The sequence below is a fragment of the Lachnospira hominis (ex Hitch et al. 2025) genome, assembly GCF_040096395.1.
Taxonomy (GTDB): Bacteria; Bacillota; Clostridia; order Lachnospirales; family Lachnospiraceae; genus Lachnospira; species Lachnospira hominis.
On record NZ_JBBMES010000006.1, the window covers coordinates 57,672 to 115,342 of the forward strand.

Annotated in this window: 47 protein-coding genes and 1 other annotated feature (2 of these 48 cut by a window edge); of the genes, 3 read left to right on the plus strand and 44 right to left on the minus strand. The window is 34.0% G+C overall.

Features of this window, described 5'->3' with window-relative positions:
* The 12 genes from fusA to rpmG form a co-directional block, all read right to left on the minus strand.
* Positions 1-1,343 carry the 5' portion of an elongation factor G gene (fusA, locus tag WMO38_RS07365; protein WP_186837301.1) on the minus strand. The gene continues 820 nt to the left of window position 1, outside the view, so the window shows 1,343 of its 2,163 coding nt (coding positions 1-1,343); it begins with the start codon at positions 1,341-1,343; its stop codon lies off the left edge, out of view.
* A 21-nt stretch (positions 1,344-1,364) separates the two neighbouring features.
* Positions 1,365-1,835 (minus strand): 30S ribosomal protein S7, encoded by a 471-nt coding sequence (gene rpsG / locus WMO38_RS07370; RefSeq protein WP_186837300.1) that lies wholly within the window; start codon positions 1,833-1,835, stop codon positions 1,365-1,367.
* Between the two features lie 237 nt (positions 1,836-2,072).
* Complete coding sequence (gene rpsL / locus WMO38_RS07375) at positions 2,073-2,492, minus strand: 30S ribosomal protein S12 (RefSeq protein ID WP_021865637.1); 420 nt, start codon at positions 2,490-2,492, stop codon at positions 2,073-2,075.
* A 224-nt stretch (positions 2,493-2,716) separates the two neighbouring features.
* Positions 2,717-6,403, minus strand: a complete 3,687-nt coding sequence (rpoC, locus tag WMO38_RS07380; protein ID WP_186837299.1) for a DNA-directed RNA polymerase subunit beta' — start codon at positions 6,401-6,403, stop codon at positions 2,717-2,719.
* 20 nt (positions 6,404-6,423) lie between these two features.
* Positions 6,424-10,320: a DNA-directed RNA polymerase subunit beta gene (rpoB, locus tag WMO38_RS07385; protein WP_186837298.1), complete on the minus strand. Its 3,897-nt coding sequence runs from the start codon at positions 10,318-10,320 to the stop codon at positions 6,424-6,426.
* Between the two features lie 291 nt (positions 10,321-10,611).
* Complete coding sequence (rplL, locus tag WMO38_RS07390; protein ID WP_186837297.1) at positions 10,612-10,977, minus strand: 50S ribosomal protein L7/L12; 366 nt, start codon at positions 10,975-10,977, stop codon at positions 10,612-10,614.
* Positions 10,978-11,048: 71 nt separating this feature from the next.
* Complete coding sequence (gene rplJ / locus WMO38_RS07395; protein ID WP_349162015.1) at positions 11,049-11,543, minus strand: 50S ribosomal protein L10; 495 nt, start codon at positions 11,541-11,543, stop codon at positions 11,049-11,051.
* Positions 11,544-11,609: 66 nt separating this feature from the next.
* Positions 11,610-11,760 (minus strand) — a sequence feature (ribosomal protein L10 leader region).
* 64 nt (positions 11,761-11,824) lie between these two features.
* A complete protein-coding gene (gene rplA / locus WMO38_RS07400) occupies positions 11,825-12,520 on the minus strand; it encodes a 50S ribosomal protein L1 (protein WP_186837296.1) in 696 nt (231 codons plus the stop codon).
* 138 nt (positions 12,521-12,658) lie between these two features.
* Entirely contained in the window at positions 12,659-13,084 is a 426-nt protein-coding gene (gene rplK, locus WMO38_RS07405; RefSeq protein ID WP_021865796.1) for a 50S ribosomal protein L11, read from the minus strand.
* 90 nt (positions 13,085-13,174) lie between these two features.
* A complete protein-coding gene (nusG, locus tag WMO38_RS07410; RefSeq protein ID WP_021865797.1) occupies positions 13,175-13,714 on the minus strand; it encodes a transcription termination/antitermination protein NusG in 540 nt (179 codons plus the stop codon).
* A 15-nt stretch (positions 13,715-13,729) separates the two neighbouring features.
* Entirely contained in the window at positions 13,730-13,933 is a 204-nt protein-coding gene (gene secE / locus WMO38_RS07415; protein WP_021865798.1) for a preprotein translocase subunit SecE, read from the minus strand.
* Positions 13,934-13,956: 23 nt separating this feature from the next.
* Entirely contained in the window at positions 13,957-14,106 is a 150-nt protein-coding gene (gene rpmG / locus WMO38_RS07420; protein WP_022262710.1) for a 50S ribosomal protein L33, read from the minus strand.
* Positions 14,107-14,442: 336 nt separating this feature from the next.
* Here rpmG and fliD point away from each other — a divergent pair, with 336 nt between their 5' ends.
* On the plus strand, positions 14,443-15,708 hold the full coding sequence (gene fliD / locus WMO38_RS07425) for a flagellar filament capping protein FliD (protein WP_349162017.1): 1,266 nt from the start codon (positions 14,443-14,445) through the stop codon (positions 15,706-15,708).
* Positions 15,709-15,758: 50 nt separating this feature from the next.
* Here fliD and WMO38_RS07430 read toward each other — a convergent pair whose 3' ends face one another.
* The 3 genes from WMO38_RS07430 to WMO38_RS07440 form a co-directional block, all read right to left on the minus strand.
* Entirely contained in the window at positions 15,759-16,121 is a 363-nt protein-coding gene (locus WMO38_RS07430; RefSeq protein WP_349162018.1) for a DUF8042 domain-containing protein, read from the minus strand.
* Between the two features lie 92 nt (positions 16,122-16,213).
* Positions 16,214-17,605, minus strand: coding sequence for an AMP-binding protein (locus WMO38_RS07435; protein WP_349162020.1), 1,392 nt, complete (start codon positions 17,603-17,605; stop codon positions 16,214-16,216).
* A gap of 169 nt (positions 17,606-17,774) precedes the next feature.
* Positions 17,775-18,461 (minus strand): MgtC/SapB family protein, encoded by a 687-nt coding sequence (locus WMO38_RS07440; protein ID WP_349162021.1) that lies wholly within the window; start codon positions 18,459-18,461, stop codon positions 17,775-17,777.
* Positions 18,462-18,576: 115 nt separating this feature from the next.
* Between WMO38_RS07440 and WMO38_RS07445 the strand changes: the two genes are divergently transcribed.
* Both WMO38_RS07445 and WMO38_RS07450 read left to right on the plus strand, forming a co-directional pair.
* Positions 18,577-19,752: a CgeB family protein gene (locus WMO38_RS07445; protein ID WP_349162022.1), complete on the plus strand. Its 1,176-nt coding sequence runs from the start codon at positions 18,577-18,579 to the stop codon at positions 19,750-19,752.
* 75 nt (positions 19,753-19,827) lie between these two features.
* Positions 19,828-21,006, plus strand: coding sequence for a CgeB family protein (locus WMO38_RS07450; RefSeq protein ID WP_349162023.1), 1,179 nt, complete (start codon positions 19,828-19,830; stop codon positions 21,004-21,006).
* On the opposite strand, the gene WMO38_RS07455 is transcribed toward WMO38_RS07450, so the two are convergent.
* The 29 genes from WMO38_RS07455 to WMO38_RS07595 all read right to left on the minus strand — a co-directional run.
* Positions 21,003-22,160 (minus strand): CgeB family protein, encoded by a 1,158-nt coding sequence (locus tag WMO38_RS07455; RefSeq protein ID WP_349162024.1) that lies wholly within the window; start codon positions 22,158-22,160, stop codon positions 21,003-21,005. The two genes, WMO38_RS07450 and WMO38_RS07455, sit on opposite strands and share 4 nt — an antisense overlap.
* Positions 22,160-24,103 carry a glycosyltransferase family protein gene (locus tag WMO38_RS07460; RefSeq protein WP_349162025.1) on the minus strand — a complete coding sequence of 648 codons (1,944 nt, stop codon included), beginning with the start codon at positions 24,101-24,103 and terminating at the stop codon, positions 22,160-22,162. The genes WMO38_RS07455 and WMO38_RS07460 overlap by 1 nt, the downstream gene beginning before the upstream one ends.
* 36 nt (positions 24,104-24,139) lie before the next feature.
* Positions 24,140-25,654, minus strand: a complete 1,515-nt coding sequence (locus tag WMO38_RS07465) for a DUF4422 domain-containing protein (protein WP_349162027.1) — start codon at positions 25,652-25,654, stop codon at positions 24,140-24,142.
* A gap of 7 nt (positions 25,655-25,661) precedes the next feature.
* Entirely contained in the window at positions 25,662-26,102 is a 441-nt protein-coding gene (locus WMO38_RS07470) for a hypothetical protein (RefSeq protein ID WP_349162029.1), read from the minus strand.
* Between the two features lies 1 nt (position 26,103).
* Positions 26,104-27,225 (minus strand): glycosyltransferase, encoded by a 1,122-nt coding sequence (locus WMO38_RS07475; protein ID WP_349162031.1) that lies wholly within the window; start codon positions 27,223-27,225, stop codon positions 26,104-26,106.
* An 18-nt stretch (positions 27,226-27,243) separates the two neighbouring features.
* Positions 27,244-29,805: a CDP-glycerol glycerophosphotransferase family protein gene (locus WMO38_RS07480; RefSeq protein WP_349162032.1), complete on the minus strand. Its 2,562-nt coding sequence runs from the start codon at positions 29,803-29,805 to the stop codon at positions 27,244-27,246.
* A gap of 61 nt (positions 29,806-29,866) precedes the next feature.
* Positions 29,867-31,042: a glycosyltransferase family protein gene (locus WMO38_RS07485; RefSeq protein WP_349162033.1), complete on the minus strand. Its 1,176-nt coding sequence runs from the start codon at positions 31,040-31,042 to the stop codon at positions 29,867-29,869.
* A gap of 11 nt (positions 31,043-31,053) precedes the next feature.
* Positions 31,054-33,417 (minus strand): adenylyltransferase/cytidyltransferase family protein, encoded by a 2,364-nt coding sequence (locus WMO38_RS07490; protein WP_349162034.1) that lies wholly within the window; start codon positions 33,415-33,417, stop codon positions 31,054-31,056.
* An 89-nt stretch (positions 33,418-33,506) separates the two neighbouring features.
* Positions 33,507-34,496 (minus strand): hypothetical protein, encoded by a 990-nt coding sequence (locus tag WMO38_RS07495; RefSeq protein ID WP_349162035.1) that lies wholly within the window; start codon positions 34,494-34,496, stop codon positions 33,507-33,509.
* Between the two features lie 447 nt (positions 34,497-34,943).
* Complete coding sequence (locus WMO38_RS07500) at positions 34,944-35,993, minus strand: FkbM family methyltransferase (RefSeq protein ID WP_349162036.1); 1,050 nt, start codon at positions 35,991-35,993, stop codon at positions 34,944-34,946.
* Positions 35,977-37,383, minus strand: a complete 1,407-nt coding sequence (locus WMO38_RS07505) for a glycosyltransferase (RefSeq protein ID WP_349162037.1) — start codon at positions 37,381-37,383, stop codon at positions 35,977-35,979. The genes WMO38_RS07500 and WMO38_RS07505 overlap by 17 nt, the downstream gene beginning before the upstream one ends.
* 31 nt (positions 37,384-37,414) lie before the next feature.
* Positions 37,415-38,593, minus strand: a complete 1,179-nt coding sequence (locus WMO38_RS07510) for a glycosyltransferase family 2 protein (protein ID WP_349162038.1) — start codon at positions 38,591-38,593, stop codon at positions 37,415-37,417.
* A 27-nt stretch (positions 38,594-38,620) separates the two neighbouring features.
* Entirely contained in the window at positions 38,621-39,829 is a 1,209-nt protein-coding gene (locus WMO38_RS07515) for a glycosyltransferase family 2 protein (RefSeq protein ID WP_349162039.1), read from the minus strand.
* Between the two features lie 45 nt (positions 39,830-39,874).
* Positions 39,875-41,041: a radical SAM protein gene (locus WMO38_RS07520; RefSeq protein WP_349162041.1), complete on the minus strand. Its 1,167-nt coding sequence runs from the start codon at positions 41,039-41,041 to the stop codon at positions 39,875-39,877.
* A gap of 11 nt (positions 41,042-41,052) precedes the next feature.
* Positions 41,053-42,162, minus strand: coding sequence for an FkbM family methyltransferase (locus WMO38_RS07525; RefSeq protein ID WP_349162042.1), 1,110 nt, complete (start codon positions 42,160-42,162; stop codon positions 41,053-41,055).
* Between the two features lie 24 nt (positions 42,163-42,186).
* The gene (locus WMO38_RS07530) at positions 42,187-43,404 is read right to left on the minus strand and encodes a GT-D fold domain-containing glycosyltransferase (RefSeq protein WP_349162043.1); all 1,218 of its coding nucleotides are present in this window, start codon (positions 43,402-43,404) and stop codon (positions 42,187-42,189) included.
* Between the two features lie 53 nt (positions 43,405-43,457).
* Positions 43,458-44,090, minus strand: a complete 633-nt coding sequence (locus WMO38_RS07535; protein ID WP_349162045.1) for a class I SAM-dependent methyltransferase — start codon at positions 44,088-44,090, stop codon at positions 43,458-43,460.
* A gap of 50 nt (positions 44,091-44,140) precedes the next feature.
* The gene (locus WMO38_RS07540; RefSeq protein ID WP_349162046.1) at positions 44,141-45,334 is read right to left on the minus strand and encodes a rhamnan synthesis F family protein; all 1,194 of its coding nucleotides are present in this window, start codon (positions 45,332-45,334) and stop codon (positions 44,141-44,143) included.
* Positions 45,335-45,340: 6 nt separating this feature from the next.
* Positions 45,341-46,525, minus strand: coding sequence for a radical SAM/SPASM domain-containing protein (locus WMO38_RS07545; RefSeq protein ID WP_349162048.1), 1,185 nt, complete (start codon positions 46,523-46,525; stop codon positions 45,341-45,343).
* A 25-nt stretch (positions 46,526-46,550) separates the two neighbouring features.
* A complete protein-coding gene (locus tag WMO38_RS07550) occupies positions 46,551-47,792 on the minus strand; it encodes a glycosyltransferase family 2 protein (RefSeq protein WP_349162049.1) in 1,242 nt (413 codons plus the stop codon).
* A gap of 4 nt (positions 47,793-47,796) precedes the next feature.
* Positions 47,797-49,074 (minus strand): CDP-glycerol glycerophosphotransferase family protein, encoded by a 1,278-nt coding sequence (locus tag WMO38_RS07555; protein ID WP_349162050.1) that lies wholly within the window; start codon positions 49,072-49,074, stop codon positions 47,797-47,799.
* Between the two features lie 25 nt (positions 49,075-49,099).
* Positions 49,100-51,304: a hypothetical protein gene (locus WMO38_RS07560; RefSeq protein WP_349162052.1), complete on the minus strand. Its 2,205-nt coding sequence runs from the start codon at positions 51,302-51,304 to the stop codon at positions 49,100-49,102.
* 83 nt (positions 51,305-51,387) lie between these two features.
* A complete protein-coding gene (locus tag WMO38_RS07565) occupies positions 51,388-52,515 on the minus strand; it encodes a radical SAM protein (RefSeq protein ID WP_349162053.1) in 1,128 nt (375 codons plus the stop codon).
* 208 nt (positions 52,516-52,723) lie between these two features.
* Positions 52,724-52,870: a hypothetical protein gene (locus tag WMO38_RS07570; protein ID WP_349162054.1), complete on the minus strand. Its 147-nt coding sequence runs from the start codon at positions 52,868-52,870 to the stop codon at positions 52,724-52,726.
* 37 nt (positions 52,871-52,907) lie between these two features.
* Positions 52,908-53,144 carry a hypothetical protein gene (locus WMO38_RS07575; protein ID WP_349162055.1) on the minus strand — a complete coding sequence of 79 codons (237 nt, stop codon included), beginning with the start codon at positions 53,142-53,144 and terminating at the stop codon, positions 52,908-52,910.
* Positions 53,128-54,285: an AAA family ATPase gene (locus WMO38_RS07580; RefSeq protein WP_349162057.1), complete on the minus strand. Its 1,158-nt coding sequence runs from the start codon at positions 54,283-54,285 to the stop codon at positions 53,128-53,130. The genes WMO38_RS07575 and WMO38_RS07580 overlap by 17 nt, the downstream gene beginning before the upstream one ends.
* A gap of 105 nt (positions 54,286-54,390) precedes the next feature.
* Positions 54,391-55,287: a LicD family protein gene (locus tag WMO38_RS07585; RefSeq protein ID WP_349162058.1), complete on the minus strand. Its 897-nt coding sequence runs from the start codon at positions 55,285-55,287 to the stop codon at positions 54,391-54,393.
* Positions 55,277-57,070 (minus strand): glycerophosphodiester phosphodiesterase family protein, encoded by a 1,794-nt coding sequence (locus WMO38_RS07590; protein ID WP_349162059.1) that lies wholly within the window; start codon positions 57,068-57,070, stop codon positions 55,277-55,279. The genes WMO38_RS07585 and WMO38_RS07590 overlap by 11 nt, the downstream gene beginning before the upstream one ends.
* A gap of 31 nt (positions 57,071-57,101) precedes the next feature.
* Positions 57,102-57,671: the 3' portion of a sugar phosphate isomerase/epimerase family protein gene (locus WMO38_RS07595; protein ID WP_349162061.1), read on the minus strand. Its footprint extends 363 nt past the window's final position; only the last 570 of its 933 coding nucleotides appear in the window; its start codon lies off the right edge, out of view — the gene reads right to left on this strand; the stop codon is at positions 57,102-57,104.

Consider the following 57,671-nt stretch of genomic DNA (forward strand, 5'->3'; position numbering starts at 1 on the left):
AATGTAGGATCTTCTTCAGCAAGCTTTGCTAAAGCTTCACCCATCTTACCCTGGTCATTCTTTGTCTTAGGTTCGATAGCAAGCTCGATAACTGGCTCTGGGAACTCCATAGACTCTAAGATAACTGGATGTGCTTCATCACAGATAGTATCACCTGTTACTGTAACTTTAAGACCTACTGCAGCAGCAATATCTCCTGAGTAAACCTTTTCAATTTCTTTTCTCTGGTTGGCATGCATCTGAAGGATACGGCCAACTCTTTCTTTCTTATTCTTATTAGAGTTAAGTACATATGAACCTGCGTTTAATGTACCTGAATAAACTCTGAAGAATGCTAACTTACCAACGAATGGGTCTGTCATAATCTTGAATGCAAGAGCTGAGAATGGCTCTTCATCTGAAGACTTTCTTGTAACTTCGTTACCGTCCTCGTCAACACCTGTGATATCTGGGATATCTGTAGGAGCTGGCATATATTCGATAACTGCATCAAGAAGTTTCTGAACACCCTTATTCTTGTAAGCTGTACCGCAAAGACAAGGAATAGCTGTACCTTCAATTGTACCTTTTCTTAAAGCAGCCTTTAACTCTGGAATTGTAAGTTCCTCATCATTAAAGAACTTCTCCATAAGGTCTTCATCAAGTTCAGCACACTGCTCTACGAGCTTGTCATGATATTCCTGAGCCTGATCCTGTAAATCTGCAGGAATCTCGCCTACCTGAATATCATCACCCTTATCTCCGTTGAAAATGTATGCTTTCATCTCGAATAAGTCGATGATTCCCTGGAAATCATCTTCTTTTCCGATAGGAATCTGTACAAGAACTGGATTCTTTCCAAGTTTTGTAATAAGCTGATTGCATGATCCAAAGAAATCTGCACCCATCTTATCCATCTTGTTCATGAAAGCCATACGTGGAACATTATACTTATCAGCCTGACGCCATACGTTCTCTGACTGTGGTTCAACGCCGTTCTGGGCATCGAATACACCTACAGCACCATCAAGTACTCTAAGAGAACGCTCAACTTCTACAGTGAAGTCAACGTGACCCGGAGTATCGATAATGTTAATACGATATTCTGGCTGTGTCTTATCTGGCTTACCTTCTTTTTCAGGTGTCCAGTGACATGTTGTAGCAGCTGAAGTGATTGTAATACCTCTTTCCTGCTCCTGGGCCATCCAGTCCATAGTAGCAGTACCTTCATGAGTATCACCAATCTTGTGGTTTACACCAGTATAATAAAGGATACGCTCTGTTAATGTTGTCTTACCAGCATCAATATGAGCCATAATACCAATATTTCTGGTTCTCTCCAATGGATATTCTCTTCCAGCCATCGGTAATTCCTCCTATTATTATTAGAATCTGTAATGAGCAAAAGCCTTGTTTGCTTCTGCCATCTTGTGCATATCTTCTTTCTTCTTTACAGAAGCTCCTGTATTATTAGCAGCATCAAGAATCTCGTTAGCGAGTCTTTCTTCCATAGTCTTCTCGCCTCTTGCACGAGAGTATGAAGTCATCCAACGAAGAGCTAAAGCCTGTCTTCTATCTGGCTTTACTTCGATAGGTACCTGATATGTGGCACCACCGATACGTCTAGCCTTTACTTCGAGAACTGGCATGATGTTGTTCATAGCCTCTTCAAATACTTCAATAGCAGGTCTTTCAGTCTTAGCTGCGACTCTGTCAAATGCTCCGTATACAATCTTCTGTGCTACTCCTCTCTTACCATCAAGCATAATGTTGTTGATAAGCTTAGTAACCACTTTATTATTGTAAATAGGATCTGCTAATACATCTCTTTTCTGAGTATGTCCTTTACGTGGCACGGTTCTTCCCTCCTTAACATAGTGTTGCCAAAAACAGTCATTATAATAACAAATATTGCCATTATAAAGCTATTTTGCAGCTTTTCATTAATTCATCGGTACTCACAAATATTTTATGTGTTCGTGCTTAAGTATATATTAAACCTGCAACCTTCGGATTAATCTAACTCCGGCACTAAATTTAAATATTAATGTGAATAAATCTGTGCTTTTACAAAGCAAATTATAGGATTCTAATTACTTAGCGTCCTTAGGTCTCTTAGCACCGTACTTAGAACGGGCCTGTCTTCTCTTAGCTACACCTGCAGTATCAAGTGTACCTCTGATGATGTGATATCTTGTACCTGGTAAATCCTTTACTCTACCACCTCTGATAAGAACAACGCTATGTTCCTGAAGATTGTGGCCTTCACCTGGAATATAAGATGTAACTTCGATACCATTTGAAAGACGAACTCTGGCAATCTTTCTAAGAGCTGAGTTAGGCTTCTTTGGTGTTGCAGTCTTAACAGCTGTACATACACCTCTCTTCTGTGGTGCAGATACATCTGTAGCCTTCTTCTGAAGAGAGTTGTAACCCTTCTGAAGAGCTGGTGCTGTAGACTTCTTAACAGCAGATTTTCTTCCCTGTCTTACTAACTGGTTAAATGTAGGCATTCCTTTTTCACCTCCCGGAATTAGAATAATTGTTGGTTGCATATTCAGTATAGTCTGAATAAAAAATGCTAATCTGACACACAAAAAAACAGCATGTCACATTCGCACGCTTTATTATTATATAATCTGATATGATAAGTGTCAAGCATTTTTTAATATTTTATATAGGCAGACTAACAAACAGCCGGACACATATCATGCCCGGCTGCCAATGTCATTATTTATTATTCTTCTGTCTCTGTAACAGTTTCTTCTGTGATATTGATTTCTTCGTTGTCATCTGTATCAACTGCGGCTGCATTTTCAAGCTCTTCTTCCTGCTCGTCTAATGCTTCCTGCTCCTCATCATATACAAGACCTGTATCAAGTTTGATATCCTGATATCTCTTCATTCCTGTACCGGCAGGGATAAGTTTACCGATGATAACATTTTCCTTGAGACCGATAAGTGGGTCAACCTTGCCATTAATAGCGGCATCAGTAAGAACCTTTGTTGTCTCCTGGAATGAGGCTGCTGACATGAATGAATTAGTTGCAAGCGATGCCTTAGTAATACCAAGAATAATTGGTGTTCCTGTTGCTGGCTGCTTACCTTCTTCTTCAAGTCTTTCATTAACCTCTGTAAATTCGATTGTATCAACCTGTGAACCAGGAAGGAAATCTGAATCTCCTGCTGATTCAATAACAATCTTCTTCAACATCTGGCGTACAATAAGTTCGATATGTTTATCGTTGATTTCAACACCCTGAATACGGTAAACTTTCTGAACTTCACGAATCATGTAATCCTGAACTGCACGTACACCAAGAATTCTTACTATATCATGAGGATTTTCAGAACCTTCTGTAATTTCCTCACCCTTTGCAACAATCTGGCCTTCTGTAACTTTTACTCTTGTATCTCTTGATACTGGATAAGCTTTTGAATTGCCTTCGTCATCTGTGATAACAATATCTGTCTTCTTATCAGTCTTTGCAAAACTTACAACACCACCGAACTCTGCAAGTACAGCAAGTGTCTTTGGCTTTCTTGCCTCGAAAAGTTCTTCTACTCTAGGAAGACCCTGTGTAATATTATCACCGGCAACACCACCAGTATGGAAAGTTCTCATAGTAAGCTGTGTACCAGGTTCACCGATTGACTGTGCTGCAATAATACCAACAGCTTCACCAACCTGTACTGTCTGACCTGTTGCCATGTTAGAACCATAACACTTAGCACATACACCGATATGTGAACGGCATGTAAGAATTGTTCTTATCTTAACATGTTCAACACCTGTCTTAATGATTTCTTCTGCACGCTTAGATGTTACAAGGTGGTTAGCACCAAGTATAAGCTCACCTGTCTTTGGATCAACAATATCTTCTGCAAGGAAACGTCCTGTAATTCTTTCCTGAAGTGATTCAAGGACATCAGCCTTTGCATCGCTGTCTGCTGTTGCTTTCTCATTTACAAACTCATAAACGTACATACCAGGTATTGCTCTGCCTACGCTGCAATCATTTTCACGAATAACGAGATCCTGTGAAACGTCAACAAGACGTCGTGTAAGGTAACCTGAATCGGCTGTACGAAGGGCTGTATCTGAAAGACCTTTACGGGCACCATGAGCTGAAATAAAGTATTCCAGAACATCAAGACCTTCACGGAAGTTTGACTTGATTGGAAGTTCGATAGTGTTACCTGATGTATCTGCCATCAAACCACGCATACCTGCAAGCTGTTTAATCTGCTGGTTAGAACCACGGGCACCAGAATCGGCCATCATGAAGATGTTGTTATACTTATCAAGACCGGCAAGAAGAGCATCCTTAAGACGTTCATCAGTTTCCTGCCATACCTTGATTACATTCTTATGACGTTCTTCATCAGTAGAACGGCCTCTGTAATAGTTCTGTGTAATCTGTTCAACTTTCTTTTCTGCATTGGCAATAAGTTCTTTCTTAATAGGTGGCACTGTCATCTCTGAAATAGAAACTGTCATTGCTGCTCTTGTAGAATACTTATAACCTGTTGCTTTAATATCATCAAGAACTTCTGCTGTTGTAGTAGTTCCGTGTGTGTTAATTACATGCTGTAAAATATCCTTTAACTGCTTCTTACCTACATGGAAATCAACTTCAAGAACAAGTGCGTTTTCAGGCTTTGTTCTGTCAACATAACCTAAATCCTGTGGAAGAATTTCATTGAAGATAAATCTTCCGAGTGTTGATTCAACGTTACCTGAAACCTTCTCGCCGTTGATTTCTCTTGTTACATGAACCATAATCTTTGAATGAAGTGTAATTACTCCATTTTCATATGCAAGAATAGCCTCACTTATATCCTTAAAATACTTGCCTTCACCTTTAGCACCCGGTCTTTCCTGTGTAAGGTAATAAATACCAAGTACCATATCCTGTGAAGGAACGGCAACCGGACCACCATCAGATGGCTTTAAAAGGTTATTTGGTGATAAAAGCATAAAACGACACTCTGCCTGTGCTTCAACTGACAATGGAAGATGCACGGCCATCTGGTCACCATCGAAATCGGCGTTGAACGCTGTACAAACCAATGGATGAAGCTTAATAGCCTTACCTTCTACAAGGATTGGCTCAAATGCCTGAATACCAAGTCTGTGAAGTGTAGGAGCACGGTTAAGCATAACCGGATGTTCTTTAATTACATCCTCAAGTACATCCCAAACATCATTTTCAAGATGTTCTACGCTCTTCTTAGCCTTCTTGATATTTTCTGCAAGACCGCGTCTTACAAGCTCTCTCATAACAAACGGCTTGAAAAGCTCGATTGCCATTTCCTTTGGAAGACCACACTGGTAAATCTTGAGTTCAGGTCCTACTACGATAACTGAACGTCCTGAATAGTCAACTCGCTTACCGAGAAGGTTCTGACGGAAACGTCCCTGCTTACCTTTAAGCAGGTCAGAAAGTGACTTTAATGCTCTGTTACCAGGTCCTGTTACAGGACGACCATTTCTTCTGCCGTTATCAATAAGGGCATCTACAGCCTCCTGAAGCATTCTCTTTTCGTTTCTTACAATAATCTCCGGTGCACCAAGTTCCATAAGACGTGCAAGACGATTATTTCTGTTGATAATTCTTCTATATAAATCATTAAGGTCGGATGTAGCAAATCTACCACCATCAAGCTGTACCATAGGTCTTAAATCCGGTGGAATTACAGGTACTTCTGTAAGAATCATCCACTCAGGCTTTGTTCCGGCATTGATAAATGCCTCCATAACCTCAATACGCTTAATAAGTCTTGCTGCCTTCTGAGATGTTGTATTACTTAATTCTTCTTTAAGTTTTGCTGCCTCTTCTTCAAGATTAACATTCTTTAAAAGTTCAAGAATTGCTTCAGCACCCATACCGACACGGAATGTATTTCCGTACTGGTCGTAAAGTTCTCTGTATTCCTGCTCTGTAAGAATCTTCTTGAACGGAATATCTGTTGTTCCTGGATCAAGCACAATATAAGCTGCAAAATACAGTACCTTTTCAAGGTTCTTAGGACCGATATCAAGAATTAAATCCATACGGCTTGGAATTCCCTTGAAATACCAGATATGTGAAACAGGAGCTGCAAGGTGAATATGTCCCATACGGTCTCTACGCACACTTGCCTTTGTTACTTCAACGCCACACTTATCGCAGACAATACCTTTATCTTTGATTTTCTTATATTTACCGCAGTGACATTCCCAGTCCTTACTAGGTCCAAAAATTCTTTCACAGAATAAACCGTCACGTTCCGGTTTTAAAGTTCTGTAGTTGATAGTCTCCGGCTTGGTAACCTCGCCGTGAGACCATTCTAAGATATTTTCTGGAGAAGCAAGTTTTATCTGAATCTTATCAAACTTCATAGAATTGTTTGATGGCTGCTTGTTTGATTCTTCTGTCATTTTCGTGCTCCCTTCTAAAATTAATACTGCTCTGAATTACCGTCGCCATAATCCTCATCAGCATCGAAAAGTTCATCGATATCATCATCGCTCTCTTCGTACTGAGCTTCACCATTATCATCGACAGTCTGAGTCATATATCCTGAACTCTTGAGTTCGTTCTCATCATCTTTGCTGTTTCTGTGGTATCCACCGTCATCAAGAACTTTCTTAAAATCTGTAACTTCATAATCTGCACTCTCGAGAAGTTTAACTTCGTTATTGTCATGGTCAAGTACACGAACATCAAGTGCAAGAGACTGAAGTTCTTTCAGAAGCACCTTGAATGATTCAGGAATACCTGGCTCAGGGATATTTTCACCCTTAATGATTGCTTCATATGTCTTAACACGTCCTACGACGTCATCAGACTTAACTGTAAGAATTTCCTGAAGTGTATATGAAGCACCATAAGCCTCGAGGGCCCAAACCTCCATCTCACCGAAACGCTGTCCACCGAACTGTGCTTTACCACCGAGTGGCTGCTGTGTAACAAGTGAGTAAGGACCAGTTGAACGTGCATGAATCTTATCATCAACAAGGTGATGGAGTTTGAGATAATGCATGAATCCGATTGTTACCGGATTATCAAAATATTCACCTGTACGTCCGTCACGAAGTCTTACTTTACCATCACGTCCAATCTGAACACCTTTCCATTCAGCTCTGTGAGCCTTATTCTTATCAAGGTAATCAAATACTTCAGGAACGAGCTGGCTCTTATATTTAGCTGCAAACTCATCCCATTCAAGGTTAGCATAATCATTAGCAAGATCAAGTGTATCCATGATATCATTCTCGTCTGCACCGTCGAATACAGGTGTCGAAATATTAAATCCGAGAACCTTTGCCGCAAGGCTTAAATGAATCTCAAGGACCTGACCAATGTTCATACGAGAAGGCACACCAAGTGGATTAAGGACGATATCCAAAGGACGTCCATTTGGAAGGAATGGCATATCTTCAACAGGAAGTACTCTTGAAACGACACCCTTGTTACCATGACGGCCGGCCATCTTATCACCAACTGAAATCTTTCTCTTCTGAGCTATATAAATACGAACTGACTTATTAACACCAGGTGCTAACTCATCACCATTTTCTCTTGTAAATGTCTTAACAGCAACTACGATACCATATTCACCATGAGGTACTTTGAGTGATGTATCTCTTACTTCTCTTGCCTTTTCACCGAAAATAGCACGAAGAAGTCTCTCTTCTGCTGTAAGTTCTGTCTCTCCCTTAGGAGTAACCTTACCTACAAGTACATCGCCGGCACGAACTTCTGCACCGATACGGATAATACCATCTTCATCAAGATCCTTAATTGCATCATTAGCAACTGAAGGAATATCTCTTGTGATTTCTTCTGGTCCGAGCTTAGTATCTCTTGCTTCTGTCTCATATTCTTCAATATGGATAGATGTATATACGTCATCTCTTACAAGTCTTTCACTGAGAAGTACAGCATCCTCGTAGTTGTAACCTTCCCATGTCATGAAACCGATTAACGGATTCTTACCAAGTGCAATTTCACCATTAGAAGTTGAAGGACCATCTGCAATAACATCGCCCTTTACAACTCTGTCTCCCTTAAATACGATAGGACGCTGGTTGTAACAGTTGCTCTGGTTGCTTCGTGCAAACTTAGTAAGCTTGTATTCACGAACTTTGCCATCATCTTCTTTTACTGTAATCTTATTAGATTCTGCTGAAATAACTTCACCATCAGCTTCCGCAACAACACATACACCAGAGTCAATTGCTGCCTTATTTTCAATACCAGTTCCGATTACAGGAGCTTCTGTAGTAAGAAGTGGTACGGCCTGACGCTGCATGTTTGAACCCATGAGGGCACGGTTGGCATCATCATTCTGAAGGAACGGAATCATTGATGTAGCAACTGAGAATACCATCTTAGGCGAAACATCCATCAAATCAATAAGACTCTTATCAAATGCTGAAGTTTCTTCTCTGTAACGTCCTGAAACTGTGTTATTAACGAAATAACCATTTTCATCAATCTCAGCATTAGCCTGTGCTACATGGTAATCATCTTCCTCATCAGCTGTAAAGTAACGCACTTCATCTGTAACTCTAGGATTCTTAGGGTCAGACTTGTCTACAATACGGTAAGGTGCTTCTACAAAGCCATACTCATTGATTCTTGCATAAGAAGCAAGTGAGTTGATAAGACCGATGTTAGGTCCTTCAGGTGTCTCAATCGGACACATTCTTCCGTAATGTGTGTAATGTACATCTCGAACCTCGAAACCTGCACGGTCTCTTGAAAGACCACCAGGACCGAGTGCTGAAAGTCTTCTCTTGTGAGTAAGCTCACCGAGAGGGTTATTCTGATCCATGAACTGTGACAGCTGTGAACTTCCGAAGAATTCCTTGATAGCTGCTGTTACAGGCTTGATATTAATAAGTGACTGAGGTGAAACACCACTTAAATCCTGTGTTGACATTCTCTCACGAACTACACGTTCCATTCTTGAGATACCAATTCTGAACTGATTCTGTAAAAGTTCACCTACAGCACGAATACGTCTGTTTCCAAGGTGATCAATATCATCCTTTGAACCAACGCCATACTCAAGATGCATATTGTAGTTAATTGAAGCTAAAATATCTTCAACTGTGATATGTTTAGGAATTAAATCGCCGATATTCTTTGAAATTGCTTCCTTAATATCTTCAATATCACTGTTTTCAGCTAAAATCTGGCTTAATACAGGATAAAATACATATTCATTAACGCCGAGTTCTTTTGCTTCTTCATCGCTGATATCAACCCATTTTGTAATATCAACTGCCATATTAGAAAGGATCTTAACACGCTTATTTGTAATAGTGCCATCATTACCCTTAACTTCTACTGACAAAAATACTGCCGGAACAGCTGCATCCTGAATCATCTGTGCAGATTCTCTGTCAAGCTTGTCACCGGCTTTAGCAATAACCTTGCCATCTACAACAACATCATCTGCAAGAATCTGTCCTGCTATTCTATATTTAAATGAAAGCTTTTTATTAAACTTATATCTTCCGACCTTTGCAAGATCATATCTTCTTGGGTCAAAGAACATTCCTGAAATAAGTGACTCTGCACTATCAACTGATAATGGTTCACCAGGTCTTAATTTCTTATAGAGTTCAAGAATACCCTCCTGATAATTAGTAGTAGTATCTTTCTCCATAGTGGCAAGGAGCTTAGGCTCTTCGCCAAATATATCAATAATCTCAGCATTTGTGCCAAAGCCAAGTGCTCTGATTAATACTGTGATAGGGACTTTCTTATTTCTGTCAACCTTTACATAGAACACATCATTAGCATCTGTCTCATATTCAAGCCATGCACCACGGTTTGGAATAACCTGACTGCTGTAAAGGAAAATCTTACCATACTTATCTTTCTGTATATCATAATAAATACCAGGTGAACGAACTAACTGGCTTACAATTACTCTCTCTGCACCATTAATTACGAATGTACCAGTCTTTGTCATAATAGGAAGATCGCCCATGAAAATCTCATGTTCGCTAATGTCTTCACTTTCCTTGTTGTGGAGTCTGACTCTGACTTTAAGAGGTGCCGCATATGTAGCATCTCTTTCCTTACACTCTTCAATAGAATACTTGACTTCATCTTCACATAATGTGAAATCTACAAATTCCAGACTAAGTCTACCATTATAGTCTGCAATTGGAGAGATGTCATCAAAAACTTCTTTTAAACCTTCATCCAAAAACCACTGGTAAGAATCTTTCTGCACCTCAATGAGGTTAGGCATTTCAAGGACTTCTTTTTGTCTTGAATAGCTCATTCTAAAACTTTTACCCGACTTCACTGGACGTATTCTGTTTTTCTCCATTGACATTTTCACCCCTTGTGCTTATTTTTCCTAATTTTTTCACATTATAAGTATGTAGGCTAAGACTAAGCACAACATACCACAATAGTGCATTGTCCATAATACCATAACATGGTATTACTGTCAACAATATTTCAATAATTTTTTATAAGTTTTTAAGCAGCAGATATGCTGTATATATGCTTCATTTTAGTAAAAAGGAAAAAGCCCCGGAAAATGCAAGCATTTCCCGGAGCTTCCGCCTCTATACATGCACTGCAATATGCAGTTATTAATCCAATATGGTTATAATTACTTAAGAGTAACCTTAGCACCTTCAGCTTCAAGCTTCTTCTGGATTTCTTCAGCTTCTTCCTTAGAAGCACCTTCTTTAACAACCTTAGGAGCACCATCAACTACTTCCTTAGCTTCCTTTAAGCCAAGTCCTGTAATCTCACGAACAACCTTGATAACCTTAACTTTGTTTGCACCAGCTTCTGTAAGCTCTACGTCAAACTCTGTCTTCTCCTCAGCTGCTGCTGCACCAGCACCTGCTGCTGCAACTACAACGCCTGCTGCTGCAGAAACGCCGAATTCTTCTTCACATGCCTTAACTAAATCGTTAAGCTCTAATACTGATAAACCCTTAATAACTTCAATGATTTCCTGTGTAGTCATTGTAATAATCTCCTTTTTTTAATTCTGTTTTTTGGTTTCAATGAACCTTAATTTAATATGTCCGCAATCAATTAAGCAACTTCTTCGTTCTTTTCAGCGATCTGCTTAATAACACGAGCAAAGTTTGTAATAGGTGACTGGATGCTTCCAAGTAACTTTGAAAGAAGTTCGTCTCTTGAAGGAATGCTTGCGATTGCATTGATTCCTGCTGCATCATAGTATGTGCCTTCAACAACACCACACTTTAATTCAAGTGCATCTGCAGTCTTAGCGAAGTTGCTAAGAATTCTTGCAGGAGCTGTTGCATCTGTTGCACAGATAGCGATAGCATTAGGTCCGTCAAGCTGTTCTGTCATTCCTTCGAACTGTGTACCAGCAATTGCTCTCTTAACTAAAGTATTCTTATAAACCTTGTATACGACACCTGCTTCTCTTAACTGCTTACGAAGCTGTGTATCCTGCTCTACAGTTAAGCCGCGATAGTTTACTAATACAACGCCTGCTGCGTCATTTAAGTATCCTGAAATCTCGTCTACGATTGGCTGTTTAAGTTCTACCTTTGCCATGAATAATTACCTCCTGTTAGATTTTTAAAGTATGCACAAAGCACACTTTTCTGCCCAAAAGGAATTAGTAAAATCTAAAAGTCCTTCCATCTTTTGCAAGACAGAAGGACTGATTAAACATAATCAACACATCTAAAATGTGTATACATCCTCGGCAGGCGTATTACCTTTAACCCTTACGGGACCATGCTGTCTTAGGCAAAATATTTATTATATAACAGCTTATGCTGTCACATACGTATGATAGTATACTATCAAATATATCGGTTGTCAATCATTTTTTAGCCAACATACTTAGAAGGGTTAACCTTAGCACTAGGACCCATTGTAGATGAAAGAGCGATGCTCTTTAAATACTGACCTTTAAGTGATGATGGTTTAGCCTTAACGATTGCACCCATAATAGCCTGGAAGTTGTCCGCTAACTGGTCTTCAGTGAATGAAGCCTTACCAATTGGCACGTGAATGATGTTAGTCTTATCAAGTCTGTACTCAATCTTACCAGCCTTGATATCATTAACAGCTTTTGTTACATCCATAGTAACTGTACCAGCCTTAGGGTTTGGCATTAAGCCCTTAGGTCCGAGTACACGTCCAAGACGACCTACAACGCCCATCATATCAGGTGTAGCAACTACAACATCGAACTCAAACCAGTTTTCGTTCTGAATCTTTGGAATAAGTTCTTCTCCGCCTACGAAATCTGCACCAGCTGCTTCAGCTTCATCAGCCTTAGCACCCTTAGCAAATACAAGAACTCTTACTTTCTTACCAGTTCCGTGTGGAAGAACAACTGCTCCTCTGATCTGCTGTTCAGCATGACGTCCGTCACAACCTGTTCTGATATGTGCTTCAATAGTTTCGTCAAACTTAGCAACTGCACTCTGCTTAACTAACGCAATAGCATCTGTTGCTTCGTATAATGTCTGGCGGTCAATTTTCTTGGCTGCCTCAACGTATTTCTTTCCTCTTTTCATTATAAAAAAACCTCCTAGTGGTATTATCGGAAGGGTTTGACTTTCCTCCCACGTTTTACGATTACAAAGAGTTATATCCAACTCTTAACTATACATATGAAATATTACCGGATTCCCGGCAAATGTAGCATTGCAGAATTAGTCTTCTACAACGATACCCATACTCTTAGCAGTTCCTTCAATCATAGAAGTTGCAGCTTCGATTGATGCAGCATTTAAATCAGGCATCTTGAGTTCAGCAATCTTCTGAACTTCTGCTCTCTTAATTGTAGCAACCTTTGTCTTGTTAGGAACACCTGAACCTGACTTAATGTTGCAAGCTTTCTTAAGAAGAACTGCAGCAGGAGGAGTCTTTGTAATGAAACTAAAACTTCTATCTGCATATACTGTAATAACAACAGGGATGATTAAATCACCCTGATCAGCTGTCTTAGCGTTAAACTGCTTTGTAAATTCTACGATATTTACACCGTGCTGTCCGAGTGCAGGACCAACCGGTGGAGCTGGTGTTGCCTTACCAGCAGGAATCTGTAATTTGATATAACCTGTTACTTTCTTTGCCATTTTAGGCACCTCCTAAATAAAAATGTGGTAATTGGCGACACTTGCCAATATAAACAAAGTGTCTCCCACGTCCGCGTTATGCGAACCTTCTTACATCAGTTTTACATCTGTAAAACCAATCTCGACCGGAGTTTCACGGCCGAACATCTCAACATTAATTGTAAGACACTGCTTACCTTCATTAATGCCTGTGATTTCCCCAACAGTATCTTCCCAGGCACCTGTAAGAATCATAACCTGGTCGCCGACTTTACCGTCAAACTTAACTACAGGTTTGTTCTCGTTTTCACTGCCTGGCAGTGCAATACCAAGTGCTTTAATCTCTGTAGGGGTCAGTGGTACTGGTTTAGATCCGGGACCAACAAATCCCGTAACTCCTCTTGTGTTACGAACTACATACCAGCTGTCATCATTCATAACCATGTTGATTAAAACATAGCCAGGAAACATTTTTTTCTGAGCAGACTTTTTTGAGCCGTTCTTAACTTCAACAACAGTCTCAAGCGGTACAACCACTTCAAGAATCTGGTCTTCAAGATTTCTGTTTACCACAGTCTTCTCAATGTCTACCTTGACTTTATTCTCGTAACCGGAATAAGTATGCACTACATACCATTTTGCTTCGTCCATTTAATCACCTTTTCCTTACTTTACTAAGAATTCAATACCAATACGTGCGATAAAATCCACAATTGCTATTATTACACCTAATAATACGGATGCAGCTACAACAGCAACTGTCTCTTTTGTAAGGGACTTACGGTCAGGCCAGATGATTTTTTTAAACTCTGCTTTAAGACCTTTGAACCAGTTTTTCTTCTGTTTTGTCTCTTTAACAGTTTCACCCATTGTCTCTACCTCACTGTGCTGGTTTACTTTGTTTCCTTGTGTAATGTGTGTGACTTACAGAACTTGCAATACTTCTTTGTTTCCATTCTGTCAGGATGTGTTTTCTTATCCTTTGTCATGTTGTAATTACGCTGTTTACATTCTGTACATGCCAATGTTATCTTAACGCGCACAACTTCCACCTCCAATTTTTTCTAGTTTTTTTGCAGGTGTATTAAATACACCAATTGGCTTTTTTTAGGCATAAAAAAAAGACCGCTTCCATAGCCAGTCTAATATAGCACAGTATTCAAGAGTGCGTCAACACTTTTTTTATGTTTTCTCATCCTGCTTCATATAAAATACATCATATTATCCCAAAAATCAAGTAAATAATAAAAATTTACTATTAAGTTTTTGTTGCCCTGTCCCGATTAATACTATATAATATATTAAAGAATTTTTTGGAAAACGGATTTTCCATAATCTCATATATATATTATTATTAGCAGACAAGGAGGTGACTGTTGATGATTAGCAGTGCATACAGCTATTATATTTCCCAATATGGCTGGAAATCTAATTCTAAATATGATACCCATACAAAAAACCAGTTAAAGAATTCATATGGCAGAGTTTTAAAAACCAACAGTCAGACACCTACATATAAGGTTGATTTCTCCGTTGCCGCACAAAAATATGCCATAGATTTAAAAGAGCATGCAAGACAGCTTTGTTATATTGCAAAAGATTTATCAGATGATAAAAGTGGCGAGATGACATTCAAAAAATCAGCATCTTCAAGCAACCCGGAAGCTGTTTCGGCTGAATTTATAGGAGATTCATCATCTGATTGTGAACCGGTTGAAATAAGTGTCAGCCAGCTTGCAACCCATCAGGTAAACACCGGAAATTTTTTGCAGCCTAACCAGAAGCTTTTAAAGCCGGGAACATATTCTTTTGATTTAAATATCAATAACCTTACATATGAATTTGAATTTAACGTATCAGAAGATGAAAATAATGGTGATGTTGAAAATAAAATTGCACGTCTCATTAATCGTTCCAACATCGGCCTTAATTGCGAAGTAAAGACTGACAGCCTTGAGAATAAAGGACTTGTAATAACATCTGATGCAACAGGAATATCAGGTATTCATTCAACTATTTTCAGCATAAAATCCGATAACAGTGAGCTTATAAATACTCTCGGCATGGACAGGGTAAGCAGCTATCCTTATAATGCAATTTTTTCTGTCAATGGCAGCGAGCAGTATTCACCTTCCAATGAATTTATGCTCAACAAAACATTTTCCGTCAAATTAAAACAGACAACCGACGAACCTGTAACACTCAGTCTCAGCACTGACGACAATTCCATTGCAGACAGCATTGACGAGTTAATATCAGGTTACAATGGTCTTGTCAAAATCACAGAAAGCGACAATAATAAAATTTTTGAAGGAAATGACCGATTAAAGCTGGAATTTTCAAGAATAGCATCGAAATACAGAACCACTTTAAATAATAATGGCTTAAAAGTCGAAGATGACGGCTCTGTCAGTGTTGACAGACAGACTGTGATAGAATCTGCACACAATGGCACAATTGATAATATTTTTAATGAGCTTAATAACTTCAAAGCAGCCCTTATGAAAAAAGCAGAGGATATCTCAACCAATCCTATGAATTATGTAAACAACAAAATCGTTGCATACAAAAATCCAAAATATGCTTTTAACGACCCATATAATCTTTCTGCTTACAGCGGAATGATGTTTAATGATTATTGTTAAATAAAAGAAAGCCCTGGCGGACTTAATTCGCCAGGGCTTATATTTTATTTTTATGATATAACTTTCCCAGCCTGTGCAGAAAATGTATCAACAAAAGCTTTAAGTCCTTTAAGAGCCTCAACTCTCGCAGCATCATCATTAGCATTATTGGCTGCATTAAGTGCTAAAACGCTCTTATTTACCTCTTCTTTGTTAATTACTACACTGTCTTTATTGATAAGATCTTTTGTTCCATTATAAACTTCAACAATCCAGTTAAGCCCGTTCAATGTGCTCTTCATATATTCATCCGTATCCGGCTGTCTGTGACCGTTAAGCTCTTCCATAAGATTATTTAATGCATTGCTTATCTTTGCACAATATGGAACTGCCACCTCAAGTGCTTCTATCTGCTGTGTACGTAAATCTTCCATGATTATAACTCTCCTTTATTCTTCTTAAAATACAACAAATAACTGTCATATTGTATCTACATGAATGTTATATCGGCAAAAAGAGAAAAATCTTAAGCTTCATCTATCACTTTCTCAAGAGCCTCTTCATCAACACTGCCATCATCCTTTCTTGGCAGTTTCTTATCAAGAAGAACAACCTTTTGTATTTCCCATCTGTAGCCTTTCTTATCATTATACTTGTCTATCTTACGCTTAAATCTGTCAACTTTTTCACTTTTGTCGATAGCAGATATTACCGCAATCAGCTTCTCATCATAAAACATTATATAGCTTTCTGCAATTCCATTAATTGATTCTATTTCTCTGTTTATGACATTTCTACATATTTTTTCACCTGTAGGAAGACTGATAATTGCCGGATTTCTCTTTGTAATAATAAGTCTTCCACTGCTGTTAATTCTTCCATAATCTCCAGTATGAAGATAACCGCCTTTTAACTTTCTTTCTGTCTGTACCTCATCATTATAATATCCCTTCATGACACATCCGCCGCTTAGAAGAATTTCACCATCATCAGAAAGTTTAAGCGTATTATCCGCAAACGGCTCATATGAACCATCCTCATCATAATTAATTGCAATACAACCTGTACTTTCAGATGTTCCATAAACAGAACTTACATTAATATCTCTGTCTCTGAGGCATTCATACAAATGATACGGACATGGTGCACCACCTATTATTATATTTTTCAAATTGTCATTGAATCCTTTTATCTTCTTCAGATACTCAGCCATTGATGGATTGGCTGGAAGAATAGTTGCATCATAATAGTATGTGTCCGCATCTATATGCCTCAGTCCTCTTCCGACACATATACATGCACCACAGCTTAGCGGCCATATAAGGCAGTATAACAATCCAAATATTTTACTTAATTCAATCTGTGCCAGAACCCTGTCATCTTCAGTGCAGTTGCAATGGGCATTTATATAACCAATGGCACTCATTATATTATCTGAAGTAAGAACAACCGCTTTGTCACACTCGTTTTCACCTGCCGTAAATAATAAAAGATTTCCTTCTTTTACATCATCCGCATTATATGTCAGTCCATCAACATTATCATTTTCGGCACCATTAATAATTATTCCATTGGCGTCTGATAAAATATACTGGTTTGTAGAACAAAGCACATAATCCGCATCTATTTTCTCAATCATTTTAAATCTGATATCATGCGGAATAAAAAAATCGACAAGTGCCGCATCTTTTCCGGCAAGAACCGTTCCGAACAGATTAACAATCCATCTGTATGAAGCCGGTCCGTAAATGGCAATTCTATTACCGTCAAAATGCTGCAAATGAAGTGCTTTTTTTACCGAATCATCAAATAATTTTCTATAGCTGACCTCAAATGTATCATATAAAACAGCTGTTTTATCATTATATTTATCTGCAAGGCTTTCAAGAAGCTTATAAAAAGATTTATATTGTGCCATCTTTGTACCCCTTTCTCTTTATATGCACATTTTTTGCACGTTAAAAATTCGCTGTGTATATTAATTACATTAACAATTAATCACATTAATAAGTGATTTTATTATACCCCACATCAATGTAATTTTGCAAACATATAAGAGATACTATTTTCTGATGCATGTGTTTATGCTACATTTCTTCCGCCAGAATACAGTCTGAAAGCTCCTGCACCGATGCAAGCACAAGTGTCCTTAATGAAGGATTCGTAATCTTTAGCTGAAATGTTGCAAAATACGTTCCACTCGAACTGTCTTTTGTAATCTCCAAGTCCAATATCTGATACCCGCTCTTTTTAGCGTAAAATATAAGCTCCCTTATAAAAACTTTTGAATTATATTCAACATAAAAATTCATATATTTATTGTATTTAAGAAAATTCTTATCAACAATAGAAAAAACTCTGAGACTTACAACAATAAGAATCCCGGCAAGTATTGCACCATAATAAAAACCCGAACCAATCGCAATTCCAACTGCTGCACAGCACCACAGACCTGCCGCCGTAGTGAGTCCCTTTACCTGATGCTCTTTTGTCACAAGTATAGTTCCGGCACCCAAGAATCCAATTCCGCTTACAATCTGTGCTGGAATTCTTGCCGGGTCGGCAGACGGATAAATCGTACATATATATTCGTTAGTTACTGCTGCAAGAGCCGAACCCAGACAGACAAGCGTATACGTACGAAGTCCTGCCGGTCTTTGCTTCCGTTCCCTCTCAATACCAAGAAGTGCACCAAGAATCAATGCCAGAATAAGACGCACAAATACCGACACGCCATTAAATTCATTTAAAAAATCTATATTCTCCAAAATCACAATATCACCACCTTCACATCAACTCGTGGGTTGCCCCGCCACTTATGTTCTGCTAAAATATATATACAGAATAACTTATATTTTGCAATAATACAATGAATGGATGATACAATTTATGAAAATATTTTTCTATAAATACGGAAGCATATGCGAGCCTGACATATCTGATTCTTTCAGACGGCTTGGATTTGAAGTCATAGACGAAGACATGGAAATATACAATAAAAATCTGCTGCCATCACAATGTGTCGAAACAGTATCAAAAAAGCTTATAGACGGTCAGTTTACATTTGTCTTCACAATTAACTTTTTCCCATGGCTGTCGGACTTATGCGAAATAATGCATTTAAAATACATTTCACTTATCGTTGACAGTCCTGTTCTTGAACTCTACTCTTATTCGCTAAAAAATGACTGCAACCGCATATTTTTATTTGACAGGTGTCTTTACAACGAATTTGAGCCTTTCAACCAAGGACATATATTCCACGTTCCGCTTGCTGCAGATGTCAACAGAATACAAAATGTTATTAAAAATGCATCTACATCCGAAAAAGCAAAGTTTGCAAGCGATATTTCATTTATCGGCTCCACTTATCAGGAAAAATGTCCTTTCAACCGGTCAGAATTAAATGATGCCGACCGTGGCTTTACTGATGGTATTATTGAAGCACAGCTTAAAGTATATGGTTACAATTTTATCGAAGAACTGATTACTGAAGATTTTGCCACAAGATTTCTTGAAGCAACACCCGGTTCATATCGTTTTCCTGAAAGCTACAGGCAGAAAAACCGTGCACTTGTTGCACAGCAGTATATAAGTGTAAAAGTCGCCGAACAGGAACGCCTTCGTGCTTTACGCATGTTATCCGACAACTTTAATGTAGACATCTACACTGGAAGTGACACTTCATCCATGCCGCATATACATAACCGCGGTTTTGCAAAATCTCTCACAGAAATGCCAATAATATTTAACCAGAGTAAAATCAATCTTAATATAACAGCAAAATCAATCCGTTCCGGGCTTTCTTTAAGAATATTTGACGTTCTTGCCGCCGGAGGCTTTCTGATTACAAATTATCAGACAGAACTTCCAGAATTTTTTGAAGTCGGAAAAGACCTCGTTGCATATGACAGCTTCGACAGCCTGAAAGAGCTTTGCAGCTATTACCTTGCACACGATAATGAACGTGAGGAAATCGCCCGCCACGGATTTGAGACCGTAGCACGTCTTCACACATATGACACAAGAATATTGCAAATGCTTGATATGGCATTTCCGGGATAAAGATGAAATGGTAAAACCATGCAGAAACAGTAACAACCATAAACACAAAACACTTAAACTATAGAGGAACACGCTATGAATGTACTTATTTTTGAATGGAAAAACTTCGGAATTGAAGATATCTGCGATGCTTTTAAAGATATGGGTATTAAATATAAATGTATTTCTACAGAATTAATGCGTGAAAGAAAGAATGAAGAATTTGATAATATTTTTGAAAATGAAATGAGTATTAAATACGACTGTGTATTTACATTTAATTACAGCCCGGTAATCTCAAACTGCTGCCGTCGTTTTAATATTCCATATATTGCTTTTATATATGACAGCCCGCTTGTATCTTTATATTCATACACTGTTATAAATCCATGCAATTATATATTTATTTTTGATAAAACTCTCTATCTTGAGCTCAAAAATGCAGGAATTAACACAGTCTACTATGCACCGCTCGCAGTAAATACCGACAGGATAACAAGACAGCTTAGAGAAGCAGACACCAATCCTGCAATTTCAAATTTATGTAATAAATATAAATGTGATGTTGCATTTGTCGGTTCAATGTATAATGAAAAACACAATTTATTTGACAGGCTGAAAAACCTGACTCCTTATGTTTCCGGATATCTTGATGGAATAATACAGGCACAACTGAAAGTATATGGATATTATTTTATTGAAGAATTATTAAAACCCGATATTATTGATGCTTTGCAAAAAAGTGTTCCTGCCGAACCAAATAAAGACGGCGTAGAAACAGCTTCTTACCTCTACGCATACTATTTTATTGCAAGAAAGCTTGCAGAACTTGAAAGAAAAGATTTGCTCAGTGCAGTATCAAAACAGTTCAACACACACCTTTACACTCCTAATGCAACACCTGAACTGCCTGAAATAATCAATTGCGGTCCTATAGACTATTATAACCACATGCCATATGTATTTAATAACAGCCGCATAAACTTAAATATTTCACTCCGTTCAATCCGCTCCGGAATTCCTCTGCGAGCCATGGATATCATGGGCTGTAATGGTTTTCTTCTGTCTAATTATCAGGCAGATTTTTACGACTTTTTTGTTCCCGGAGAAGATATGGCAGTATTTGAATCAAAAGAAGATTTAATAAATAAATGTGACTATTATTTAGAACACGATAATGAACGCCGGCAGATTGCTGCCAATGGTTTTGGTAAAGTAAATGAATTCCATACATATAAAGTCAGATTAAAAGAAATATTCGATGTAGTGTTCTAAAACACCACACCGAATATTTTTTTCCATGCACATGAATAATCAAATTGCTCAATTATCTTTTTTTGTCCATTTTCCGCAATTTTCATTCTCTCATCTTCATTTTGCAGATAATATTCTATCTTAGACATCAAATCATTTCTGTCATAGTACATTACAACCTCTTTTCCCTCTTCAAAACATTCCGCAAGTTCAGGCTGCCAGTTTGAAATAAGGAATCCACCTGCTCCCATTATATCAAGAGCTCTCAGGCTTATTCCCGATTGTATGCTTCTAAGTGTTATATTAAGATTAATCTTTGAAGAATTAAACATAACCGGCATCTGTGTATTGTAATCAAGATATCCTCTGTTCTCTACATGATACAGCATATTATCAGCAGAACCTGTATAAAGAACAACCTGATATTTTTTTGCAATAAAATTTAACAATTCAATTCTTTCAATTGATGTAGCTTTTTTTCTTATTAAATCAAGCAGAATTTTTTCATCGGACAGCTTGATTTCACTGTCCATATTAAAATCAACCAGCTTCAATACGCTCTCTATAAATGATTTTGGTAATGCTTCTTCAATTAAATCACACCCCTGAAATAATAACTGTGCTTTTATTACAGCATCAACAAAACCTTTCTGATAATCATTAATTCCAGTTATCTTATCAAAAAAATCCCTGTCACTATATAAGCTTCCCAGAAAAGATACATCTGCTTTATATTTGTTTTTCTGTGTTTTTGATGTTTCTATCTGTTTGGTCACTCTCTTAGTATTTACTGCAAGCGGCATATGAAATATATTTTTAGCCCCTGTACTTCTAAGATTCTCCACTTCTTTTTTATCAAAATGAAAAATATAATTATACGGACTGTGAATCATTTCTGAATATGTCGTGTAATTAGGACTATCTGAAATCCATGCAATATATTTTATTTTTCGCAGGAATGATATTTTCGCAAGAGCAGGTATATAATTCATTGTAAATATACAATCAAAATTATCTTTATCAAGAATTCTCACAATATAATCATTAAATCCTTTATCCGCAACATAACTGCTTATAGGATATGACACCTTGACAACATCATGTCCTTCAATATCAAGAGTCTCTTCAATATCATATGCCATTGTCTCATTCCACGTATAATACAATATCTTCATTATTTTTCAATTTCTCCCAGTATGTTCATAAAATAATCAGAACGATTATCCCATGTATGTTCGCTTAAAGCTTTCTTATACGCATTTTTCTCAATATATTTCTGAAGATTTTCATCCTGCAAAACTGTTCTTATCTTATCCGGCAGCTTATCAATATTATCAAGATTAAATGTAACTATATTCTCTCCCGCCACAAAATGCCTGTTTATATAAGAGGTTTCATCCGTAACACAGACAGAATAATTAAGCATCGCATTGGCAATTCTTTCAGTCATGCCGCCTTTATGCCATGACATAACATTAAGAGAAATACGGCTTTGTGCCATAATGTCAAGCCCTTTTTCAAAATCAATATCATCATGAATAATAAGATTTTTATTATCTGCATACGGAGATTTTTTCCACGAATCACCAAAAACATCAACATTTATACCTGATTCTATAAGAGTTTTTATAATTTTTTCTCTTATATAAAAAGTTACTGTTCTCACAGCTTCAAGAGATTTGTGAAGCGTAACAACAAATTCATGCTCTGTTAAAGTTATTTTCTTTTTTTCAAGCACTGCCTCTAGTGCTTCCTCTGCACGCTGATTAGGATGATTTTTCAGCTGATTAACCATATGCCATGATATTTTTCTTATATTATCAGGAAGATTTTTTATTACATCTAGTCTCTCTCTGTAATCATTATATGTTGCAATAAAAGATATATCATATATTTTTTCTGTTTTGCCATTTTCTGTTTTTGTAAGATTGCCAATAAGTCCCGCAGGTGGAAAGTGCCAGCTTTTTTTCACATATGGATAATATTTTGTTATATATTCAGAATAAGTCTCATCCTGCTGCAAAACATACAAATCATTAACCGGCAGCATAAGACTCCAGCTGACATAAAGAGGATGGTCAAATACATAATTAAACTTAGGGCATTTAAATAAATTGCCAAGTAACTGACCATTTTCGAGTCTCTCTGTATATAGACCTGTCTGCATGCCAATTACGCATCTGTAATCATTCAGAATTATTTTTCCAATATTCTCTGTTGTATTATCATCATCAATATTTAAAAGCAGAACATTAATTCTTTTATTTCTGAGTGCCTGGGCAAATTCTAATGCAAATGAGTTTAATGTTCCATTACATGTTTTTAATCCGTAAAACATAAGTACAGGATTCATATTTTTATCAATTGCATTAAAACATTCTGTTCTGCCAATCATTTTCTTTGCACAATCTTCAAAATATGTTTCTATACCATAGTTTTTTGCCTGTATAAACCAGTTTGACAAAACATCATTAAACATACCCGAATTGCGAAGTTTTGAAGCATATTTTCCAAGAATATAGGCATATACCAAAAATGTTTCTTTAAAAACAGGATATTTATATTCATCAGAATATATTGGATAAAATTTATCAGGGCAATTATAATTGCATGCTCGTATAAATAATTCATAATCCTCATTGCATGCGAGACCGGAATTCCATCCACCTATTGAACTAAACGTATCCCTGTCAGCAACAAGATATGAAAATGCATCTGTTCCTGCATTATAATAACTTTTCAATTCATCATCTGAAACTTCGATTCTATCAGTCAACAGACATTTCTCAATGATACCTTCCTGAAGAATCTGGCTATCCGTCAAAATCAGCACACGCCTGTTTGTTGCATATTTTACAGACTCATTTTTTATCTGGGCCATATTTTCAAAAATCTGTGAACTGATATCAACAAATCTAACTTTATCCAGCAATAATGTATTGTCATCCTCCCCATATTTTCTGCATAATTCATACGCCGTCCCATCAACGGCATCTGCGAGTATGACTTCAATATTATCATTATAATTTAACTGCCTGCAGACACTCATCAATGTTTCATAAAAAGAAGATGACATCTCAGATTTTATAACAATTATACTTAAATTTTTTTCATCCATGAAATTCACATTATCTCCTGCATAATATACATTTTACTATCTACAGATAATTTTTCCGTAAAATGTATCTTTGTCTATAATATTTTTTTGTTTATATTGTCTGTCACTCTGCAATTTATACAGCCAAGTATCTTTTACTACGTCATCCCATATTTCTTCGCGATAAACTCTATCTGCATTTTCTTTGAAGAATTCACAATTTTTATTATTATCAGGGCATTTATCCACATCATTACGTACATAATCCATATGTTCACATGCTATATTAATAAATTCATCCGTCATATCCTGTGACAACAAATCATCTTTAAAGCTAAAATATGTATCAATCGACTCCATTACAAATCCAAATAACGGAAATCCCGCCGGTCCTTTTAAAAATGATTTATCACATATTCCTTCATGTTTTAATGAAACAAATTCTCCTGAATCAATAAAATCATTAACTCTTTCATCAGCAGCAAAACACTCCGGGCTTATCCACACGCCTCCGTATCTGTACAAAAGTTCCATTGATAATCTCTGTGCCAATATATCAAGTGGCATTTTTCCGGAATTGACCTTATCAATAATTATATTGGAAAATGTAACATACTGCTGGCAATCAGCAAGTGTTATAACATGAAGTTTATATTTATTGCTGTCAATATTATCACGGATACTTTTTATACATTTCTTTATAGCTTCTGGTGATTGCTCCTCTCCATCCCACCAGTATGTCCACACAGGAATACGACCATCAGAACATACTGACTGATTTATCTTTTCCGGCTGAACTGTCGGACTTAAATATTTTTTTAATATTCCTGCTGTTATTTTTTGATAAACATTCCGTATTGCATTATTAAGACTGGATTTTTTATCAAGCTCGTCCGAATCCATCATTTTTACATTCTGTTCTTTTACTTTATATTCATTTTTTATCAGCCATACTTTTATAAGACGTTCTGATAAGAATCCAAATATACGCTTCTGATAGTCATCTCTGTCGGATATGTCTACTCTTTTTTCAACTTCAAAAAGAACATCAAATAGCCATTTACAATAATCATCAAAAATATTTTTCCTTGTAATTATCATATTACAAAAATTAAGTAATTTTGATTCAGCCATTATATCAAATGCTTCCACATATTCAGGATACTTTTCGCTTATTACATCTCTGCATATATCAAAATCTTCTTCATAATGATTAGCCGCATACTGCTTTCTTACATTTTCTTCCTTAACCATTCCACATGTCGGAACAATTATATCGTAATCATTTAAAGTCTTCTCTATATATTCTTTTGTAAGCATGCGTCCTTTTTCAAGAAAAAATCTCCTGTAATGGCATACACCTATAATATCACATTGATTATTTTTCCAAAGCCAGTAAAGTCCCGTAAGTTCGCAATAATTTCTATTTTTTAATGAAATATTATCTCCTGTATCGTCACCTGTATATCCAAGGTCCTGTGACAAAGCTCTGCCAACATGAAGAGTTCTATATAAGTCATCACTTATACCCGGATAATTTTTATGTGTTATCACCCACATCTGTGTATCCATTATTTTGTCACCTCCATGCAAGAATTCCAGTCACATTATTAACATTAAGTTTCCTTTTATTTTCCCAATTTTGCAGATATACATCATCTGTTTCATAAGCAAAAATACACTTACAGTTCGATTTTACAAAATCAAAAAGATTCTTTCTTTCTAAACCTTTAATTTTTTTATCAAGAAATACAGCTAAATCATATTCTGCATCGGATAATCCGGCTATATCTTCCGTCCTTATTATTTCATCATATATTGTATTATACACTCCGTAATTTTTTGAATTTTCCAAATCAATGCCTGTAATAAAACACTTCTTTGGAACATCAGAATTAAGAATTGTTCTCGACACACCACCTATCTGCCTGTAGAACAGGCCTATATCAAGAATCTTCTCCGGCTCTGTCTGTCCAAGGACATTACAATACATATACATTGTATTTTCATTATTAATCATATTACACCCCTGTTTTTCTGCATTTCGTTAAATTACCATGTCTTCCATTTTTAAGCCTTTCCACAGCTTTTGAATAGCCATTACATTTTTTATAATATTCCTGTGCTTTTCCTATATTTCCCAGACATTCATATATTACCCCGATATTATAATATGCAAGATAAGAATTAGCACCTTCAACACGGCTTTCTTTATATTCTGCTGCTTTTTGAAATTCATTTACAGCTTCATCAAACATTGCATTTTTCATATATATAAGCCCCATAAGGAACTTAAAATCCGCACTGTTTCCAAATACATCGTAAATTGATGTGTACGATAATGCTTCCTGAACTTTTCCACAGTTTAACATTGCATATCCATATGTTTCAACCATATCTATAACATACTCAAGCTTTGGCTCCAAATCGAATGAAAGTCCCTTTGAAAAAAAATCACATGCATTATTATAATCTTTTTCCATATAATAACTTTTCCCCAACTGATAATAAATATATGGAATCTCTTTTTCATTATTCTGTGTTATGTCACTATCAAAATTCTTTTCAAGCTCAGCAAGTCTTTTTTTCAGAAGTTTTATATTACGTAATGCCTTTTTCTTCTTCTCATCATCATTAAGTGCATATCCAACATGCTTAATAACAACAGCGGACAAGAACGTATCTGCCGGTTCTCCATCAGTCTTAACTATCTGCTCATGTATTTTTCCTTCTACCTTGTAATACTTCCTGTTAAATGCTCTTGTTATCCAATCAGTATTTTTTGAATCATCCTCCAATACATTGATACATTTTATGCGTCCGGCTCTTCGAGGTTCATTTTCAAGCATACTATTTAATTTTTCAAGTACAGTTTTGTCAGATTGCAAATATTCATCACAGTCAAGAATCAATATATTGTCATTGGACGCTTTTGATACTGCAAACTGTTTTGCCGCCCCAAAATCATCAATCCATTTAAAATCATATACGAACTCTGTGTATTTTTTTGCAATTTCTTTAGTTTTATCTGTAGACCCGGTATCTGCCACAACTATCTGTACTTCCTTATCAGACAGACATTGCATACATTTTTCTATATGTTTTTCTTCATTCTTTGCAATAATACATACTGATAAATTCATATAAGCCACCTTCTAAAATCAACATTTTATTAACGAATTCATAACAAATTCATGTACTTTTTCACCGCATGTTCCAGGATTTAATGCAAGAAATTTCACATATTCCTGCTGCCGCTCTATAATTCCATCCCAGTCACAGGACACCATTCTATCCAGAAATTGTTCTGTTGAAAGATATATATTCTCTTTCTGGCAGAAATAACCATTACTGCACATTTTCTCGAATCCATCCGAATTTTCCAGTTTTTTCTCTAAATCAACATTTGAAATTTTAATGTAAAATTCCCGGCAATTTCCCGCCTCAACATTTTCAGTACTAATATCATCAACATTAATAACTGCTGCTTTTCCATCATATGTACGCTGCACTATAAATTCATAACTATTAAGTACCGCAAATGCACCTGTGCTATAAGAATATTCCGGATTATATCCATTAAAACAGCCGTCTGCATTATCAAGAAAATGTGTGTTTATCGCACTCTGCTCATTAGTGATTTTATTTATTTTTATAAATGTGTCTGAAAATGCCGGAATAAGCACAATATAGTTTCCAACATTTAAAACAGCTTTGAATAAACACAATTCTCCGTTTTCTGTATTCCAGTATTTTTTTATAAGTGATGTTTGAATCTTGATTACCATACAATCAATTCCATCATTTGTTATTGCAATAATATTGTTAATATTATCAAGGAGATACAATCTATTTTCATCTGCTGTTATATAGGTATATACATATTTATCTACGCCATTTTTATGCAATTCACTCTCACCGGTATTGACATTATATTTTAATAAATAATCCGAACAGCCTGTTACTATCCATAAACACCCATTAAAATATACGCAGCTATAAGCTATATTTCCATATGCCGCTGTTCCAAGATTTTTATACAGATTTAAAATTGTTATCTTATCAACCGTCCATTCTCCTGTCAGAGTATCATATTTCCATATATCAAATCCCTCATAAGGCAAAAACACAAGAAAATTATCACACAATTTCATTTGTCCCAATGCTCTCGCATCATATTTTTCATTACATATAAATGTTTTATAATTAGTACCATCATATTTTGTAATATAGTCACTGTATACTGATGCTATATATACATCATCATGCTGTGTACATATATATCCATATGGCTGCTGCCATCTGTGTTCGGAATTATCAATCACTTCCCCTATATAATTACTATCTGCATCCTTGAAATTTGTAATATCAAATCTGAATATCCCACTAAATGAATCTGCAACAAAATACAATTCATTTTCTTTAACAACCATATTAATAATTCTTAGATTTCTTTTTTCATTTTCAGAAAATTCATTAAATATTAAATCATTAAATATAAACACCGGCTTTCCGGCAGCACTGAACATATTAATAACCGAGCTTCCATCCGAACCTATATATCCGTCGCTTACAGCAATCGTATATGCAATATCAGGTGTAGTATCAAACACACCAATTTCATTATCCATAAAATATCGTTTTAATTCTATATAACTTTCATAAATCTCTGTCCGCATTGACTTAATCGTTGCCTCAGTAAGCGGATGCGGTCTCCAGATTAAAGCAATATCTTTTCTTTGTGCTACAAGTTCAAAAAAATGCTGTAATTTTTTTATAAGAACACCTTTATAACACAAAATGTCGCCTATTGTTGTATTAAGCATTAAAACTTTTCTATTATTTAATATTTTTTTCCATTCATCAGGAATATTCTTTTCGTTTTTACACTTATTAACTACTGAATCAATCTTAGGGGAACCAAGTGGAATTATTTTATCGTAGTAAAATACTCCGGTACAAGAACGCTTAAAAAATTCAGACTGTACAATAAAATAGTCCATATTTTTATAAACAGGAAAATACTTATGATTTTCCGAAATTGCCCCGGCCGTTACATAATAAGGAATATATATTAATTTATTTACATATTTTTTTAGTTCATCAGAATAATATGCCGGGTGGATTCTCGTTACTGTATTACTGCCGTCATATGGATAATGTATGTATGCAGCATCCGGTTTTAACTCACGTATGCTATAAGTCTGATACGGCGTAATTGGGACATATGATGGAAATTCATTTCCGTCATACGCAAGATGCCATTCATTTTTACGTTTATCAAATTCAAAATATGGTATCGGAATCACATCACACTCACATCTGTCATCATCTTTAGCCGCAAGCCAGACGCTCTCAAGTGCATCCCACATCTGGGCTTTATATGGAAGAAATACAATTCTGTATTTTCCTGCAATTTTTCCAATTAAACTCTCAACATTATTAATTAAATCATCAATTAATTTTATTTTATATATTCTTTCACTTGCCGGATTAATAAGAGACAATTCATACAAAACTTCACAATAATTTTCAAGAAGCGGAACAATATTTTTATCATTGCAATCACTGTTTTCAATGATATTTCCAATATTGACTGCATATTCCTGACATTGTGTTAAAGAATTAATATATTCATTGTTATTTAATACATGCAGATTAATATGAATATTTTTCACGTTCTGTATTATTTTTAAAATTTCATGTTTTGTATGAATATTCATATAGATTTTTAACCTCCATGTTTTATATTTATTGATTAATTTCCAAAATTAATCACATAACTTATTCTATACACGCAAGAATCTGCTCCGTTATCTGTGTCCACGTATATTTATCAGCAACTTCATTAAAACCATTTTTAATAATCTCTTTTGATTTTTCTGGATTATCAAGATAGTTTTTTATTATTTCAGGAATGCTGTCCAACTCATTCAAATCATAAAATACAATATTTTCATTATCAGTGAAATTATCTTCGAGCCATTTGCTTTTATCTGTAAGAGGAAGTGAGCCTTGCAATAAAATATTAAATATTCTGTCATGTGTTCCATCTTTAAACCACGGCATAATATTAAGATTAATCTTTGCCTTTGCCATAACCGGAAGTGTATCTTTAAACGGTATTCTGTCATTGATAATATGTACATTGTCAAGCATAGCAGCAGGATGATTCTCCCATCCACGCCCCAGAAGCCATATATCAATACCTGAATCTGCAATCACCTGTACAATCTGCTTTCTATAATACATTCTCGCAAGCCAGTCAACAGGCTCTGCAAACCTGAAGAGCTGTATCACCTGTTTTTCAGACATAATCAATCTCATCAAATCCATAACATCAACCACTGCCTGCTCTGTAGACACTTCATTCCTGTCAGTCATATAATCTGCAAGATTATGATAAAACATCTTTATAAGTTCATTATCACTAAACATCTCATCTATCTGTTCAAGATATATATGTGGTTCATAAAAAGTTCCTGAAAACAAAACATCATATGGTCTTTTTTCGTAATTTTCCAAATCAGGCTCACCCATATATGTACCGGCATGAGGCATAAATCTTACATCAGCCACACTCTCACCAAAATATTTTTTTACATATTCCACATGATTTCTATCACAGCAAAACTGTATGTACCTCCTAGGATGTCTTAACATTGTTGGATGAAATCTTAATGGGTGATCCATAAGAATATTAATTGCCAATGTATTCATGGAATCCCACAGTTCAACAAATATCCTGTCCTTTATTCCCAAACCATCAAATGCTATTGCCGCATCAGCTTTTTTTTCAAGGAACGAATTAAATCTTTCAAATGAATGTTCTCCTGATCGTGACATATCACGCAAATCAAGTACAAAACATTCATGATTCTTTTTATTTAATTCCTCAACAATTCTATCTGTAAAATAATTAAACGACTCTACATCTGAATAAAATAAAACAAAACGCATTACTTTAAAAATCACTCCTCGTATAAACCATACTCTTTTATCTTTGCATTAATAGCTTTCTTCAGCTTCGTAGAGCTTGTACTCTGTGTATATGGGAAAAATACCATTGTTGAACCATGCTCTTCAAGAAACTCCTTCTGAGCAATCCAATACGCATCATGCTCATAATCACTTCCTGAAAACTGAACATCAAAATGATACACTTTATACATATCCTGTGTTCCACAAAAATTAAGCGGAAGCTTTACAGCCTCATCAACATAACGGCATGAACGCACCATTTCAATTCTTTCTTCAAACGGAACAAACGGCTCAGCCTGCTTATTAAGCCTTACCCCCTCATCTGACACGACCCCGACAATCAGATAGTTGCACTGTTCTTTTGCTCTTTTAAACATATTAAGATGTCCGATATGAAAAAGGTCAAAAACACCAGCTATATAACCTATATTATACGGTTTTTTCTCATTTTCTCCATCAGTGCCAGTATTTCCTGAATTCTCAGCAATCATGCCTGCCGCACGTTTTTGTGCAATCTCTCTTCTTTTATTCGGATATTCATTTGAAGGGTCATATATATGATACTTTGAAATTCCCATTTCCTTTAACTGCTTTACAACACCATAATATTTTTTTATACAAATAATCAAATGAAGTTCATCAGAATCTATATCTCTTAAAACATCAGGAGAATTAACCGGTACATTATCCATCATTGTTCCCCATTTCGACCGATTGTTATCTATAATCGAAAAAATATCGTAACAACCTGCAAATTCATTCAGAAATCTTTTTGTAAAATTGCCCGAACCAAAAAGAACAAGTTTTTTATTATTTCCAACTTTCGTTTTATCGTCAAGTCCTTTGAAAATATCAACAAATATTTCCTGATAATCAGAGGCACTGTAATTAATCTTTTCCCTGTTACTGTAGATTACTCTTGCGTCACACGTTCTTTCCTGTTTATAAAGCTGTAATTCCTTTTCATTACGTAATTCGCTTGTAAATCTGTAGGATATACGCTGCCACAGTTCTTCAAGCTCTGCAAGGTCGAATCTTTCAAGTACCTCTTTTCTTGGAATCAATCTTTCAAATTCCATATCAGCACCATCATATATAACTGATACTGAACGATAAAATATAGCTTTAGCCGGACAGTTTTCAAAATAAAACTCCTGGTCATAAAATATAAATCTTTTCTTCGGTTCTTCTATCGTCTCATCATAAAAACAGTTAAGTGCCACCATATCAATATATCCCTTTGAAAGGATAACTCCCATATCTTTCCCATTGGCACTATTCCTGTCCTTTTCATTCACAATATCTGTATGCTCGGATGATGATAATATCAATTCATACAAATCATTCAATGCATCAAAAAATGCTTCTTTATCTTTCTTTGCAATTTCTCTTAACGCAACCAATGCAACAGGCTTGTCTACGTATGGCATTACAAATTTGTCGTTTTCAATCTTAGATTGAACGACACTAATACCTCTTCTCCGCAATTCATCAAGATTATCCTGCATTTCATACAATTTCTTCATTCCTTCGGAATATACAGCCTTTTTATAAACGCCCCTTATTCCATCATGCTCATATATTCCTGTAACCAAAGCATTTTCCTCTCCACGGTCAAGTGAAAGCGTTACATGCATCGTCTCATCAAACTTTCCATCAGGACTACATTCAATAAAATATGAGTTAGCCATTGTATGAAATAAATCATTATCAGCCAAATCCTTATACATAAAACGCTCATCCAGAAAAACACTGTCAGGATAATTATAAAAAGGGAAATATCTGATTGCCAGATCTTCAACCGGTGTATAATCATCAGCATATATAAGCTGTGCCTCTTTCAAATTCGGCATAACTGAATAAACCTTGTCATTACAAAACCCTGCCATACATAACATATCATTAAGTTCTGCTCTGGAATAACATCTTCCACCTATATCTTTCTTATCCGCTGCTGTTATTCTTCTATAATCTTCAATTCCATCAAAGCTATGATTAGTATATGGATCCCTGTCCCCGCAAAAATACTTAATTCCGAGCCTATTCTCTGTTCCTAATAGAAGCCTGCCATCATCCTTTAAATGATTCCTGCAAAATGTAAGCAATTCTACCGGCGATTCACTCTCTTCTAAAACATCAACACCAACAATGTAATCAAATTTTTTAACATCATCAATATTTTCATTTCCTTTTTTTATGTTACATAATGTTACATTTCCTTTATTTTTAAGAAATGATTCTATTTCTTTGTCTTTATTTATCGAATACAAATATAAAATTGCTGCATTTTCCTTAAAATTGTACCAGACAAATATTCCTGTTGAGAACTTTGCTACTATATCTTCAATCTGCATCTTAATGCCTCCGTATAAACCTAACGCCTTTAAAGCTATTATACTCTAAAGGCGTTTACATTAGCAAATATTAATTCTATTTTATAAAATTACATTAATCCATACTCTTTTAAAAGCTGTATCTGATATTCCCTGTCAGATGCAGATTTCTTCAAATCTTCTGTTCTTCCATCAGATAACAGCAATGTAATCAACTGATTAACAATATCTCGTTCTTCTCTACGCCCCTCTTCACGTCCTTGTTCGAGTCCCTGTTCACGTCCTTCTTCACGTCCTTGTTCACGTCCTTGTTCTCTTCCCTCTTCGAGTCCTTCCTCGAATCCTTCCTCTCTCGCATCTTCCCTCTCAAGTTCCAGCTGCCTGTCAAACGTATAATCAAGCTTCATACTCTTTGTCACCTCATTCCTTCGTTTTATCAGGAAATCCCTTAATATATTATGCTCTATGCAATAATCTATTGCCATTTGTATATCAACAAGCAGGTCTTCATCCGTTCTTCCATAATGCAATTCCCTTACCTTATTTACAAAAATCATGTACTCATCAAGCCATCTGCAAGAATGTCTTATCTCCTCATTCCTGCCATTATTGATATTATACACCATGCACTTTAATTCCAGTCTTGGATCATCAGTTGCCTTCTCATATGCATCTGATAGCTTTAACTCCTGTACCTCCGGCTGCTTCTCTTCTCCATTATAAAAGACTACAAACTGTGGTACCGGAATCTTTACAAGCTTTCTTCCATACAAATTGCGTCCTATCTTTCTTTCCCTGCCTTCTCCGCCTCTTCCGCTAAGCATATCCGATAAAATTGTCGTAAAATATATCAGGCTTCTCACAGGCATATTAGGACACACTGTTGACTGGTGCTCATATATGCTTAGTCTTGCATCAACCACAAATGCTGCATCATTCCTTACAGTTAGGGATATTCCTCCGTCAAGCGTCTTAATCTCGACATCATCCGGGTTGTCATACGACGAACCATTCATTACATTATAAAGCTGAAGTGCACGCTTCTTGTCTTCCATAAGCATGCTGAACACATCACTCTTATACTCTCTGTTACCATTCATAATTCCTTCTCCTTATCTTATCCGATAAAGCAGGAATATGACTAATATTTTAAGCATTGAATATACACTTATGCAATACGTTCCATGCTGGCTAAACACTGTTGCATCCTGTAAATCCCAGTCGTAAACCATGTAAATATAATAATCCTGCTTTATACCTTATTTTAAAAGCAGAATTTCAATGAAATACAGACAAAAACCAAGATAGACAGACCCTGTACCGCCCCATTGCCATGTGCCTGAAAATGATACCATCAAAATATAGAATACCATCAATTATACAAGTCACACAGCAACCGTACAGGTAATATAGAAAACTGCTTTTTATTAAAATATCACAGAATTATAAATATTGCAATAATATATATTGAACTACAAATTCAATTTGTTAACAAAGTCAAATATATCTTTTTCAATTATTCTATAATAACTCTATCATTAAATATGTCATTCGCAATACAGCACAGTTTCATTAACAAGATTTGTATAATGTCTTAAATACATTTTATAATCAGGATTAAGCGATAATATATATTCAGGAATTTCAAATATATCTTCCGGCTTATGATATACACAAATAGCCAGCTTAGGTTTATACCTGCTAATTGTTTCTGCACATCCCTTTAATGCAGCCAGCTCAGCTCCCTCTATATCCATCTTTATAAATGTGGGTGCTTCATGTGCCTTGAAGAAATCATCAAGTTTTATTACATCAACTTCTATATCGCCGTCATTACTTATCTTGCTACTGCTGCTGTTTGAACTAAAATATAATTTTGAATTATTATCATATACTCCATAATTATATATGTCCCAATTCTGATATCCACCTTTTTCAATTATTTCTTTACAATGTGCATATTGATGTGGTTCAGGTTCAAAAGAATATATCTTTTTATACTTACTATTACCATATTTAAAGTATTGTATCATTGTATAACAATCAAAGCATCCAACATCTGCTATTACTTCATCATCACCAAATCTAAAAACATCATAATATTGATTATCCCGTGCGTTACCATACTTACCAAGATAACTTCCAAAATCAAGAATATGTTCAACTCCAAGCTGCTTTAATTCCGTTTTTATTGGTCTGGCATAAACCATTGAATCTACTATAAATAACGCATCCGGATATTTTTCTACCGCTTCTTTCCTTGAAAGCACAGGTATTCCCATTATCATCTTCTCTTGTGAATTTCTATCACTAAAACATTCAAATTTAACATCCTTCAAAGTCATTTTTATACTTTTTCCATAATAACCTGCTCCATCAAGTATAAGCTTTCTTCCTTCCCTTATATATGATTCAATATCTTTTCTTAATTTATCCATTACATCTATATTATCCACAGTAATTCGTGTTATATAATTATAATCATATGTAAGACTATTCATAACACGTGCCATATAAATATCTCTAGATAAATCATCTTGCATGTATTCTACCACTTTATTAGAATTAATAATTGCACGTTTATATATGTTCTCCATCTCTAATCTCCTGTATCTTTTCCTCTGCTTTCTTTAAAGCCCTTGTCAAATATTCACCATTACGAAGCCGTGCCCCCACTGTTTCTGCATTTTTTTTCATTATTTCATAATTATTATTACTAATATCCGACATCTTTCCAGGTAATTCATATAGTGACCTAACTGTAAAACCAACATTTTCTCTTAATACAAAGTCTGCTTCTGCAGCCTCATCCCATATAATAACAGGAAGTCCCACAGCAAGGTACAATGATAATTTGTGAGGATTATTGATTTTTAAATACTCACCTTTCCCTCCGCTACATGTCTCTACAGAATCTCCATCCCATACAAGACCATACTTACCTGTTAAATTTTTTATAAGTTCATCAGGCAAAAATGCTCCAAAATAATTTATATTATCAAATGGGGTTTTTGCATTATAATTTGCTCCAAACAAATTAAATGTAACATTGTTTATTTTATTAATTTGATATACATATCCGGCCTTTGATTCCATTAGATTTCCCGCTATTACAATTCCATCTGATTCTTTTATTTCCTTATAATCTGGAATCAGATAATCAAAAATTTCAAGCTTTACCAGCCTGTCAGAATCAAATCCTCTGTCCGCCAGCATTTTCACCATATACATATTATGTACAATTAATACATCAGGCACTTCTTTTAAAACTTTATACTGCCTGAAATCATATTCTGTAGGATTTCCCCTAACGATATTAATATCATGTACAATACCTATTATCTTTATATTTTTTTTCTTTTTTATATCAAAAATCTTATACAGCCCCTCTGTATCATCCAAAAGCGGTAACTGTAGTATCAAATACGAATCTTCTTTTAAATTATCTGCAATATCTTCCCAGGCCAGCCTTGTCTGTTCTGTTCCTCTTGTTACGGTTCCCCTGTTCAATGTTATAGGTTTGTATCCTGATTTTGCTGCAATAATCGTAACATCTGTGGGAGCTTTCTGTCCTGCCATACAATCCTGATATCTGAATTCCGTCAACTGATATTTATTCAAATCATATGACATCTCCTTAACACCATCTTTTTCCTGCATAATATAATACACATAACATGGTAAAGCATTAAGAGATTGTATTTTTTGTAGCTCATTTTCAATTTCAACATAATCAAAACACGTTATTAACAATACTGATTTTTCATCTTCACACTCTTTCAAAAACCGCTCAGGTGTTATAAATTTTATATTTTTAAATGTATCCTTTAAAATATCCGCACTTCTGTCAACAACCGAATATATATCAATATGCGGATAAAGCCTCAAAAAATCCCTAAATACCTTTCCTGCACCGTAACAATACAGTTTTTTCCCTTTTATTTCTTCTAAAAACTCCGTTTTATTTGCACTATTTTTTATCAGCATAACTTTTCTCCTTGCATTTTATAACCTGGGTCTATGCATAAAATTCTTTAATATATAACGGCTTACATGAAATTATTTTTTCACTGCTTACTCCAAATTTTTTTTGCAATTCACTTTTTATTTCTTTTATAATCACATCATTATTTATTGCTATTAGAATATAATCAAATTCATATGCTAAAATTTTTTCTGGAGAACATACGTGTTCTTCCATATACGTTTCCTTTGAGGCATAATTTTTATCAACCCAAATAAATTCTTTACACATTTTTTCTTTCTTTATTTGTCTTATATAGTCTTTTCCGACTTTTCCCGCACCATATACAACAATTTTTTTATCCACAAAATTTTCATCACATTTTAAGACAAATTTTATAGGAACATTTTCAGGACCAAATCCCATGTTTTCCGGTGCTATTCTTATATGTTCAAATATCCATTTTTCTAATTGAGGAATAAGATCCGCAGAGTATGTACTCTTTTCAAATTCTTTTTTTAATGATATATATAATCTGTTTACATTAATCAAAAAATCATCATGTTTTTTATGTGTTACAGACAAATTATTCATTCTGTAATTATAATTACAATTATTTGTTACACATATTTTTTTGCAATTAATAATATATTTATAAACAAATTCTCCATCTTCACCATAATATATATCTTCATCCAAATTTTTAAAAATCTTTTTTGTCAATTCTGTTTCAAAGCGTTTTGCATAAACACATGACAGAATCCCTCGCGATATATTGTCCTGTGCATAAATCATATTTTTTATAACAGGACTCAACCTGTCTACATCATATTCACCTGAATTAATACAATCAAACACTTTTCTGTTACCGACAAATATACCTGATGTAACTAATTCAAATTCATTTGATATTTTCATCATAGACTCAACATAATCCGAATTAACATAATCATCAGAATCGACAAACATAATATATTTTCCTGTAGCTCTGTTTACACCATTTTTTCTTGCATTAACAACCCCGCTGTTCAACTGTGATAATACCACAATTCTGTTATCCTTCTGTGCCATATCCTTACATATCTGCAAACTATTATCAGAAGAACCATCATCTACTAATATAATCTCTAACTCTTTGTAAGTCTGACAAATAATACTGTTAATACAATCTTTTATATACTCTTGTACATTATAAACCGGAACAATTATACTTACTATTTGATTCTCTATCATTTAACACCCCATGTATACTATAATGATTTACATTTTATCCAACAGATTAACATATTCCACTTTATTCCATAGAATTTTTTTTGAATCTATATTATATAATTCAATCAATTCTTTTCTTATACTGTCAGCAAGTTCTTTTTTTAATACAGCTATAACAATATAATCGTATTGAATATTTAAAATACTGTTGACGGCTAATATTTCGTGCATCACCTTCATATCTTTACCTTCAGGATATTTGTCGACCCATCCGGTAATATCACACTTACATTCTTTTGTTAAATAATTATATAACGACTCGCTACTGTTACCAGCCCCATATATAACAACCTTTTTATTTTTTAAATTTTCATAAGAATATTTATGTGTTCCGAGCGAAAATGCACTTATATTATATAACTTATCCAATGTATGTAATTCAATTCCCAAAATATATTTTTTTAACTGTCTTAACAATATATATTTATATTCTTTTTTGTTTATAAACTCTTTTTCCAAGCCCTTATACAAATAATATGTATTTGTATTTAACCGCTCATCAACAGAGCCGCACATAGATGTTTTTCTGATATTATAATGATAATACGATTTTTTCAGTATATACAAATTTGATATTTTCATAATATAAGAAAAAAAAGCCAGGCAATCTTCACCATAAAAAACTCTTGTATCAATATCTTTATAAACATCTTGTAAAATATCTTTTCTATATAATTTATTTACTAATGTACAAAAGATCCCAAAAGTCTTATTTTTATCATCATACAGCATTGTTCCGTAAATATCCTGCGGAAGATTGTAATACATTCCCTCTTGAAAATTATCAACAACTTCCGTTGTATATTTTTCTTCAATATAATCCCTATATATTCCTGAGGAAATCAAATCACAATTATTTTCCTTTTGTATATTCATCAAATTGCTGTACATATCATGTTCTATCCAATCGTCACTGTCAACAAAACCTATAAATTCCGCATGTGCGATTCCAATTCCTGTTTTTCTTGCTGCAATCAATCCCATATTTTTTTCTAATGGCACAATAATAATTCTCGAATCCTTTTCAGCATATATCTTACATATATTTAATGTATTATCTATCGAACCATCATCTACCAATATGAGCTCATATTCTCTAAATTCCTGATTTAAAATACTTTCTATACATTCCGATACGGTATTCTCGGCATTATACATCGGCACAATTATACTTAACTTAGGATTACTTTTCTTCATAAAAACATTTCCCCAATACTGATTACATTATTCTATATATGATATTTACAACTGTTCTGCCGCCGGAATCGGATATTCATAACTTTCTGCTCCATGACAATATCTGCACATATCCAAATATCCTTTTTCAGAATATCCCATTATAAACTCCAACAATTCTCTTCTCCAGTTATCTCCTGACAGCTTTTCAAAATCCAAATAATCTTCTTTGCCAACATTAACAGATAAATTATCAGCTACACTTCTTGCCATAACACAATAGTAAAATTTATTTTCTCTTATTTCATGACATGGAGTACCACAAGCATCAAAAACATTTATCAACTGTTCATTGTCACATTCTCTTTTATAATAATCAAAACCATAATCCATCCATTCATGTTCTTTTCTGCTTATTCTGAATTCAACATTATTAGTTATAAATAATTTTCTTAATTTTTCATACTGTAATTCAAGTTTTGATATTGTTCCGGAATAATTTGATATTCTAAACAAGACACCATACTCTTTACACTTTTCAAGCAAATCTTTTGACGGTGTTATGGTTCCGTTTGATGTTATTGAAAATACACTCATCTGATTACGATATTTGCTTCCTATATATTCAACGGCATCTGTCAAATACTTATATAACAACGGTTCTCCGCCTATTAAAACAAACTCCTGAATATAATCCACTTTTGAAAAAAATATGTCCGCACTCTTTTTTACCTGTTCCAATGTCATATCGTCCTTTGTAATCGGAACATTATAGCAACCATGTGCACATTTTTTACACCGCAGCGTACATCTTTCCGTAACACAAATCTGCGACAGACTCATAAATGTCTCATTAAAAAATTTATATGCTATAATCGGCAATAGTTTGTCGGTAAATTCTCTACATATGTAATAATTTTTGTTATGAATCAGCCCTCTGTTTTTTAAATCACTTTCTATTAATAAAGTGTTTTTGTCTGACGCACATATTATCACAGGATATTTTATTTCTTTTTTAAAATATTCATTTTCTGATATTACTGCTTCATTTTTATAGCCTTTTTCCTGAATACTATGATTATTATCAATAAAACAAAAAAACATATCGTAGTGTTTTAATGTTTTATATAAATCTCCTCCCAGCTTTCCTGCCCCATAAATACAAAATTTAGTTGTTTCACTTATATTTTTATTACAAATTATATTTTCATAACCTTTACTCGTCCACTTCATAATAATAACTCCTAATTTTTTATTATTTTTCTTGCAGTCAAAACCGCTTTTCTTAATTCTGGTTCAATTATTTCACCATATGGAAAAAACATATATCCATTAGCAAATGTTATATCAAAACCTCTCTGTTCAAAGAAGTCATGTATTATATCTTCGTCTCCCGACTTATGATATGTACATATAATACATGTCATATCTATATCAGAATCAATAAGTTTTTCCATACCCTTTATGACATCTGTTTCTTTACCTTCAATATCCATCTTCACAATAATTTTATCCATATTTTTATTATTAAGGACAAGCGTGTCTATTGATACAGTATTTTCTGAATCTGCCTCATCTAACCATTTTTCTATAATTGTAACTTTATCCTTATATGGCTCAAATGTGAGTTTAAGTGCTTCAACCCATTCCTTATCACATTCCACCAGATATACATGCTTTACCATATCTATAACTTGTAAAGCTAAAAATCCCTCTGCTGCTCCTCCATCAATAAAAATATCTGTATTATAAAAATCCAATTTATCTATGTTATAGCAATGTGGCGAATTAACATCCTGTTCCTTGCATAATGTACAAAGGTATGCTTTGGCATCATTAGGATTTTTATATACAGAACTTAGATAAATCTTTTTTCCTTGCCAAAACGAATATAATAATCCATTATCACTATCCTTATGCACTTCAAATATATCTAATGGATAATTATTACTTATCTGTCCACAAAAAACATCTAATTCATTTGCCCGCAAATACTTACATATATTATTTATACCAGCATTATCACTGTCCTTATATTTCTCTAAAATTTTGGTCTTAAAACTATTAAATACATATCCGAATTTTTTTATATATATTGGGTTTATCGATAAATTTTCAATTAACTGTCGTGTTATCTCTTCATAATAAACATCAGATGAAACAATTATGTTATATTGATTTTCATAATGTGGTTGTTTAACTACTACATTCTTTCCATTTACTTCATAAATCTTACCTGTTTTTTTCTCATTATTATCCCAGATTTCAACAACCTCAAACTCATTATATTTATCCAGATATTTAAAAATCCACTGTGCCCTTTTTCCTGTTCCAAATATTATTACTTTCTCCACAATATATATCACTCCTTTATATGATTATTCCACTTGTGCTATAATCTGCATCGCATATTTATCATCATATATCTGTGTTTCAGGTATTCTATACCATGTTAATTCAGACACACTTTTCCCCTCTATTATTATTCTCTCTGTAGCATGTCTCATGAACCACTCATATTCATTATCTATCTGCCCCAAATCTATAGCCTGGTATCCTTTCATTGCTAAATCATATGCTAATATAGTAGCTGTTGGTCCCAATGTAATTAATATCAAATCATCTGATGAGGCAGACTCTATTGCCTTATTTAAAATTTTATCATATACACTATATGCATTTGTATCTGGACATAAAATCCTCTTAATTGACTTGGCACTATCTAATAACCCATTGTTAACACCGGTCTTTGTATTTTTTCCTTCAATAATCAAGATATTTCTATTGTAGAACAGTTTTTTATATAATTTAAAGATTTCAAACGCATTTTTGTCTTTATCTTTATATATCATATATGGTCTAGATACATAGGCATCATAATATTCTCTTGACAAATCCAGCAACCCCATATGCTCCTGTCTTTTTTCCTTAGTCATATATTGCCTGATTTCATCTGCTGCCCTATCGTTATATTTATCTAAACTTCCATAATTATCAGCAATTGCTATCAAGATTTTCTCATTATCTGATTTTAAAATGTTTTCCAGTTTTTGTGCCATTTTATTATCATATTTTTGATACCACAATCTATTCTGTTTTAAAATAAAGCCAAATTCTCCATCTCCAAATCTGCATAAAGAACACTTTTTATCAATAATCTTCTCCAATAAATCTTTTGCTGGTTTTATCTTTACAGGAGAATTGCCATATTCATAAGGTGCATTATCTACTTGACGCTGTAATTTTTCTATTTTTATTTTCAGAAGTATGTTTTCTTTCAAATATGAAGTATCATTAATAAATTCATACTCACTCAAATCATCATGCCAATACCATATTAATTTATTCTCAATGCCTAAACTTTGAGCCTGTAACAATATCTGTTCTTTATAATACATAGTTGATATCAGATAATAGTCAATGCCAAGCTCTATTGATTTTTCTAATGAATATATTCTATATTGATTTTCCCAAATCTTATTCTGTTTCTCGATATTATTATCAACAAAACCTTCAAAAGCACACTTATCCATCAATATATCTTTAAATATGTATGATGCATATTGTCCTGTTCCCCATATAACTACTTTTTTCATCTTATACCTGCTTTCTTATACATACTAAAAATGAATTTGAAAACATTTTAAATTCATCTTTCATAACAAGAAAATGTTCTTGCCTTTATTGCTCCCGGATACCCTTCTATTCCGACAAATTCTTTCCCAACATGATCTTCCTTGCAACCAGAAAAGTATTTCGCTCCAAGCCTGTTTTCTATTGCAATATATAATCTTCCATTTTCATTTAATTTCTCCATACAGCTTATCAGCATACTTTCAAATGGATCATTATCCTGCATATAATAAAGAGAATATTCAAATACTCCTATCAAAGTTATTACATCAAATCTATTATCCAATTTTATATCTTGATAATTTCCCACATATATTTTTATGTTATCATTATCTCTATTTTTATAAGCATTAATTAATGAACGCCTTTTTGACAAATCTATACAAGTAACTTCTTTTGCCTCTCTTGCCAACGCCCCTGTAATTTCTCCACAGCCAGACCCTATCTCAAGCACACTATCATTTTTACTTATATCCATAACTTCTGTTATAAATTCCCTATTCTTTGATAAATGATAAAAAACCGCAAATGAATCCGTCTCGTTAATTGTTTTGTCATACTCTTTGTTATTTTTTACAATATTCAATAATTCATCTTCAATATCACCATTGGAATATTCATCAGTTCCGTTATAATATGTGTAATACAAGTCTACATTTCCTATATTTTCATTTTTAACTCTTTACAATTTATACTTTGTTAAAATAAATATATTCTTCTAAACTTATTTTCTTTTAATATATGTAATATATCCTGTTGATAATTGATACTGACTGCAATAATTATGCTAATATTTTTATTTTTAACAGAAGATACACTATATAATTTTCCAGATTCTATCCAATCCGGTTCATTTAAATTTTCCGTCACTATATAACCTTTTATATGTATATTTAACTTTTGTAAATATTTTACACAATCCTTTGCTCTGTCACCCGCACCGTAAATATATACTTCTTTCGATTTACCGACAAATTCTAAAATTTCTTTCTTCCTTTTTGGATAATTTCTTAACTCCGTCAGCGACCTGATTCCATACTCATCAGATAAAATATCAAATGTTTTTATCATATCATCTTGAATTTCTTCCAAAAAGCACTCTGCCCAAACATTATTCATAACAACTTTTGTAATATATCCGCTATCATCTGCAACATATGGTAATGCTCTTTCTATTGCATGACTTATAGTTCCATCCATTTTTAACGGCTCATCGTCAAAATCTTCATATTTCCAATTATGCTCATATAACTTTTTTAAAGCTTCACTCCTACACCAAAAAGCATTACCTATTGCGAGCGGATAATCTTTATATTCAATTACATTGTTACATCCCAACATTTCCAATAATTTTACTGTATTATTATAATTTTTGAGCCAACTGTTGGTATACCACCTTGATATATTTTTACTATATGGTGCAGGCGGAATCATTAAGCCTACTTTTTTATTATTTTTCATATAATTCAAAACATTATTAATATAGTTTTCGCTTCCCAACATGTTTTCAAACATATTGCTCACCCATTTTTCAGTATCCGGTATCATATCTTTATTTTTTGCCATCTTATCGTGTATAAAACATACATATTTGTAATTAATAAATATATCTTTTGCAGAAATAAGCATCGCACTTATATCTCTTCCCCTGTTTTGCTTTATCCTAATTTCTTTAATATTTTTAAATTCGCAACAATTTTTCTCCAATAATTCTTTTAATTTAACATTTGATGTTATTATATATACATCAACTTTTTGAGGTATATTTTTTAAATATTTTAAACAAATTTCAATTTTATCTAAATAATACAAATATACTACAACTACAGACGTACTATAGTCTTTAATTAAACTTCCTTCTTTTTTTTGTAAAATACAATATCGATTTTTCATTTTCCCCTACCTTACTTTTGCGAACATACATTTTCTGCATATTATATCAATATTACATTCCAAATTCATAGCTTTTTTTATTTCATTTATTGCTTGTCCGTTTATAATATTCTCATAACTTTGTGTTAATAAATTTCCTAAAACATGTTTCATTCCAAAATCATTACAACACAGAACCACCGTTCCATCCGGAAGCAATACATTATGATTAATATTAACCGAACGAGTGCAATAAAGTTTTCCATGTACATCAGCCATTGTCAGATTATTATCTTTATTATCCAAATTTCCTGCTCGATCTGACATCTCACAATATATTTTAAATTTGCCTTTTGTTATTTCTAATACCTTTTCATGTGGTTTACTTTGACAATTTGCCTCATCAACGAACATTGAACCATCTTTTTTATGTGTATTTGTTATAATTTTTAAAAGTTCCAAATACTCTTTTGTAACAGGTATATTTGCAAATCCATCTTTATCCGCTGTATGCAAAACAACCTGTTTAAACGGTAATCTGATTATACGTTCCAAATCATTTTTGTTAAGACCAACCAATGTAGTAAAAAGCGTCATATCATAACCTTTTTCATTTGCATAATACATCATATCTATTGACTCTTTATTCAAAAACGGTTCTACAAATCCAGCAAATTCAATCAGTGTATCTTTAGGCAATTTATTCAGACATATTTTAAACTGCTCTAATGTCATATTGGAATTTCTTTTAGTATTATCCTTGTAATACGCATCAATAAAATTTCTTTGCGGACAATATCTGCAATTTACAACACAGCCTATTTTAGGTGTTATTTCCATTGTTGGTCTTATTCTTCTCTTTTTCTCATAATCGTCAATCATCAATATATTATTGGGCATTTCAATAAAAATATTATCGTTATTTTCTTTTAGTTTTTCACTTATTCTTTTTTCTCCGTGTTCTATAAAAGCCATTAAAAAAACTGCATTGTTATCACTTATCCCATCAAACTGAACTACAGGTACATTATTTATTGTCTCAACATTTCCGTTTATATCTGTAACACAAAAAGCTTTAATATTAATTTTATTATCACAACATATTTTATATATAATCTTCCCTACTTTACCTGCCCCATAAATATATATATTTTTTTTATCATAACGTTTAATTTCTTTCACATATTCTTTTACAGTATTTATTTGTTCCATAAATTTACCTCATATTCTAACCTTATCACAACACAGCTTTTAATAATAATTGAGGATTTGCTATATATTCGTTTTTTATCCAAACAATTCTGTCATAAGAAATGCCTCTGCTTACCAACCCTGATTTTATATCTGTTGCCGCATCTGCATTCAAAGCCGTAATTATTATTTTATCTGTGCCGTCCAACTCAATAGACTCAGGTGATTTGATTTTATAATGTATTCCTGCATCCTCCAGATTTATAATGCTGTACATTTTATCAACCCAATTTACAATATTACACCTGCTATTTTCTTTTAAGTATCTGTAAATATTAATACCATTTACACCTGCACCGTAAATTATAACTGAAGTATCGCAATCGATTCCCCCATACGGTATCAAATTTTTTTCTGATCTAATATCAAATGATTTTATATCATTTAAAAGCAAAAAAAACATTTTAAAATAATCAAACTGTCTTGATAACTCCTCTCTGTATTGACCGGCATTATTAATAACCTCATTCATAGTTTTAATATGCAACTCCAATATTTCTTTTGCATTATTTAATTTTGTTCTTTTCAATGAATTATTAACTACTCTATAATGGTAAAAAGCTCTGTTTATAACCGCAACAGACTGATGTTTTATCAAATACGGATATACACTTACAAAATCCTCAAACATTGATTGCCTGAAATCCAATTTCATATAACATTCGGATATATATTCTCTTTTAAAAAGTTTATTCCATATATATATTGTATTTACCCCATAATTGTAAAATTCGCCGTCATACATTAATTTATCAAGAATATTATTTTTAAAATTTTCTCCTTTATATACACCTTCTTGTAATTTATATTTTCTTTCTTTACATGACATATCTCCATAACTGTCTATAACCCCTGTTTCTACCATGTCAACATTATATTTTTCAATATTTTCAAACATACACTGATACATTTCCGGTTCTATCCAATCATCACCATCGACAAATCCTACATATTTTCCCTGTGCTACTTGCAGTCCTGCCTGCCTTGCAGAAACAAGTCCTTGATTAACTTTATGAATAACCTTAATTCTTGAATCCTGTACCCTGTACCCATCACATATTTCTGCCGAACCATCTGTTGAACCATCATCAACGCATATAATTTCTATATTCTTATATGTTTGATTTATAATACTTTCTATACATTTTCCAATATACAAACTAACATTGTAAACAGGTATTATTATTGATATATCAGGCATCTGCATTTCCTCTCTTTTATTTAACACTATATTAAATATCCCTAATCTTTTTCTCTATCTCCCCTGCAAGCTTTTCGCTCGCATTGCCGTTAAAAACAAGCCCGATTTTTTTGTAAAACTCGTTTAATTTTTCATTATATGTTTCCTGATTAAATCCTGCAATATCGCTTTCGAGCTGCTCGTTATTGTTTGCAACCGTAAACGGAAATATTAAATTAAGCTTCGGTGTAAACGCCTTATTATTGGTAATTCGTTCCCTTGGATAAGACGCCAGATTCCACATCAAAGCCCCTCTGTCTTTTGCATATTTCTGTATGTCATCAGCATATATAAACACAGGAATATGTGCAAATCCCGCTTCAAAACATGCACTTGAATAGTCTGTTATGTAAGCATCCATTGCTGCAAGTATCTCATACATATCATCAGCCTGACTTTCATCAATAAGTCTGCTTTGTACATCTGGATTCTTATACTTACTGAATGTCGGTGCTAATTGAGGGTGAACTCTTATGCACACATACCATTCTCCGCCGAATTTTTTTTCAAGATTATCTATAAGTCTCTTGAAATCTATCGACCATATTTCTGAATACACACTGCGGATTCCATCCTTTGCACCTTCTCTGAATGTCGGGGCAAACATTATTACCTTTGCATCTTCTGGAAGATTATATTTCCCATGGAATCTTTCTTTCAATAAACTTCTGTCTCCGTAAAGCACATCGCATCTCGGTGCACCTGTTTTCAGAAATGTCCCCTCATAAACAAGTGCTTTATCAAAACACTGCTCACACCAATCAGAATCAATAACCAAATCATCTATCATATCCGAATCATTTTTACTTACCAGATATGCCATCTCTGAAAATCCTTCACCTCTTAGTAATCCAGTACATTTAATTCCTATTGTGTAATGATTCACATTAAGATAATACTGTCCCTTACGCTTACATGTACCAAATAGCTTTCTATAGTTATCAATCCACACGCTTGATCTTGTAAGCCAGTATGCTCTGCTCCATAATGTATTAGGAACCTTTTTTATATATTGTGGAAATTTTTTACTCATATCATTAACAAACCATACAAACTCATATTCGGGATTCATCTCATGCAATTTTTTCACAAGTGGTTTTGCATTACATCCAAATCCACCTTTCCCCTCAAATGTACATACGCTTATAAGCTTTTTTTTAATCGGAAATATTCTACATATATAAAAACATATTTTTTCTCTAAATGCTTTTCTGCATCTTTTCTTTATATATTTAATTTCTTTTGGGTCTGTTGCAACTGTGTGTTCCACTTTAATTCCTTTCAAATTATAAATTCTATATTTCTAACATTATCTCTTTCCCACCAACAAAATCATTATCAAAATAAAATCCTTTAAGAATATCTTTTGATACATCACACATGCCATTTAGCATATTGTAAAACAGATTATCCTCCAGACTTTCTTTCCTATCATGCATCAATTTTATATATTCCTCACTGTTAACTGCCAATACACCTTTATAAATATTTATATAATCTCTAATAAAATTAACCACGCCACAATTTACTTTTTCTTTGATATGAAAATATTTCTGGCTTTTTCCATCTGATTCACATATCCTGCTGCCATGATTATCAATATACTTAATCATACCGTGTGGAGCTGTTATAAAAGTTTCTATATGCATATTCTTTTTTTTTGCAAGACTTTTTTCTGCAGTATAATCAATGCCATACTGAAAACACGCATCCACAGATATATCTTTCATATACATATTATCTTTCGATAAGCATGCATAAAAGCAATATCCTTTTGTCTTAATATTAGTTAATCGTTGCAGATAATACTGATTAGTACCATAATATCCCAAATCAACTGTTCCATACGTCAGATCTTTTTGCATATCCCCGTCAATTTCAAGATATTTAATATAATTTTCTCTTTCTGCCTTTGCTTCTTGCATTATCTTTTCTTTATAAGGCTGAATCCACTTTAATATGTTATGACTATCTCCAACTGCGTTAATCTGCCTATCATTATATTGTGAGGTTGCATCTGTAACCATTATTTCAAATCTTGATTTCATATAATCAGCAAATGTTCCTACATAAGGAAATGCTACAACTCTCTTAAAATCCTCTTCATTTTCTATTGCAGCCATATATATTAATCTTCTCGATATTGGAAGATAGCACCAATCCTGCCTATAGCCATCGCACAATAACTCTGATGCAATCTTATAATCCTTTTCAAGGAAATACCCATCTCTTGCAAAGAATAATAACTTATCTATTCCGTCTTTTCTTGAATTGTAATACAACCATATAAGAAACTTTTCAAGTAATGGACCATAGACACAATATCCATAAATCTCACTGTCATCAAATAATACTTTACCATTCGTACTGCATAATGCAAATGGACTATTAAACAGCTTTGCAATTACAAGCCCAAGGCATATGCTATCTGATACTGTATTAATATTTGCTGCCAATTCCGATAATGACGAATTCCTAAACATATCTTTTCCACTCATAACATAATATGAGTTTATTCCATATTTTTTTGAATTTTCAATATCTCCGATTTTATTATCTCCAATATGAATACATTTGGCATTTTTACCAACTACAGAAGAATATTCTTTCCACAACGAACCCGATATCTTATCTTTCTTTTTCTCACATGATATCCATATATGTCTGTCATCAATAACACTTAATCCACATTTATCCAGCAGTCTCTTTATATCCTGCAATGTGTAATACATATCACTTATCAGATAAACTTCTTTTCCAGACTCTATACAATACTCATACAACTCAGCAATATCTTTTCTTGCAATACACAAGTCCATATCTGTTTTTTTCTCTAATTGCATAATATCCGACATATTCTTATCTGTAAGATCAATCTGTTTCTTTATCTTTTCATATATTTCATTAATAGTTGCAAAAGGTCCACATTTGGCTGCTACCTGTGCTCTTATATCAGCGATATTACAATCTGATTTTAATTCTCCCTTAATCTTTTCACCCAAAAGCCTGAATACATCTTCCGGCGAAAATATTTTTCTCATAATTAATGTATCAAATATATCAAATGAAACTATATCCGCCTGATCTATCTTATCTTTTAATTCTTCGTATGAACTTTTCCAATACTCATTTTGTTCATAGCTTTTATCTTTATCAGACAAACACGCTAATCTTCCGTCTGCGTAATATACCGGAATTGTCACTTTACCAGATATTCTTTTGAATATTATTTCATAATTGGACGGGTCCGAATTAATAATTATTAAATCTGCTTTTTCTTCGATATTATCTATAGGAATAACCTTAATATCACAAAGCTCTTTGCCAACATTATTTTTATCGCGGTCAAGAAGCCCTGTTATATTATAATCTGTTATGCCCGGAAGCAACGTAGCCGTACGCCTTCCTATTCCGTATATTGCTATACGCATATTTTTTTTATCATCAAATATTTTTCTGAAATTTTCAATTTCTATTTCATATTTTGACTTCTGTTCCATATGAATTTCCTTCTGATTCAATCCCATCTGATTAAGCTTTAACTGAGTTAATTTTATCCTAAATATTTGTATTCAAAATATTTTTACATCTGCTGTGCTGCTTTGACAAACTCCGTATTATCATTACCACATCCGCCGCATATTTTGCATAACTTGACAAAGCCTTTTGCAAGATTTCCTTTACTGTGTTCAAGTATCATTTCCTTTGCATTTTCATCATCATTCAACACTCTTAAATCCAAATAGTCATCCGGCACTGTTTTTAACAATTTTGCTTTATCGGCACTCCACGAAACATGGCAATAATAATATTTTCCATCATTAAGTCCGTGAAAAATTGGTCCGCATGAAAGCATATGTTCTCTTACTTTATCAAAATCATACATTCTGTTATTAACTGGAAATCCAAAATCACACCACCTTAATGAACGATTAACCGAATATCTCAAATTCGCATCTGACACAATCTGAACGGCATTTTCAAATCTTTCTTTATAATCAACAACATCTGTATAGTCACTGAAATCATACTTTATGTCATACTTCTTTGACACTTCAATAAGCTTTTCGCTAGGTAACAACGTGCCATTGGTAATAATTCCAATATTTCCGATTCTGTCACCGTATTTTTGTCCTATAAGTTCTATCATATCGGCAAGTTCTTTATTAAGAAGAGGCTCTCCGCCCAAAAGTCTGTATGATACAATATAATCAACATGCCTAAAAAGCAGCTCCAGATCAGCTAATATATCAATTGCCGTATAGTCAATCTGTTCTTTATAGTATGGCATGAACATATTGCAATGTCTGCATTTCAATGTACATCTTGATGTTATTGTACTGTGAACTTCCATCAGACAAGCTTTCTTCTTATATTTCCAAAACCATTCTGTGAGAAACTGTTCCATTGAACAGAAGTTTTCCCCGGAAATAAATCCCAGTTTTTCTAAATCTTTACCAACTAATTCAACATTTCTGTTAGCTGTCATAATTATGATTTTGTAGTTTTTCAACTCATCTTTAACATCATCGACATATTTTACAGCTATACCCTTGTATTCAATATTACACTTACTCTTATCGCTATCAACAATATAGACAATGTTAAAATTATTTTTAAAAAAATCAAGGTTATCATGTGCAACCTTGCCAAATCCATATATAATTATATTTTCTGTATTTTCCCAATCATCAGTAAGTCTGCATTCCATTTGTAATAACCTCATTCAAAAAATTAAAGCCCTGCATACAAATGCAGGGCTTATACACCAATCGCTATATTGCTACGATTCTTTGATATATTATTCAAGCGACTCCATTCGCACACCGATGATAATTTAAATAGCAAATTTTATCACCTATAATTCCTAATTATAATTAATATATCGGCTTATTTTCTATTTTCTTAACCTTTGTTTTTTATTTGCTCACATCTAAATATTTAATAAACTCTTTCTGTGCCTCCTGATTTGAAATCCAAACAATATGCTTATAAAAATCATACGTAAGATATCCCAGATGCACAAGAAGCGTAAGCACATCATCAGCACTCTCAAGTGTTGTCATATCATTCTGGAACTTATCTGTATTTACAGAAACACTTTCACCGGCAATAAGTCTTACAATATGTACTCGGTTTTAATTTGTGATTTTTTCTTAATTCTCGCTCATATTCTTTAATTTTTCCCTCATTGCATATTATCAATTTCTCAATTTCCGGAGCTGTTATAACATTTTTCACATCAACCTTATCCTCATATGCTTTACTTAAATTAAATTTTTCTCTACGAGAATCCAAAATACGATAAACCGTTATTTTACCTTCAAATTCTTTTCTCAAACACTTTTTTCAATGCCATATATGCTTCATATTCAGGCACAGTTCCTCCCAGATACCCACTGTCATATACCTCACTCTTTTTGATGTCATTTCTTTTTAATATTGAAGATAATTTCTCTACACCTATTCCGCCCTTATTTCTGACAATATAGATGCTATCGTTACGTTCAAATTCATCCAGCAATTCTGAATAATGCGTTGAAAATAAAATTGTTGCACCTTTTTTATTAACCTTTTCATCCATAAAAAACCGTATTAATGTTGCAACAATCTCGCGATTAAAATGATTCTCTATTTCATCAATTATCATATAACCGCCCTCAGAAAAGGAAAACGCCGCACTCATAAACACGCCAAGACCTTTTATAGTTCCAGAAGATAAATAATTCTCCAAAATTCTTGTATTATTTATTATAATTTCTTCTTTTCCATAAAATTTTAAGCGTATATCCACCTTTTTATCATTAAGACTACATTCAAGGTATTCTATGCTCGGATCTAAAAATGTCAATAACTCTTTTGGAAACCTTCCAAGAACATTTAATATATTGTGATCCGCCCACTCTAACATATCACATACAAAAATCCCACTATTATTCTTTTTATTCCGGGCAACTATAATACTGACATCGTCCATCAAATACTGTTCATTTTTATTTCTTATTTCTTCCAAATCATTTTCATTAAATACAAACAGAGTTTTTTTTGTTTTTACTTTATCAGCATTCTTAGACCAAAGTTTTTCATCTTTAATAATTAATTTTTCACTTCCATCCGTCTCGTTTATCTTTTTTGTTATTACTGTAACCAGTTTATTTACATTTTTACCATCATAAAAAAATGATGTGATAATAACATCTTCATCTTTACTCAAATCATCCATAATAATTTTTGATTCTATATTATTAATTGGCTGATTATTAAGCAATTTCATCACAAATGAAATTGTTTTCAGTATTGTAGTTTTACCTGAAGCATTAATTCCTATAAATAATATAGCTCTGTTTACATATATATTAGAAAATACATTAAACAAATGCTCTTTATCATAAGTATCAACTCTTTGCTGTGCCACAAAATCAATATTAAGTTCATCCTTAACATGAGGCAGACCATTTACAACTATTTTTAATATTTTCATGCAGCCCTCCAATATATAATTACAACTTTTTCGTTTTTATATTTCCATTATATCCATTTATATAATTATATTCAAGGGTTAATTACGATTTGCTCGTTTTTATTTTCACACCTCATACCCATTCTCAAGCAAAAACTCTTTCTGCTTCGCATAGAACGGATAGTTATGCGAACTTGTGTTACAGACAGGAACTTTATAGTCACCGTAAAGCATTGTAAGAATATCGTCATGTCCACACGGAACTGCTATATCCATATCCTCAAACTTCATATCCACCGATGAATCATACCATTCTTTGTTATATCCAAATCCAACATCGCCCTGTGCATTACGTGCAAGAAATGTAAGTTTATCGCTTTCTTCTTCGGTAAACATGGCTGCGATACTGTCTGCAAGCCGCCATATCTGACCTCTTAAAGTATTATCACGAACAAATTTCACGTTATAAATCTGCTCAATCTGCCCTAAATTATCTTCCAATTCCTGCCTGGAAATCTCATAAAATCTTATCGCAATATCGTACAATGCAACATACATATTAAGCTGAAGTCCAGCAAGTTCTGAATCTCTCGGCACATAATCAAGCGGATAAATATCGATTCCTGCAACATACGGACATCCAAAGAACTTTTCCTGCACTGAAGCCGGTATTGGAACTCCTGTATAATCAGACACACTCATAAACGGCTGACCGCTTGTATCTGAAAAATAAAATCCATTATATACATAATCTGTATTATTTTCTTTCTTAAACGCTTCAATAAGACGCATATAATCCGCACGTTTAAGGCATATGTCAATGTCATCATCCCATGGTATGAAGCCTTTGTGTCTTACTGTCCCAAGTAGTGTCCCGTAATCCGCAAAATAGGGTATGTCATATTTTTTGCATACACTTATGACAAATGAAAGGACTTTCATTTCGACCGCCCAGACTTTTTTCATCTCTGCACTGATATAAAAGCCTTCACGTACTTCCTCTTTAAAAAAATCACTGTTCATCAAGATACCTCTCCGGCATATTTGTAAATATATCTGTAGCCCCATAAAACCTGTATTTATTAAGGTCAGGTTCTTTCAACGGTCTTCCATCCTTAAAGAACGGTTCTTCACCATTCCATGCCCGCACCGGCATGTCTTTCATATGCTCAGGCAGTTCAAATACAAGCCCACCTATATATGGATGGAGTGCTTCCGCACCTGTCTTTTGTGCCATTGCTATGCAATCTTCTAACGAGCCAGCTAAAACTCCTGTTTTTGCATCTTTATCTATCTTTTTGATGCAGGATACCGAATCTGCCAGAAATGAAGACCATACAATATATTTTTCCATTCCATATGATTTTACAAGCTTATAAGCTTCATCCTCTATTCCCTCATAACGTACTTTGCTCGTTTTTAATTCTATATTAATTAACAGTCCGTTGTTTTCACAATATGGTTTTAAAAGTCCAAGAACCTCCGTCAAAGTTGGAATCTGTGCATATCTGCCGCCATTTGATGTTATCTTGAAACTTTTGAGTTCATCAAGTGTGCAATCTTTTATATTTTTGTCAATTCCCGTAACACGACTTGCATTTTCGTCATGAAATACAACTATTTTCTTATCCTTACTAAACTGTATATCCAGCTCAACACCTGTAATTCCTTTAAGCTTGGCCGCAGCCTTGAAGCTTTCGAGCGTATTTTCGGGATAAAGCGTGCAACAGCCCCTGTATGCCCATACTCTCGGCTTTTTTATATCCTTGCCAAATAATTCTTTCTGTTTTTCCTGAACCTGTGGTCTGTTCCACTCGATAAATTTTTCCATAACATCTGCTGTTGCTATTGAAATTTCACGATTTGTGCAGGCTTCTGTACCCGTCCATATTGATATCTTCTGGCACTTGCTATCCGAGCTGTTAACTCTGTTTATCTTTTTTATATTATTTACATTATTTATAAACTTTTTCAACTCATATTGCAGTCCTGAACCCTCATAAGCATATTTGTACACTTCTTTTTTATTCGGGTCTTCGTATCTTATCTCAAATTCTTTTGTAAGCCACCATGGTGACTTGGCAAGAATATATCCGTTTGTTCCCGATATGAGAAGCTGGCCTTCTGTCTTTACGCCAAGCCCTGTCTTTACTTCAGCAGATTTACCGCCAAATGAAAAAACTGCCTTTGTATATGCATCAACACCGTTTACAGCCCGCATTGAATGGAATCTTACGTCATCGTAATCGCATCCTAGAAGTTCAAACACCGGCATACATACATAACTACCAAACTCAAGGAAACTTCCGTTGTAATCCTGTGCCATATATTCTCTCGTATTAACAGGAGTAAGTCTGGAAAATGCCGCCTCAACATCTATGATTCTTCCTATTTTTCCACTCTTTGCAGCTGCCATCATGGCATGAAATCCCGGACAGTAAGCAGTCTTTACAGCTTCCATAAATACAACATTATTTTCTTTTGCAAGGCTATACAGTTCTTCCGCCTGTGCTTTTTTAAGCACTGCAGGCTTCTCACAAAGAACATGTTTTTTATTATTTAACATATATTTTGCATACTCATAATGTGTCTCATGCAAAGATGCAATATATACAGCGTCTGTAAGCATAGTAAGCTCCTCAAGACTATCTGTATAATTTTCTATTCTGTGCTGTATTGCAAATTTTTCTGCACTTGCAGCCTTTGGATTATATACACAGCTTACATATGCACTTTCAATCCCGGCAAATGCCGTATCTGCAAACCTTGACGCAATTCTTCCTGTTCCGATTATTCCGATTCTCATAAGTTTCTACTGCCTTTCCGCTTCAAGACCTCTAGCCTTCATTTTCTATTCTTTCAGCCATATATTCTCCAATAGAACATATTGTTTTTAAAACACTTGCAGACATTCCCTTCGGAAAACTGTTCATTGTAGGAAATGTCTCAAAGCTGAGCGTTCCATCAAATTTAATATCTTTTAGACCTTTATAAATTCTGTCCCACACCTGGCCTTCTGATTCATTCGTGCCAAATGTATATGGCATCTGATGTAAATCACCAATAGCATCATTTTCATGAATATGAAGAACTTTCAGCCTGCTGCCAAGTTTTGTTATGAATTCATATGAATCTCTTTTTACAAGCTGGAGATGTCCCGTATCAAGACAGAACCCGAATAATTCCTCTCCCGCATAATCATTTAACGTATCAAGATACCATATGGCATCATCAGGGTCAGCACACACACCCTCAACAAGTCTCTGTCCGATACCCTCATAAAGATTTTCAAAGCAGATTCCGACATTGCACTGCTTTAACAGTGGAATGAGCATCTTAAAATACTCAATATTTTTCGCACGTTCAACATCTTTTCCATACACATACTGCATTTTAAACGGATGAAC

Bases quoted from the DNA above. Each gene is read 5' to 3' on its own strand.
- rpsL (WP_021865637.1), bottom strand. From the start codon at position 2,492: ATGCCTACATTTAACCAGTTAGTAAGACAGGGAAGAAAATCTGCTGTT.
- rpoC (WP_186837299.1), bottom strand. From the start codon at position 6,403: ATGACAGAAGAATCAAACAAGCAGCCATCAAACAATTCTATGAAGTTT.
- rpoB (WP_186837298.1), bottom strand. From the start codon at position 10,320: ATGGAGAAAAACAGAATACGTCCAGTGAAGTCGGGTAAAAGTTTTAGA.
- rplL (WP_186837297.1), bottom strand. From the start codon at position 10,977: ATGACTACACAGGAAATCATTGAAGTTATTAAGGGTTTATCAGTATTA.
- rplJ (WP_349162015.1), bottom strand. From the start codon at position 11,543: ATGGCAAAGGTAGAACTTAAACAGCCAATCGTAGACGAGATTTCAGGA.
- rplA (WP_186837296.1), bottom strand. From the start codon at position 12,520: ATGAAAAGAGGAAAGAAATACGTTGAGGCAGCCAAGAAAATTGACCGC.
- rplK (WP_021865796.1), bottom strand. From the start codon at position 13,084: ATGGCAAAGAAAGTAACAGGTTATATCAAATTACAGATTCCTGCTGGT.
- nusG (WP_021865797.1), bottom strand. From the start codon at position 13,714: ATGGACGAAGCAAAATGGTATGTAGTGCATACTTATTCCGGTTACGAG.
- secE (WP_021865798.1), bottom strand. From the start codon at position 13,933: ATGGGTGAAACTGTTAAAGAGACAAAACAGAAGAAAAACTGGTTCAAA.
- fliD (WP_349162017.1), top strand. From the start codon at position 14,443: ATGATTAGCAGTGCATACAGCTATTATATTTCCCAATATGGCTGGAAA.
- WMO38_RS07430 (WP_349162018.1), bottom strand. From the start codon at position 16,121: ATGGAAGATTTACGTACACAGCAGATAGAAGCACTTGAGGTGGCAGTT.
- WMO38_RS07435 (WP_349162020.1), bottom strand. From the start codon at position 17,605: ATGGCACAATATAAATCTTTTTATAAGCTTCTTGAAAGCCTTGCAGAT.
- WMO38_RS07445 (WP_349162022.1), top strand. From the start codon at position 18,577: ATGAAAATATTTTTCTATAAATACGGAAGCATATGCGAGCCTGACATA.
- WMO38_RS07450 (WP_349162023.1), top strand. From the start codon at position 19,828: ATGAATGTACTTATTTTTGAATGGAAAAACTTCGGAATTGAAGATATC.
- WMO38_RS07455 (WP_349162024.1), bottom strand. From the start codon at position 22,160: ATGAAGATATTGTATTATACGTGGAATGAGACAATGGCATATGATATT.
- WMO38_RS07460 (WP_349162025.1), bottom strand. From the start codon at position 24,103: ATGGATGAAAAAAATTTAAGTATAATTGTTATAAAATCTGAGATGTCA.
- WMO38_RS07465 (WP_349162027.1), bottom strand. From the start codon at position 25,654: ATGGATACACAGATGTGGGTGATAACACATAAAAATTATCCGGGTATA.
- WMO38_RS07470 (WP_349162029.1), bottom strand. From the start codon at position 26,102: ATGATTAATAATGAAAATACAATGTATATGTATTGTAATGTCCTTGGA.
- WMO38_RS07475 (WP_349162031.1), bottom strand. From the start codon at position 27,225: ATGAATTTATCAGTATGTATTATTGCAAAGAATGAAGAAAAACATATA.
- WMO38_RS07480 (WP_349162032.1), bottom strand. From the start codon at position 29,805: ATGAATATTCATACAAAACATGAAATTTTAAAAATAATACAGAACGTG.
- WMO38_RS07485 (WP_349162033.1), bottom strand. From the start codon at position 31,042: ATGCGTTTTGTTTTATTTTATTCAGATGTAGAGTCGTTTAATTATTTT.
- WMO38_RS07490 (WP_349162034.1), bottom strand. From the start codon at position 33,417: ATGCAGATTGAAGATATAGTAGCAAAGTTCTCAACAGGAATATTTGTC.
- WMO38_RS07495 (WP_349162035.1), bottom strand. From the start codon at position 34,496: ATGAATGGTAACAGAGAGTATAAGAGTGATGTGTTCAGCATGCTTATG.
- WMO38_RS07500 (WP_349162036.1), bottom strand. From the start codon at position 35,993: ATGGAGAACATATATAAACGTGCAATTATTAATTCTAATAAAGTGGTA.
- WMO38_RS07505 (WP_349162037.1), bottom strand. From the start codon at position 37,383: ATGCTGATAAAAAATAGTGCAAATAAAACGGAGTTTTTAGAAGAAATA.
- WMO38_RS07510 (WP_349162038.1), bottom strand. From the start codon at position 38,593: ATGATAGAGAATCAAATAGTAAGTATAATTGTTCCGGTTTATAATGTA.
- WMO38_RS07515 (WP_349162039.1), bottom strand. From the start codon at position 39,829: ATGAAGAAAAGTAATCCTAAGTTAAGTATAATTGTGCCGATGTATAAT.
- WMO38_RS07520 (WP_349162041.1), bottom strand. From the start codon at position 41,041: ATGAAGTGGACGAGTAAAGGTTATGAAAATATAATTTGTAATAAAAAT.
- WMO38_RS07530 (WP_349162043.1), bottom strand. From the start codon at position 43,404: ATGAAAAAAGTAGTTATATGGGGAACAGGACAATATGCATCATACATA.
- WMO38_RS07540 (WP_349162046.1), bottom strand. From the start codon at position 45,334: ATGAAAAATCGATATTGTATTTTACAAAAAAAAGAAGGAAGTTTAATT.
- WMO38_RS07545 (WP_349162048.1), bottom strand. From the start codon at position 46,525: ATGGAACAAATAAATACTGTAAAAGAATATGTGAAAGAAATTAAACGT.
- WMO38_RS07560 (WP_349162052.1), bottom strand. From the start codon at position 51,304: ATGGAACAGAAGTCAAAATATGAAATAGAAATTGAAAATTTCAGAAAA.
- WMO38_RS07565 (WP_349162053.1), bottom strand. From the start codon at position 52,515: ATGGAATGCAGACTTACTGATGATTGGGAAAATACAGAAAATATAATT.
- WMO38_RS07570 (WP_349162054.1), bottom strand. From the start codon at position 52,870: ATGACAACACTTGAGAGTGCTGATGATGTGCTTACGCTTCTTGTGCAT.
- WMO38_RS07580 (WP_349162057.1), bottom strand. From the start codon at position 54,285: ATGAAAATATTAAAAATAGTTGTAAATGGTCTGCCTCATGTTAAGGAT.
- WMO38_RS07585 (WP_349162058.1), bottom strand. From the start codon at position 55,287: ATGAACAGTGATTTTTTTAAAGAGGAAGTACGTGAAGGCTTTTATATC.
- WMO38_RS07590 (WP_349162059.1), bottom strand. From the start codon at position 57,070: ATGAGAATCGGAATAATCGGAACAGGAAGAATTGCGTCAAGGTTTGCA.